The 41,273-nt window shown below is 55.0% G+C and carries 35 protein-coding genes and 7 tRNA genes (1 of these 42 only partly in view); 26 read left to right on the forward strand and 16 right to left on the reverse strand.

All coding sequences use genetic code 11. From position 1 onward, the window contains the following. The 3 genes in view from sdhA to sdhC are tightly spaced (each overlapping or abutting the next) and all read right to left on the reverse strand, a layout consistent with a single transcriptional unit that may run on beyond the window. On the reverse strand, positions 1–1,668 hold the 5' portion of the coding sequence (gene sdhA / locus CKK19_RS21630; protein WP_023299611.1) for a succinate dehydrogenase flavoprotein subunit. It extends 99 nt beyond the left edge of the window; only the first 1,668 of its 1,767 coding nucleotides appear in the window; its start codon is at positions 1,666–1,668; its stop codon lies beyond the left edge, outside the window. Further along, a complete protein-coding gene (gene sdhD / locus CKK19_RS21635; protein WP_003858621.1) occupies positions 1,668–2,015 on the reverse strand; it encodes a succinate dehydrogenase membrane anchor subunit in 348 nt (115 codons plus the stop codon). The genes sdhA and sdhD overlap by 1 nt, the downstream gene beginning before the upstream one ends. Continuing rightward, positions 2,009–2,413, reverse strand: coding sequence for a succinate dehydrogenase cytochrome b556 subunit (gene sdhC / locus CKK19_RS21640; protein ID WP_026080740.1), 405 nt, complete (start codon positions 2,411–2,413; stop codon positions 2,009–2,011). The genes sdhD and sdhC overlap by 7 nt, the downstream gene beginning before the upstream one ends. A gap of 639 nt (positions 2,414–3,052) precedes the next feature. Between sdhC and CKK19_RS21645 the strand changes: the two genes are divergently transcribed. Then, on the forward strand, positions 3,053–4,336 hold the full coding sequence (locus CKK19_RS21645) for a citrate synthase (protein WP_006809584.1): 1,284 nt from the start codon (positions 3,053–3,055) through the stop codon (positions 4,334–4,336). 84 nt (positions 4,337–4,420) lie between these two features. Here the strand turns inward: CKK19_RS21645 and nei are convergent, their stop codons facing one another. The 7 genes from nei to CKK19_RS21680 all read right to left on the reverse strand — a co-directional run bounded on the left by nei (position 4,421) and on the right by CKK19_RS21680 (position 10,526). Then, positions 4,421–5,212 carry an endonuclease VIII gene (gene nei / locus CKK19_RS21650; protein ID WP_063853875.1) on the reverse strand — a complete coding sequence of 264 codons (792 nt, stop codon included), beginning with the start codon at positions 5,210–5,212 and terminating at the stop codon, positions 4,421–4,423. Positions 5,213–5,230: 18 nt separating this feature from the next. Further along, complete coding sequence (pxpA, locus tag CKK19_RS21655; RefSeq protein ID WP_058677420.1) at positions 5,231–5,971, reverse strand: 5-oxoprolinase subunit PxpA; 741 nt, start codon at positions 5,969–5,971, stop codon at positions 5,231–5,233. Next, positions 5,958–6,890, reverse strand: coding sequence for a 5-oxoprolinase subunit PxpC (gene pxpC / locus CKK19_RS21660; RefSeq protein WP_022647458.1), 933 nt, complete (start codon positions 6,888–6,890; stop codon positions 5,958–5,960). Before pxpC ends, pxpA begins: the two co-directional genes overlap by 14 nt. Then, positions 6,884–7,540 (reverse strand): 5-oxoprolinase subunit PxpB, encoded by a 657-nt coding sequence (gene pxpB, locus CKK19_RS21665; RefSeq protein WP_022647457.1) that lies wholly within the window; start codon positions 7,538–7,540, stop codon positions 6,884–6,886. The genes pxpC and pxpB overlap by 7 nt, the downstream gene beginning before the upstream one ends. Before the next feature lie 14 nt (positions 7,541–7,554). Then, complete coding sequence (locus CKK19_RS21670; protein WP_003858635.1) at positions 7,555–8,298, reverse strand: type 2 GTP cyclohydrolase I; 744 nt, start codon at positions 8,296–8,298, stop codon at positions 7,555–7,557. Between the two features lie 10 nt (positions 8,299–8,308). Next, positions 8,309–9,721, reverse strand: a complete 1,413-nt coding sequence (gene phrB / locus CKK19_RS21675; protein WP_063853874.1) for a deoxyribodipyrimidine photo-lyase — start codon at positions 9,719–9,721, stop codon at positions 8,309–8,311. 598 nt (positions 9,722–10,319) lie between these two features. Then, positions 10,320–10,526 (reverse strand): YbfA family protein, encoded by a 207-nt coding sequence (locus tag CKK19_RS21680; RefSeq protein ID WP_058645945.1) that lies wholly within the window; start codon positions 10,524–10,526, stop codon positions 10,320–10,322. 310 nt (positions 10,527–10,836) lie between these two features. On the opposite strand from CKK19_RS21680, the gene kdpF reads away from it, so the two are divergent. The 9 genes from kdpF (at position 10,837) to potE (ending at position 22,769) form a co-directional block, all read left to right on the forward strand. Further along, positions 10,837–10,926, forward strand: coding sequence for a K(+)-transporting ATPase subunit F (gene kdpF / locus CKK19_RS21685; protein WP_003858638.1), 90 nt, complete (start codon positions 10,837–10,839; stop codon positions 10,924–10,926). Then, complete coding sequence (kdpA, locus tag CKK19_RS21690) at positions 10,926–12,605, forward strand: potassium-transporting ATPase subunit KdpA (RefSeq protein WP_023305700.1); 1,680 nt, start codon at positions 10,926–10,928, stop codon at positions 12,603–12,605. The genes kdpF and kdpA overlap by 1 nt, the downstream gene beginning before the upstream one ends. Positions 12,606–12,623: 18 nt before the next feature. Next, positions 12,624–14,672, forward strand: coding sequence for a potassium-transporting ATPase subunit KdpB (kdpB, locus tag CKK19_RS21695; protein WP_063853873.1), 2,049 nt, complete (start codon positions 12,624–12,626; stop codon positions 14,670–14,672). Between the two features lie 12 nt (positions 14,673–14,684). Next, complete coding sequence (kdpC, locus tag CKK19_RS21700; RefSeq protein WP_022647452.1) at positions 14,685–15,260, forward strand: potassium-transporting ATPase subunit KdpC; 576 nt, start codon at positions 14,685–14,687, stop codon at positions 15,258–15,260. Then, a complete protein-coding gene (gene kdpD / locus CKK19_RS21705; protein WP_225455222.1) occupies positions 15,261–17,948 on the forward strand; it encodes a two-component system sensor histidine kinase KdpD in 2,688 nt (895 codons plus the stop codon). After that, positions 17,945–18,622 carry a two-component system response regulator KdpE gene (gene kdpE, locus CKK19_RS21710; protein ID WP_022647450.1) on the forward strand — a complete coding sequence of 226 codons (678 nt, stop codon included), beginning with the start codon at positions 17,945–17,947 and terminating at the stop codon, positions 18,620–18,622. Before kdpD ends, kdpE begins: the two co-directional genes overlap by 4 nt. Positions 18,623–18,900: 278 nt before the next feature. Then, on the forward strand, positions 18,901–19,005 hold the full coding sequence (gene speFL, locus CKK19_RS21715; RefSeq protein WP_003858645.1) for a leader peptide SpeFL: 105 nt from the start codon (positions 18,901–18,903) through the stop codon (positions 19,003–19,005). Positions 19,006–19,260: 255 nt separating this feature from the next. After that, positions 19,261–21,459, forward strand: a complete 2,199-nt coding sequence (speF, locus tag CKK19_RS21720; RefSeq protein WP_022647449.1) for an ornithine decarboxylase SpeF — start codon at positions 19,261–19,263, stop codon at positions 21,457–21,459. Then, positions 21,456–22,769 carry a putrescine-ornithine antiporter gene (potE, locus tag CKK19_RS21725; RefSeq protein ID WP_022647448.1) on the forward strand — a complete coding sequence of 438 codons (1,314 nt, stop codon included), beginning with the start codon at positions 21,456–21,458 and terminating at the stop codon, positions 22,767–22,769. The genes speF and potE overlap by 4 nt, the downstream gene beginning before the upstream one ends. Before the next feature lie 110 nt (positions 22,770–22,879). On the opposite strand, the gene pgm is transcribed toward potE, so the two are convergent. Next, entirely contained in the window at positions 22,880–24,520 is a 1,641-nt protein-coding gene (gene pgm, locus CKK19_RS21730; protein WP_225455223.1) for a phosphoglucomutase (alpha-D-glucose-1,6-bisphosphate-dependent), read from the reverse strand. 24 nt (positions 24,521–24,544) lie between these two features. Continuing rightward, positions 24,545–25,090, reverse strand: a complete 546-nt coding sequence (gene seqA, locus CKK19_RS21735) for a replication initiation negative regulator SeqA (RefSeq protein ID WP_003858650.1) — start codon at positions 25,088–25,090, stop codon at positions 24,545–24,547. A 183-nt stretch (positions 25,091–25,273) separates the two neighbouring features. Between seqA and ybfF the strand changes: the two genes are divergently transcribed. The 4 genes from ybfF (at position 25,274) to fur (ending at position 27,887) form a co-directional block, all read left to right on the forward strand. After that, positions 25,274–26,047, forward strand: coding sequence for an esterase (gene ybfF / locus CKK19_RS21740; protein ID WP_022647446.1), 774 nt, complete (start codon positions 25,274–25,276; stop codon positions 26,045–26,047). Positions 26,048–26,175: 128 nt separating this feature from the next. Further along, positions 26,176–26,463 (forward strand): LexA regulated protein, encoded by a 288-nt coding sequence (gene ybfE / locus CKK19_RS21745; protein ID WP_003858652.1) that lies wholly within the window; start codon positions 26,176–26,178, stop codon positions 26,461–26,463. Between the two features lie 155 nt (positions 26,464–26,618). Continuing rightward, a complete protein-coding gene (gene fldA, locus CKK19_RS21750; RefSeq protein ID WP_003858653.1) occupies positions 26,619–27,149 on the forward strand; it encodes a flavodoxin FldA in 531 nt (176 codons plus the stop codon). A gap of 291 nt (positions 27,150–27,440) precedes the next feature. Then, the gene (gene fur, locus CKK19_RS21755; RefSeq protein ID WP_003858655.1) at positions 27,441–27,887 is read left to right on the forward strand and encodes a ferric iron uptake transcriptional regulator; all 447 of its coding nucleotides are present in this window, start codon (positions 27,441–27,443) and stop codon (positions 27,885–27,887) included. Between the two features lie 92 nt (positions 27,888–27,979). On the opposite strand, the gene chiQ is transcribed toward fur, so the two are convergent. The 4 genes from chiQ to nagE all read right to left on the reverse strand — a co-directional run bounded on the left by chiQ (position 27,980) and on the right by nagE (position 33,985). Then, positions 27,980–28,306, reverse strand: coding sequence for a ChiQ/YbfN family lipoprotein (chiQ, locus tag CKK19_RS21760; protein WP_032621829.1), 327 nt, complete (start codon positions 28,304–28,306; stop codon positions 27,980–27,982). 47 nt (positions 28,307–28,353) lie between these two features. Then, positions 28,354–29,751: a chitoporin ChiP gene (gene chiP / locus CKK19_RS21765; protein ID WP_017694280.1), complete on the reverse strand. Its 1,398-nt coding sequence runs from the start codon at positions 29,749–29,751 to the stop codon at positions 28,354–28,356. Positions 29,752–30,198: 447 nt separating this feature from the next. Next, entirely contained in the window at positions 30,199–31,866 is a 1,668-nt protein-coding gene (gene glnS, locus CKK19_RS21775) for a glutamine--tRNA ligase (RefSeq protein ID WP_015571127.1), read from the reverse strand. A gap of 169 nt (positions 31,867–32,035) precedes the next feature. Then, the gene (gene nagE, locus CKK19_RS21780; protein WP_225455224.1) at positions 32,036–33,985 is read right to left on the reverse strand and encodes a PTS N-acetyl glucosamine transporter subunit IIABC; all 1,950 of its coding nucleotides are present in this window, start codon (positions 33,983–33,985) and stop codon (positions 32,036–32,038) included. A gap of 325 nt (positions 33,986–34,310) precedes the next feature. Here nagE and nagB point away from each other — a divergent pair, with 325 nt between their 5' ends. From nagB to CKK19_RS21840, 12 genes are all read left to right on the forward strand, one after another. Beyond that, a complete protein-coding gene (gene nagB / locus CKK19_RS21785) occupies positions 34,311–35,111 on the forward strand; it encodes a glucosamine-6-phosphate deaminase (RefSeq protein WP_003858663.1) in 801 nt (266 codons plus the stop codon). A 54-nt stretch (positions 35,112–35,165) separates the two neighbouring features. Beyond that, positions 35,166–36,314, forward strand: coding sequence for an N-acetylglucosamine-6-phosphate deacetylase (gene nagA, locus CKK19_RS21790; RefSeq protein ID WP_023299598.1), 1,149 nt, complete (start codon positions 35,166–35,168; stop codon positions 36,312–36,314). Positions 36,315–36,322: 8 nt separating this feature from the next. Then, the gene (gene nagC / locus CKK19_RS21795) at positions 36,323–37,543 is read left to right on the forward strand and encodes a DNA-binding transcriptional regulator NagC (protein ID WP_022647442.1); all 1,221 of its coding nucleotides are present in this window, start codon (positions 36,323–36,325) and stop codon (positions 37,541–37,543) included. Positions 37,544–37,588: 45 nt separating this feature from the next. Continuing rightward, entirely contained in the window at positions 37,589–38,341 is a 753-nt protein-coding gene (gene nagD / locus CKK19_RS21800) for a ribonucleotide monophosphatase NagD (protein ID WP_003858667.1), read from the forward strand. A 250-nt stretch (positions 38,342–38,591) separates the two neighbouring features. After that, positions 38,592–40,256 carry an asparagine synthase B gene (asnB, locus tag CKK19_RS21805; RefSeq protein ID WP_015571128.1) on the forward strand — a complete coding sequence of 555 codons (1,665 nt, stop codon included), beginning with the start codon at positions 38,592–38,594 and terminating at the stop codon, positions 40,254–40,256. 225 nt (positions 40,257–40,481) lie between these two features. Further along, positions 40,482–40,558 (forward strand) — tRNA-Met (locus CKK19_RS21810). Between the two features lie 8 nt (positions 40,559–40,566). Then, a tRNA-Leu gene (locus tag CKK19_RS21815) sits at positions 40,567–40,651 on the forward strand. A 23-nt stretch (positions 40,652–40,674) separates the two neighbouring features. Continuing rightward, positions 40,675–40,749, forward strand: a tRNA-Gln gene (locus CKK19_RS21820). 32 nt (positions 40,750–40,781) lie between these two features. Continuing rightward, positions 40,782–40,856 (forward strand) — tRNA-Gln (locus tag CKK19_RS21825). 17 nt (positions 40,857–40,873) lie between these two features. After that, positions 40,874–40,950 (forward strand) — tRNA-Met (locus CKK19_RS21830). Positions 40,951–40,991: 41 nt separating this feature from the next. Beyond that, positions 40,992–41,066, forward strand: a tRNA-Gln gene (locus tag CKK19_RS21835). Positions 41,067–41,100: 34 nt separating this feature from the next. Then, a tRNA-Gln gene (locus CKK19_RS21840) sits at positions 41,101–41,175 on the forward strand. Positions 41,176–41,273: the final 98 nt, after the last annotated feature.

A 41,273-nucleotide genomic window follows, 5' to 3' on the forward strand; every position in this document is an offset into this window, starting at 1 on the left:
ATGGCACAGCCAGTTTTCGTCATCACGATCCGGGAAGTCGAAGCGGCTATGGGCGCCACGGCTTTCGGTACGGAAGTTTGCCGACATCGCAGTGGCGAACGCGGTTTCCATCAGGTTATCCAGCTCCAGGCACTCAACGCGCTGGGTGTTGAACTCGCTCGAGGTATCGTCCAGACGGGCATTCTTCAGACGCTCGCGGATCGTTTTCAGTTGCTCAAGCCCTTTGGCCATCGCGTCACCTTCACGGAATACCGAGAAGTTGTGCTGCATACACTCTTGCAGCGCTTTACGGATTTCAACCGGATCTTCGCCGTTACGGTTGCCGTTCCAGCGGTTGAGGCGCTCAAGAGAGGCATCAATTTCGTCGTCGGTCGCATCACGCAACGCGCCCTGCTCGGCAATAGATTCCTGGAGATGCAGCCCCACCGCACGGCCAAATACCACCAGGTCCAGCAGGGAGTTGCCGCCCAGACGGTTTGCGCCGTGCACGGATACGCAGGCAATTTCGCCTACCGCGAACAGACCAGGGATGACCACGTCTTCACCCTGCTCGTTCACGGTCAGCGCCTGACCGGTCACTTTGGTCGGAATACCGCCCATCATGTAGTGACAGGTTGGGATAACCGGAATCGGCTCTTTTACCGGGTCGACGTGGGCGAAGGTGCGGGACAGTTCCAGAATGCCCGGCAGACGGGATTCCAGCACTTCTTTACCCAGATGGTCGAGTTTCAGCTTCGCGTGCGGGCCCCAAGGGCCGTCGCAGCCGCGGCCTTCACGGATTTCGATCATGATGGAACGCGCCACCACGTCACGGCCCGCCAGGTCTTTCGCATTCGGGGCATAACGCTCCATAAAGCGCTCGCCATGTTTGTTCAGCAGGTAGCCACCTTCACCACGGCAGCCTTCTGTCACCAGCACGCCCGCACCGGCGATACCGGTTGGGTGGAACTGCCACATCTCCATGTCCTGCACCGGCACGCCAGCGCGGATAGCCATCCCAACGCCGTCACCGGTGTTGATGTGGGCGTTGGTAGTGGACTGATAGATACGGCCTGCGCCGCCGGTGGCCAGCACGGTTGCGCGCGCTTTGAAATAGACCACTTCACCGGTTTCAATGCACAGTGCGGTACAACCCACCACCGCGCCATCGGCGTTTTTCACCAGATCCAACGCATACCACTCGGAGAAGATGGTGGTGTGGTTTTTCAGGTTTTGCTGATAAAGGGTGTGCAGCAAAGCGTGACCGGTACGGTCAGCCGCTGCTGCGGTACGTGCCGCCTGTTCGCCGCCGAAGTTTTTCGACTGGCCGCCAAACGGACGCTGATAGATGGTGCCATTTTCCAGACGGGAGAACGGCAGACCCATGTGGTCCAGCTCCAGAATCGCTTCCGGGCCGGTTTTACACATATATTCGATGGCATCCTGGTCACCGATGTAGTCGGAACCTTTTACCGTATCGTACATGTGCCATTCCCAGTTATCTTCATGGGAATTACCCAGCGCAACGGTGATACCGCCCTGCGCAGACACAGTGTGGGAACGGGTCGGGAATACTTTAGAGAGCAGCGCACAGGTCTGGCCGCTCTGGGAAATTTGCAGTGCGGCGCGCATACCTGCGCCACCCGCACCAATCACAACAGCATCAAATTCTCTGACTGGCAGTTTCATTACACACCCCACACCACAACAAATCCATAAATGACGTAAACCAGCAGAGCAACAACAATAATCAGTTGCAGCGGAAGGCGAATCGCCAGCGGTTTAACGTAATCGGTCAACACCTGCCACATGCCAATCCAGGCATGAATAAGGATGGAGAACAGGGCCAGCAGGGTGAACACTTTGGTGAAGGCCGATCCGAAGAAACCACTCCAGATTTCCCACGTCAGTGTGCCGCTAGTGGCGAAGAAACCGATCATATAGATGATGTAGAGCGTGAGGACGATGGCGGTAGCGCGGACCAGGATGAAGTCATGTACGCCGTTGCGTCCTAATGCGGAGGCGTTGCTTACCATACGAGAACTCCTGCGAGAAGTGAAAGCACGACAGTGATCACAAATGAAATGTTAGCGGTACGTTTACCGGCCTCGAACGTCTCTTCCAGGTAGCCAAAGTCCATCAGCATATGGCGAACGCCGCCAACCACGTGATAGGCCAGCGCGGTCAGAATGCCCCACATGATAAATTTCACGAAGAAGCTGTTCATGATGGCTGAGGCCTGGAGGAATCCTTCAGGAGATGAGAGGCTGGTTCCCAGTAACCACAGCAAGATACCAACCGCCACAAACGTAATCACACCAGAAACACGGTGCAGAATGGACGCTATTGCTGTTACAGGGAATCGGATCGTTTTGAGATCCAGATTGACAGGTCTTTGTTTTTTCACATTTCTTATCATGAATAACGCCCACATGCTGTTCTTATTGTTTCCTTCCTCCGGACTGCGATGCGGGTCAGACAGCGTTCCTTTTCTATAACTGCGCGTCATGCAAAACATTGCTTCCAAATGCTAAAACGACACGTTACAACGCTGGGTGGCTCGGGATTGCAGGGTGTTCCGGAGACCTGGCGGCAGTATAGGCCGTTCACAAAATCATTACAATTAACCTACATACAGTTTGTTGGGTTTTCTCTGGAACAGTGATCGGGGTCACGATAACAACATCTTTTTAATTTTTAATCATCTGATTTGACAAATGTTAAACAATATTGTTACAAACGTCATCAGAAAAGGCATATAATGCGCAAAAGTTATGAGGTCTCTCTTTCACCTGACAAATAGTTATGTAACAGTGTGATGGTATTGACCGAAGTTATCAGGACAGTTATTAGTGATATACAGGTTTGAATAATTCGGACTGCAAAAACGCTGATTTGCTGTTGTTTCACTGATATTTCATTCGTTTACCTGCAAGGCGCCATAGCTCTGTACCCTGGTTTCTCCTCGTGAGCTGAGCGGTAAGCCAAATAACAATCTGGTAACGATGATTAACAGCTGAAAGCAAATCCGGTAAAGCGCAGTCTTAAGCATAAGGCGCTAAGGAGACCGTAAATGGCTGATACAAAGGCAAAACTCACCCTAAATGGTGATGATGCTATTGAACTGGATGTGCTAAAAGGCACGCTCGGTCAGGATGTTATTGATATCCGTACGCTGGGTTCCAAAGGGGTATTCACCTTTGACCCTGGATTCACCTCCACCGCATCTTGCGAATCCAAAATCACCTACATTGACGGTGACGAAGGTATCCTGCTCCATCGCGGCTTCCCCATCGATCAGTTAGCCACCGAATCCAACTATCTGGAAGTGTGCTACATCCTGCTGAACGGCGAAAAACCGACGCAGGCCCAGTACGATGAATTTAAAACCACCGTGACCCGTCACACCATGATCCATGAGCAGATTACCCGTCTGTTCCATGCGTTCCGTCGTGACTCTCATCCGATGGCGGTCATGTGCGGTATTACCGGTGCGCTGGCGGCGTTCTACCACGATTCTCTGGACGTGAATAACCCACGTCACCGTGATATCGCGGCGTTCCGTCTGCTGTCCAAAATGCCTACCATGGCGGCGATGTGTTACAAATACTCTATCGGTCAGCCGTTTGTGTATCCACGCAACGACCTCTCCTACGCAGGTAACTTCCTGCGCATGATGTTCTCCACGCCGTGTGAAGAGTACGAAGTGAACCCGGTGCTGGAACGCGCGATGGACCGTATTCTGATCCTGCACGCTGACCACGAACAGAACGCCTCGACCTCTACCGTCCGTACCGCGGGCTCTTCCGGCGCGAACCCGTTCGCCTGTATCGCTGCGGGCATCGCCTCCCTGTGGGGACCGGCGCACGGCGGCGCGAACGAAGCGGCACTGAAGATGCTGGAAGAAATCAGCTCCGTTGAGCACATTCCTGAGTTCGTGCGCCGCGCGAAAGACAAGAATGACTCCTTCCGTCTGATGGGCTTCGGTCACCGTGTTTACAAAAACTACGACCCGCGCGCGACCGTCATGCGTGAGACCTGCCACGAAGTGCTGAAAGAGCTGGGCACCAAAGATGATCTGCTGGAAGTGGCGATGGAGCTGGAACACATCGCGCTGAACGACCCGTACTTCATCGAGAAGAAACTCTACCCGAACGTCGATTTCTACTCTGGCATTATTCTGAAAGCGATGGGCATTCCGTCTTCCATGTTCACCGTAATCTTCGCCATGGCGCGTACCGTGGGCTGGATTGCGCACTGGAACGAAATGCACAGCGAAGGCATGAAAATCGCCCGTCCACGTCAGCTGTATACCGGCTACGAGCAGCGTGACTTTAAGTCTGATATTAAGCGCTAAAAAACACGCCCGGCGGCGCTTCGCTTGCCGGGCCTACAAGTGCGAGATGTAGGCCGGGTAAGGCGTAGCCGCCACCCGGCTTTTTTACATCTGGCACCCAGGACACCAGTAAAACGGTCTGGAAGAGATCGTCGCCTTCTCAATCATCCCGCCACACCGCTCACACTTTTTACCCGCCCGATGAAACACCTTGAAGCGAAACAACGCCCCGTGATGCTTGTTCTCATCCACCATGCCGCGCGTGTTGTACGACAGCCGTGGAATATCCAGCAACGCGTGGGACAGCGCCTCCAGCTGTTCATCGCTTAGCTGCGACGCTTTGTGCTGCGGCGCCAGCCCGACTTCCCAGAGGATCTCCACCCGCAGGTAGTTTCCCAGCCCCGCCAGAAATGCCTGATCGAGCAACAGCCCGGAAAACTGCCGGTTGCGGAATGTGGGCGATAACAGCCGGGCTTTCACATCGCTTGCCGTCAGGCGCATATCCAGCACGTCCGGCCCAACCCGCTGTAAGAACGGGTGCGTGAGCAACTGCTCCGGCGTTAACATTTCGATATCAGAAGCGCTGTAGAGCAGGATCGCCTTATCCGCCGTTTGTAGCCGCACGCGCAGCACGCGGGTCGTTTGCGGCTGCGCGTCCGCCTCCACCACCCGCCAAACGCCGTAAAGCTGATTATGGCTGTATAACGTCAGGTTATGGGAAAAGTGGGTGAGTAACGCTTTGCCGCGCGTTTCAATGTGGGTCACCGTCTGTCCCACCAGCTGCGATTCAAACGGTTTGAGTTGAGGAAAGGCAAACCAGACGTGTGTCAGAGGTTTGCCCTTTATCGCCGCCTCCAGGCTATCCGCCGCGCGGCGGATCTCCGGACCTTCTGGCATGTTATTGTCCTTTCATGATTATTCTGCGCTGACAACAATGCCCTCTTCCGAGAACGCCGCCCGCAGGCGTCGCGCAAACTGGAGCGCATGCTCGCCGTCACCGTGTAAGCACACCGTATCAGCCTGAACGTTTGCCGTTGTACCCTCCGTTGAGGTTACTCGCCCGAAGCGCACCATCTCCAGCGTCTGCGCCAGCGCTTTACCTTCGTCGGTGATCAGCGCACCGGCCTGCGTACGCGGAACCAGGCTACCGTCCGGCAGGTATCCCCGATCGGCAAACACTTCCTGCCGCGTAGTCAGCCCCAGCCGTTCTCCGGCACGAATAAGCTCGCTGCCCGCCAGGCCTACCAGAATCAGTTGCGGATTACAGTCCCGCACCGCACGGGCAATGGCATCCGCCAGCGCCGGATCTTTCGCCGCCTGGTTATAGAGCATGCCGTGCGGCTTGACGTGACGCAACACGCCCTTCTCAGCGCGCACTATCGCCTCCAGGGCGCCGATCTGGTAGAGCATTTGCGCGTAAACCGTCTCAGGCGGCAGATCCATCGCCGTGCGACCAAAGTTTTCCCGGTCCGGAAAGCTGGGGTGAGCGCCTATCGCCACGCCGTTTTTCACGGCATTGCGCACGCTCGCCAGCATGGTCTGCGCATCGCCGGCATGAAACCCACAGGCGATGTTCACCGAGGAGACCAGCGTCATCAGCGCCGCATCGGCGCTGCTGCCCTCCCCCAGATCGGCGTTTAAATCAATCTTTACCATCGAGCCTCCACGCCAGCTGTTCGAGATAACGCTGCTGATCCTGACGGGCTTTCAGCGCCTCCTCCAGCGAACACTGCACAAAATGAATTGGCTGACCGAGAGGAATTTGCGCCAGATGGTAGCGATCCGCTTCGATAATGCAGGCAATACGCGGATATCCTCCCGTGGTTTGCGCATCGTTCATCAGTACGATAGGCTGGCCGTTGCCCGGCACCTGAATCACCCCCGGCAACAGACCATGGGAAAGCAGCTCCCGGTCAGTCGTGCGGGTCAGCGGCTGGCCCTGAAGCCGGTAACCCATGCGGTTACTCTGCGGGCTGATCTTCCATGGCGAGCGCCAGAAAGACTCTTTTGAGGCCTCATCGAACTCATGATATTCCGGCCCCGGCAGGGCGCGGATCAGGTTCCCCCACAACAGCTGCTTCACGCCCTGCGTGGTGGTGAAATGGCGCGCTGATGGCTTAATCGCCAGGCGATCGCCGTCGCGCAGCAGCCGTCCTTCATGTCCGCCCATTCCCGCTTTCTGGTCGGTGCTGGATGAGCCCAGCACCTCCGGCACGTCGATACCTCCCGCCACCGCAAGATAGCTGCGCACGCCGTGCAGAGGACGCTTGAGCGTCAGACGCTGTCCGGCTTTCGCCCGCAGGCGCCAGCCGGTCCACACCGCTTTGCCGTCCAGCGTCGCGTCACAGCCCGCGCCGGTTAAGGCAAACCAGGTTTCCTGACCAAACTCAATCACGCACTGACCCAGCGTAATTTCTAACGCCGCCGTGCTGCCGGCGTTGCCTACCAGCAGGTTGGCAATCTCCAGCGAGGGACGATCAAGCGCACCGCAGTAGCTCACGCCCGACTGACGCAGCCCAAAACGCCCGGCATCCTGTACCGAGGTGTAAAGCCCTGCGCGAATAAGCGTTAACATATCCCCTCCTTTTGCGGGATAAAGCGCAGGGTATCCCCCGGACGCAGGAGTATGGGCGCGTCCTGGCCTGGTTCAAATAACGGCGTGGACGTGTGCCCGATAAGCTGCCAGCCTCCCGGCGAGGCGAGTGGATAAATTCCCGTTTGCTCGCCACCAATCGCCACGCTGCCCGCCGGTACGCTCAGGCGCGGCTCAGCCCGGCGCGGCGTATGCAACTGGGGCGATAACCCGCCCAGATAGGGGAAACCCGGCTGAAATCCCAAAAACCAGACAACATAGTCGACTGAGCTATGCAGCTCCACAACCTGCTTCTCCGTTAATCCACAGTGTTCGGCCACGACGCCAAGGTCGGGGCCTCCCTTGCCGCCATAGACAACCGGGATCTCAATCGTCCGCGATTCCGGCTCCAGCGCCTCGCTCTCCTCCCACCAGCGTTGCAGGCGCTCAATGGCATCCAGCGCCCCCGTGTGCGGATCACGCAGCACCACGGTGATATTATTCATACCCGGAATAGCTTCAACCACGCCAGGTAGCTCGGGCAGTCGCTGAGCCAGACGCCAGATACGCTTTTGCGTGGCAAGCGTCACCGGAGGCTCAAGCTCCAGAACTACCGCGGTTTCACCCAGAAGATAACAACGCGCTCGCTGCACTTAACTACCTCTCATCAGGCCGGATTAGGGATATCAATAAACGTCACATCCAGATCGGTATTTTCCGTCAGCCACTCGCTGAGGGCGCGGATGCCGCCACGCTCGGTGGCGTGATGGCCTGCCGCGTAAAAATGCAGGCCTTGTTCACGGGCAGAGTGAATGGTCTGCTCGGAAACCTCGCCGGTAATGAAGGCGTCGACACCGAAACGCGCCGCGCTATCAATAAAGCCCTGGCCGCCGCCGGTGCACCATGCCACGCGCTTCACGGTATCCGGCCCGGTGTCGCCGCACCACAGCGGACGACGCCCCAAGCGTGCTTCGATCCACGATGCCAGCTCCAGACCCGGAACCGGCATCGACAGTTCACCCCACGGCACCAGGGGTTCAATTTCGCCCATCACGGTTATCCCCAGCAGCTGCGCAAGCTGAACGTTATTCCCCAGTTCAGGATGCGCATCGAGCGGCAGGTGATAGCCGTACAGGTTGATGTCATTCGCCAGCAGCGTTTTGAGACGGTTGCGCTTCATGCCGCGAATAATCGGTGATTCGTTTTTCCAGAAATAACCGTGATGGACAATCACCGCGTCGGCTTCCTGACGCACCGCCTCATCCAGCAGCGCCTGGCTTGCCGTTACGCCGGTGATGATTTTTTGCACCGTCTCGCGACCCTCCACCTGTAAGCCATTCGGACCGTAGTCGCTAAACGAGGCCGTGTTGAGTTTTTCGTTAATCAGGCGTTCCAGTTCACTGTTTTTCATCATCATTCTCTCAAACTTTTCGGGCTGCTTCATACGCCGCCAGCGTGGCGACGCGCGCCTGTTTATGGTCGACAATGGGACGGGGATAGTTCAGGGTAACACGCTGTTTATCCGCCCATGCCCAGGGTTCATGAATGGCTTTGGCGGGGACATCCTTAAGTTCAGGCAGCCAGCGACGGATAAACTCGCCGTCGACGTCAAATCGTTGTCCCTGCGTGGTCGGATTAAAGATCCGAAAATAGGGAGCCGCATCCGTGCCGGTGGAGGCCGCCCACTGCCAGCCGCCGTTATTTGCCGCCAGATCGCCATCGATCAGCTGAGAGATAAAATAACGCTCTCCGGTTCGCCAGTCGATAAGCAGATCCTTTACCAGGAAGCTGGCGGTAATCATACGCAGACGGTTATGCATCCACCCGGTTTCATTGAGCTGCCGCATAGCCGCATCAACAATCGGGAAGCCGGTGAGCCCATGCTGCCATGCCTTAAGCAGCTTCTCATTCGACTGCCACTGTACCTGTTCGGTCCAACGAATAAAGGGCCGATGTTTACACAAATCAGGATGATACGTCATCAGATGGCGATAAAACTCACGCCAGATCAGTTCGTTCAGCCACACTGCGCCCGCCCCCCCGTCTACCGCCTGAGGCTGTTCCGCCAGTAGCCGATGTAAACACTGGCGCGGGGAGAGCGCGCCCAGCGCTAAACAGGCTGACAGGCGGCTGGTGCCTTCAATCGCTGGAAAATCCCGCCGCGCCTCGTAATCCGCCGCCCCCTGCGCGCAGAACTGACGCAACCGGGCGATAGCCGCTTTCTCGCTGGCGGGGAATACCGTTTCATCAAACGACTGCTGGGGATAATTCAGCCTGATGTCCTGCAGATCCGTTATCGTTTCCCCTCTTATGGCCGGGGCGGGAACGCATTCTGGCAGCCCCTCTTTCAGGCGTTTGATAAAAGCATTTTTAAACGGCGTGAAAACTTTATACATTCCGTGACTGCCGGTCATCACGCTGCCCGGTGCGAGCATCACGCTGTCATCAAAGCCTTCACAGACCACGCCCGTAAGGTTTTTCTCCAGCTGACGATCCCGCTGCTGCTCGTTAAATTCATACTGGTAGTTGTAAAAAAGACGCGTTACCGCGTGCTGCTTACAGATTCCCTGCACCATCTCAAGCTGTGCGGCAAAATCATGGGCCTCTTTATAGATCAGCGGAATGCCTTTTTCGGCCAGTGAATGTTGCAGGTCATTCAGATACGCGCTGAGTAATGCCGCTTGCCGGGGCGCCATGTCATGCTGCCGCCACTGTTCAGGCGTGGCGATAAACAGGGCCAGCACATTCGCGTCTTTAGCGCGGCAGGCGGCCGCGAGAGCGAAGTTGTCGTGAATGCGTAAATCCGCGCGAAACCAAACCAGATGGGTGGGCATAAAACTCCAGGCAATTGTCCATTATGTCCGTAAGGGCATGCCGTAAAAGGAAAAAGGCATGCATTGAACTACTTTGCCATGAAGTGTAGACGGGATGAAATAAAAAAGGCCGCCCGAGGCGGCCTTAACGCTACTTGTCCTGCGCTATCGGGGTAAAGGCAATAAACACATCCGGTTTATCACTCTTTACAACGAGTGCGCTGGCGACAATGAACGCGATGCATAAATAGCGTTTCACTATGCGGTCCCTGCTGCTAACCGCTCCACCTATCACCACCGGTGATAAATCGGTGGACACAAGCCCGGGTAGGCGGGCTGCTTTACGGCTATGGATACACCTTTCCCAGGACCGATGCTCATTTGCGAGATGGCGGAAAGGGACGTGGCATCATAATTAACACCAACGCCAAAAGTAAGTTATTTAAGTAAAATTAGGAATTTATAAAGGTGAAGTGGATTGCGAACTTTTTAAAGAAGGATATGATAAAAATCCCGGGTAGGGGCTGCAAGATTACCCAACGGACCGCGAATCCCGAGGGACAAAAAAACCGCCACTTTGCTGTAGGCGGTTTTTTTATGGCTACGATGACACACCGTATCAGTAGAAATCGCAGGTTGCTTTCTCGGCCTGCTCCATCCACACCGGCTTTTCGCTGGTTTTCGCCCAGACGCGGTGCAGATAGCTGTAAAAACGTGCGCGATCTTTCCAGAACAGCATCACCGGCAGGGCCAGCACGCCAGCCACTACGGCGAAAGTGCGACGCATGAACACGATATGAGCCGGATACTCTTTATAAAGATCCATATTTTTCTCCCCTGTAGTTGGCCGGAAACCGTCTCCGGAAAATGTGAAATCTGTGACCTGGTTAAAATAATACCGCTTTGTTTGTAATTTTACTACTCATCCGACCACTTATTTTCATCCATTTCGTGAATATTTACATTCACGCCTGTAATTAAGTTACAAAAAAGTTAACAGTTTACTTAACAATAGTTAAATTGTGGTCTTTCCCATTTTTATACTTTTTTTACACCTGCCCTTCTGATTTTTGCGAAATCTTTGCGCCACAAATCCTACCGTTTGTACAACAACAAAAGTCACCCGGAGGTGGAGTGTGAGTGCAGGTCTGATTGCCGGCATCGTGCTGGTGTTCCTGTTATTGGGTTATCTGATTTATGCCCTGATTAATGCGGAGGCATTCTGATGGCTGCTCAGGCGTTTTTGCTTATTGCCAGCTTTTTACTGCTGCTGTTTGTGCTCGCCAGGCCGCTGGGAACAGCGCTGGCGCGGCTGATAAACAACGTGCCACTGCCGGGTACGCGAAAAATTGAAAACGTGCTCTGGCGCATTTCAGGTATCAGCGACCGCGAAATGAGCTGGGGCCAGTACCTGATGGCGATACTGCTTCTGAATATCGTGGGGCTTATTGCCCTCTTTACGCTGCTCATGCTCCAGGGCAATTTGCCGTTGAATCCGCAGCAGTTACCAGGTTTATCCTGGCATCTGGCGCTGAACACGGCGGTCAGCTTTGTCACCAATACCAACTGGCAGTCTTACGCCGGTGAAACCACGCTCAGCTACTTCAGCCAGATGGCCGGGTTAACCGTGCAAAACTTTCTGTCTGCAGCCAGCGGTATCGCGGTGATCTTCGCCCTGACGCGCGCGTTTGCCCGTCAGAATGTCAGCACGCTCGGCAACGCGTGGGTTGATGTCACGCGCATCACCCTTTGGATCCTGGTGCCTGTTGCGCTGATTATTGCCCTGTTCTTTATACAGCAAGGCACTCTGCAAAACCTGCTGCCTTATACCCCTTACACCTCGCTTGAAGGGGGCAGGGAACTCCTGCCAATGGGGCCAGTGGCGTCGCAGGAAGCAATCAAGATGCTGGGCACCAACGGGGGCGGCTTCTTCAACGCCAACTCATCGCATCCGTTTGAAAACCCAACGGCATTAACCAATTTTGTACAGATGCTGGCGATATTCCTGATCCCCGCCGCGCTCTGCTTCGCCTTTGGCGATGTGGTTAACGATCGCCGCCAGGGCCGTACGCTGCTGTGGGCCATGTCGTTAATCTTCGTGGTCTGCGTAGCACTGGTGATGTGGGCCGAATGGAACGGCAACAGCCACTTCATGCAGCTGGGGGCTAACAGCAATATCAACCTGGAAGGCAAAGAGAGCCGCTTCGGCATTCTTGCCAGCAGCCTCTATGCGGTGGTCACCACAGCGGCCTCCTGCGGGGCGGTGAACGCCATGCACGACTCTTTCACCGCGCTCGGCGGCATGATCCCGATGTGGCTGATGCAGATTGGCGAGGTAGTCTTCGGTGGGGTCGGTTCGGGGCTGTACGGCATGCTGTTGTTCGTTCTGCTCGCCGTGTTTATCGCCGGGCTGATGATCGGCCGCACGCCGGAATATCTCGGCAAAAAAATCGACGTCCGCGAAATGAAATTAACCGCGCTGGCAATCCTGGTCACCCCCACCCTTGTGCTGCTCGGTACCGCCCTGGCGCTGATGACCGACGCCGGGCGCAGCGGCATCTTTAACCCGGGCATTCACGGCTTTAGCGAAGTGCTTTACGCCGTTTCGTCTGCCGCAAACAACAACGGCAGCGCCTTTGCAGGGTTAAGTGCCAACTCACCGTTCTGGAACTGTCTGCTGGCGTTCTGCATGTTCTTCGGTCGTTTCGGCGTGATTATTCCCGTCATGGCGATCGCCGGAACACTGGTGAATAAGAAGATCCAGCCGACCACTACCGGTACGTTACCGACTCACGGCGCGCTGTTCGTCGGCCTGCTGATTGGCACCGTTCTGCTGGTAGGTGCCCTGACCTTTATCCCCGCCCTCGCGTTAGGCCCGGTTGCGGAATATCTCTCTTTACGCTGATTTTGCGGAGAATTTGTCATGAGTCGTAAACAACTGGCCCTGCTCGAACCGACGTTAGTTCGTCAGGCCCTCATGGATGCGGTAAAAAAACTGAGCCCGCGCGTGCAGTGGCACAACCCGGTGATGTTTATTGTCTGGACTGGAAGTTTACTCACCACCGCATTGGCGATTGCCATGGGAACGGGACACCTTTCAGGAAATGCAACCTTTACCGGCGCCATCAGCCTGTGGCTGTGGTTTACCGTGCTGTTCGCCAACTTTGCCGAAGCGCTGGCGGAAGGCCGCAGTAAGGCGCAGGCCAACAGTCTGAAAGGGGTCAAAAAAACCGCCTTTGCGCGCAAATTACGCGAACCTAAATACGGCGCGCAGATGGACCACGTTCCGGCGGATGAACTGCGCAAATGTGACGTGGTGCTGGTGGAAGCCGGGGACATCATCCCCTGCGACGGGGAGGTAATTGAGGGCGGCGCGTCGGTAGACGAAAGCGCTATTACCGGGGAATCCGCGCCCGTGATCCGTGAGTCGGGCGGAGATTTCGCCTCAGTTACCGGCGGAACGCGCATTCTTTCCGACTGGCTGGTGATCCAGTGCAGCGTTAACCCGGGCGAAACCTTTCTCGACCGGATGATCGCCATGGTGGAAGGCGCACAGCGTCGTAAAACGCCGAACGAGATCGCCCTGACCATTCTGCTGGTGGCGCTCACCATTGTGTTCCTGCTGGCAACGGCGACCCTGTGGCCCTTCTCCGCCTACGGCGGTACAGCGGTCAGCATCACCGTACTGATCGCCCTGCTGGTCTGTCTGATCCCCACCACTATCGGCGGCCTGCTTTCCGCGATTGGCGTGGCGGGGATGAGCCGTATGCTGGGCGCGAACGTCATCGCCACCAGCGGACGCGCCGTTGAAGCGGCGGGTGACGTAGACGTACTGCTGCTGGATAAAACCGGGACCATCACCCTGGGTAATCGTCAGGCCTCTGACTTTTTACCTGCTCCCGGCGTGGATGAAAAAACGCTGGCCGACGCGGCGCAGCTTTCTTCGCTGGCCGATGAGACGCCGGAAGGTCGCAGTATCGTGATCCTCGCCAAGCAGCGCTTTAACCTGCGCCAGCGCGACGTACAAAGCCTGCACGCCACGTTCGTGCCCTTTACGGCGCAAACCCGCATGAGTGGAATTAACATTCAGGACCGGATGATCCGTAAAGGGTCCGTTGATGCCATTCGCCGTCATATTGAAGCCAATAATGGACATTTCCCTCCGGAAGTCGACCACCTGGTGGAAAGCGTGGCGCGTCAGGGGGCAACCCCGCTGGTGGTGGCGGAAGGTGCAAGCGTTCTGGGGGTTATCGCTCTGAAGGATATCGTTAAAGGGGGTATAAAAGAGCGTTTCGCCCAGATGCGTAAGATGGGCATTAAAACGGTGATGATCACCGGGGATAACCGTCTGACTGCGGCGGCCATTGCCGCCGAAGCGGGCGTGGATGATTTCCTTTCCGAAGCGACACCGGAAGCGAAGCTGGCACTCATTCGCCAGTATCAGGCGGAAGGTCGTCTGGTGGCGATGACCGGCGACGGCACCAACGACGCCCCGGCGCTGGCGCAGGCCGACGTGGCGGTGGCGATGAACTCCGGTACCCAGGCGGCAAAAGAGGCGGGCAACATGGTGGATCTCGACTCGAACCCGACCAAGCTGATCGAAGTGGTGCATATCGGGAAGCAGATGCTGATGACGCGCGGCTCGCTGACCACGTTCAGTATCGCCAACGACGTGGCGAAATATTTCGCCATTATCCCGGCGGCCTTTGCGGCAACCTATCCGCAGCTGAATGCCCTGAATGTGATGCACCTGCACTCTCCAGCCTCGGCCATTTTGAGCGCGGTGATCTTCAACGCGCTGATTATTGTCTTTCTTATTCCGCTGGCGCTGAAAGGGGTGAGCTATAAGCCGCTGACGGCCGCCGCCATGCTGCGCCGTAACCTGTGGATTTACGGTCTGGGTGGGCTGGTGGTGCCCTTTATTGGGATCAAGGTTATCGACATGTTGTTAACGCTGTTCGGGCTGGTTTAAAAGGTGAATCTCATGACGATGTTACGTCCCGCTATACTGTTGTTTATTCTGCTGTCTCTGATTACCGGCGGGCTTTACCCGCTGATGACAACCGCGCTGGGCCAGTGGTGGTTTGAGGACCAGGCCAACGGCTCGCTGATTATCCAGAACGGTGAAAACCGCGGCTCGCGTCTGATTGGGCAAAACTTTACGGACCCGCGCTACTTCCAGGGACGCCCTTCCGCCACTGCGGAAAGCCCGTATAATCCAATGGCATCCGGCGGCAGCAATCTGGCTGGCAGTAATCCTGACCTGGACAAAGCCGTTGCTGAACGCGTTGCCGCCCTGCGCGCCGCGAATCCGCAGGCCAGCCGTGAGGTGCCGGTTGAGCTGGTCACCGCCTCCGCGAGCGGGCTGGATTACAGCCTGACGCCGGACGCAGCGGCGTGGCAGATCCCACGCGTGGCCGCCGCCCGTCAGCTGACCGTCGAGCAGGTGAGCCAGTTGGTTGCAGAACATACGCAAAAGCCGCTGGTCAGCTTCATCGGCATGCCGGTAGTGAACATTGTTGAGCTGAATCTGGCGCTGGATGCGCTAAGGAAGAACTAAATGACCGAAGAGCCCATGCGCCCGGATCCGGACAGGCTGCTTGAACAAACGGCTGAAGCCCACCGCGGCAAGCTGAAAATTTTCTTCGGCGCCTGCGCGGGCGTCGGGAAAACCTTCGCCATGCTGACGGAAGCCCAGCGGCTTCGGGCGCAGGGGCTTGATATTCTCATCGGCGTGGTGGAAACCCACGGTCGCAAAGAGACGGCGGCGCTGCTGACGGGACTGGCGACGCAGCCACCCCAGCGTATCAGCCATCGCGGGCGGCTGGTCACGGAGTTCGATCTTGATGCCGCCCTCGCCCGCCGCCCCGCGCTGATCCTGATGGACGAACTGGCGCACAGCAACGCGCCTGGCTCACGCCACCCGAAGCGCTGGCAGGATGTTGAGGAACTGCTTGAAGCCGGCATCGACGTCTTCACCACGGTGAATGTTCAGCATCTGGAAAGCCTGAACGACGTGGTAAGCGGGGTAACCGGTATCCAGGTGCGGGAAACCGTCCCCGATCCGTTTTTTGATTCTGCTGATGAAGTCGTACTGGTTGACCTGCCGCCGGACGATCTGCGCCAGCGCCTGCACGAAGGCAAGGTGTATATTGCCGGCCAGGCCGAACGCGCCATCGAACATTTTTTCCGCAAAGGAAATCTGATTGCCCTGCGCGAGCTGGCCCTGCGCCGCACCGCCGATCGCGTGGATGACCAGATGCGAGCCTGGCGAGACCTGCAGGGGCGGGAGCGCGTCTGGCACACGCGTGACGCCATTCTGTTATGCATTGGTCACGGCAGCGGCAATGAAAAACTGGTCCGCACCGCCGCCCGGCTTGCGGCGAAGTTTGGCAGCGTCTGGCACGCGGTGTATGTCGAAACGCCACAGCTTCACGGCCTGCCGGAAAATCAGCGTCGCGCCATTTTGAGTGCGCTGCGGCTGGCGCAGGAGCTGGGTGCCGAAACCGCAACCCTGTCCGATCCGCAGGAAGATAAAGCCATTCTGCGCTACGCGCGCGAGCATAACCTGGGCAAGATTGTCATTGGACGTCGCCAGCATCGCCGCTGGTTTAGCCGCGAATCTTTTGCCGACAGGCTGGCACGCCGCGCGCCGGATCTGGATTTAGTCATCGTCGCGCTGGATGACAAGCCCGCCCCCCTGCCCGGCCGTACGCCGGACGCACGCACCTTTGGCGATAAATGGCGCGTCCAGATCCGGGGCTGCCTCGTGGCCGTGGTCCTTTGCGCCCTGATTACGGTGATTGCCAGCCAGTGGCTAATCGCCTTCGATGCCGCCAATCTGGTCATGATTTATCTGCTGGGCGTCGTTGTGGTCGCGCTCTTTTATGGCCGCTGGCCGTCGGTGCTGGCAACGGTGATCAACGTCATCAGTTTCGACCTCTTTTTTATCGCTCCGCGCGGGACGCTTGCTGTCTCGGACGTGCAGTACATTCTGACCTTTGCCGTGATGCTTACCGTCGGGCTGGTGATCGGGAATCTGACGGCAGGCGTGCGCTACCAGGCACGCATTGCCCGCTATCGCGAGCAGCGCACCCGCCATCTGTATGAGATGTCAAAATCGCTGGCGGTCGGTCGCACGCAGCAGGATATCGTCCAGACCAGCGAGCAGTTTATCCGTTCGACCTTTCATGCCAGTAACCTGATTTTGCTCCCCGACGAGCAGGGGCGCCTTCGCCCGCTGACCTCCCCTTCGGGGATGACGCCCTGGGATGAAGCGATTGCCCGCTGGAGCTTTGATAAGGGTTTACCTGCCGGTGCCGGCACCGACACTCTGCCCGGGGTGCCTTACCAGATCCTGCCGCTGCGCAGCGCGGATAAAAATCACGGGCTGGTCATCGTCGAGCCGTCTAACCTGCGTCAGCTGATGATCCCCGAGCAGCAGCGCCTGCTGGAAACCTTCACCCTGCTGGTCGCCAGCGCCCTTGAACGGCTGGCGCTCACCGCCAGCGAAGAGCAGGCGCGGCTGGCAAGCGAGCGCGAAAGTATTCGCAATTCGCTGCTGGCAGCGCTGTCTCACGATTTGCGCACCCCGCTTACCGTGCTGTTTGGCCAGTCCGAAATTCTGACGCTGGATCTGGCGGCGGAAGGATCAAAACATGCGATGCAGGCCAGCGAAATTCGTCAGCACGTGCTAAATACCACGCGTCTGGTGAACAACCTGCTGGACATGGCGCGCATTCAGTCCGGCGGGTTTAACCTCAAAAAAGAGTGGCTCACCCTTGAGGAGGTTGTCGGCAGTGCGCTGAAGATGCTGGAGCCGGGTCTCGGCGGGCGCCATATCGAGCTGGACATGCCGGAACCCCTGACGTTAATCCATGTGGATGGCCCGCTGTTTGAGCGCGTGCTGATTAATCTTCTGGAAAATGCCGCTAAATACGCCGGGGCAAAGGCCCGGCTGGGGATTGCTGCCAGGGTAGATAAACGTGTGCTGCGGCTCGATGTCTGGGATACCGGGCCGGGTATTCCGGACGGCCAGGAGCGCGCCATATTCGAAAAATTTGCGCGCGGTAATAAGGAATCTGCCATTCCGGGCGTCGGGCTGGGGCTGGCGATCTGCCAGGCGATTGTTGACGTGCATGGCGGCACCATTTCCGCAGAGAACCGCCCGGAAGGTGGGGCACGCTTTTGTGTTACACTTCCTCTTGAAACCCCACCAGAACTTGATGAATTACCAGAGGATTTGTGATTAACGTTCTGATTGTTGAAGATGAGCTCGCTATCAGCCGATTTCTGCGTACCGCGCTGGAAGGCGACGGTTTGCGCGTTCATGAAGCCGGTACGCTTCAACGGGGGTTAATTGAAGCCGCCACCCGCAAGCCAGATCTGGTGATCCTGGATCTGGGACTCCCGGATGGCGACGGCATCGATTTTATTCGTGAGGTGCGTCAGTGGAGCCAGATGCCCATTCTGGTGCTCTCTGCCCGCACCGAAGAGACGGATAAAATCGCCGCGCTGGATGCCGGAGCGGATGATTATCTGATCAAACCGTTTGGCATTGGCGAGTTACAGGCCCGGCTTCGTGTGGCGCTGCGTCGACACAGTGCCACGACCCCTTCTGAACCGGTGTACGTCTTTGGCGATATCCGCGTCGATCTTGCCGCCCGCCGCATCGTGCGAGGGGAAGAAGAGATCCACCTTACGCCTATCGAGTTTCGTCTGCTGGCCGTGTTGCTCAGTAACCACGGAAAAGTGTTAACGCAGCGACAGCTGTTAAGCCAGGTCTGGGGACCGAATGCTGTCGAACATAGTCACTATTTACGCATTTATATGGGACACCTTCGCCAGAAACTTGAAGCCGATCCCGCGCGTCCTCGTCATTTATTAACAGAAACCGGTATCGGATATCGGTTTATGATCTGAATAAGTATTCACTTTAATTTTAAATAAAGAACACACCAGCCTGAATATAGCCATGAAAATAACGACGAGATTATTTTCATGCCTATATTCGCCCTCACTAAACATAATTAGAACACCAATTTAACACCAAACCAACAAAACAGCATTTTGATCTGCGTTATTCACTCAAAACGACTAATTATTTCTGAAATGATCGGTTATTGGTGATCTGTTTCACAGTTAATCCCTTTTTCCTGGATAAAATGACCGTGCTTTCAATTACTGAAAGGAAAATGAACATGGAAAACAATAATCGTTTAATGCCCCATATAAGGCGGACAACACATATCATGATGTTTGCCCACCGAAACTGTTTTGACTTTCATCTCTTTAACGCCCGGTAGTCCTTCGACTTCTGGCGCATCTGCTTACAGGTTATCCTGAAAAACGCTATTTTACAGGCTGTTGCCTGTGAACACCTGCGCTCATTCCTTGTGATTCAGATTCTCCGCAACCGGGCGGACTGAATTCTACTCAGCAAAAAAGCAATTAACTGATTTCGTATCAGCGGACGCGCTTTGCTTTTTTTCCCGGAAAAAATCGATTTCTTTACCGCAAGAAGTCGAGGGACCCATATTGCCTGAAATAAAGAGATAAAGATGAAAACGTTAAAAATTGCCGTCAGCCGTGCCTGCCCTGAATGCTTTACCACTTCGCGCGAGATCGTGGATATCACCGCATCGGATTATATTGATGTGGCAGCCGTGGTTCTGGCCGTCAGTGATATTTTCAATGGCGCCATAGAAGAAATAGAAGCCACGGGATTCGGTATTCCGGTGTTTATTGCCACGCATAAAGAAGAAAGGGTTCCGGCTGAATTTTTGTCGCGTATTCACGGCGTTTTTGAGTACTCCGACACCAGCAATGCGTACTACGGACGCCAGCTTGAAGCGGCTGCGCAGAAGTACGAAACCCAGCTCCGTCCGCCGTTCTTCCGCGCGCTGGTCGATTACGTCCAGCAGGGGAACAGCGCGTTTGACTGCCCCGGACATCAGGGAGGTCAGTTCTTCCGCCGCCATCCGGCCGGAAACCAGTTTGTCGATTTCTTTGGCGAAACGCTTTTCCGCGCCGATCTGTGCAATGCCGACGTGGCAATGGGCGATCTGCTGATCCATGAAGGTGCGCCATGCATCGCCCAACAGCATGCGGCAAAAGTCTTTAATGCGGATAAAACCTACTTCGTGCTGAACGGCACCTCCTCTTCCAATAAGGTGGTGCTCAATGCCCTGCTCACGCCAGGCGATCTGGTGCTGTTCGATCGCAATAACCATAAATCTAACCACCACGGGGCGCTGTTACAGGCGGGAGCGACGCCGGTGTATCTGGAAACAGCGCGCAACCCGTACGGGTTTATCGGCGGTATTGACGCACACTGTTTCGACGAGAGTTACCTGCGGGAACTGGTGTCAGAGGTCGCGCCTGGTCGCGCGCGGGATGAACGTCCCTTCCGTCTGGCGGTGATCCAGCTGGGCACCTACGACGGTACCATTTATAACGCCCGTCAGGTGGTGGATAAGATTGGTCACCTGTGCGATTACATCCTGTTTGACTCCGCCTGGGTGGGTTACGAGCAGTTTATCCCGATGATGGCCGACTGCTCGCCGCTGCTGCTGGAGCTGAACGAAAACGATCCGGGCATTCTGGTGACCCAGTCGGTGCATAAGCAGCAGGCGGGCTTCTCGCAAACCTCGCAAATCCATAAGAAGGACAGCCACATAAAAGGCCAGCCGCGCTATGTACCGCATAAGCGCCTCAACAACGCCTTTATGATGCACGCCTCCACCAGCCCGTTTTATCCGCTGTTTGCCGCCCTGGATATCAACGCCCGCATGCACGAGGGGCAAAGTGGGCGCAACATGTGGATGGACTGCGTGGTGACGGGTATTGAAGCGCGGAAACTGATCCTTCAGAACTGTCAGTTTATTCGTCCGTTCGTGCCGGAGACGGTGGATGGCCGTCCGTGGGAAAGCTGGGATACGGCGGAGATCGCCACCGATCTGCGCTTCTTCCATTTCGTTCCGGGCGAACGCTGGCACGCCTTTGAGGGATATGCCGAGCATCAGTATTTTATTGATCCCTGCAAACTGCTGCTGACCACGCCAGGCATCAACGCCCGCACCGGCGAGTATGATGATTTCGGCGTGCCCGCCACCATCCTCGCCAACTTCCTGCGTGAAAACGGCATCGTGCCGGAAAAATGCGACCTCAATTCCATTCTGTTCCTGCTCACCCCGGCGGAGGACATGGGCAAATTGCAGCAGCTCGTCGCCCAGCTGGTGCGCTTCGAAAAACTGCTCCAGAGCGATGTGCCGCTGAAAGAGGTTCTGCCCTCTCTTTATAAGCAACATCCGGAACGTTATGCGGATTATTCCCTGCGTCAGATTTGTCAGGAGATGCACGACCTCTACGCCCGCCATAACGTGAAGCAGTTGCAGAAAGAGATGTTCCGCAAGTCTCACTTCCCGCGCGTCATGATGAACCCGCAGGAGGCGAACTATGCCTATCTGCGCGGTGAGGTCGAGCTGGTGTCACTGCGCGACGCGGAAGGCCGTATCGCCGCGGAAGGCGCGCTGCCTTACCCACCGGGGGTGTTGTGCGTGGTTCCGGGGGAAGTCTGGGGCGGTTCCGTGCTGCGCTATTTCGCCGCGCTGGAAGACGGGATCAATCTGCTGCCGGGCTTCGCGCCGGAGTTACAGGGGGTTTACGTCGAGGAGTGTGACGGGCGCAAACAGGTGCGCTGCTACGTCATTAAACAACCCGCCGCTCAGCCGTCTCTGCTGAAAGGAGAAAAATTATGAGTAAGTCCAATAAGATGGGCGTGGTACAACTCACTATCCTCACCATGGTGAATATGATGGGGTCCGGGATCATCATGCTGCCCACTAAGCTCGCTGAAGTGGGGACGATTTCGATTATCTCCTGGCTGGTAACGGCAGTCGGCTCAATGGCGCTGGCGTGGGCGTTTGCCAAGTGCGGGATGTTCAGCCGTAAGTCTGGCGGCATGGGCGGCTATGCCGAATATGCGTTTGGTAAGTCCGGTAACTTCATGGCCAACTATACCTACGGGGTGTCGCTGCTGATCGCCAACGTGGCGATTGCCATTTCCGCTGTCGGTTACGGTACGGAGCTGTTTGGCGCGACGCTAACCCCGGTGCAGATTGGGCTGGCGACCATCGGCGTGCTGTGGATCTGCACCGTCGCCAACTTTGGCGGCGCGCGCATCACCGGACAGCTCAGCAGCATCACCGTCTGGGGCGTGATCATTCCGGTTGTCGGTCTGTGCATCATCGGCTGGTTCTGGTTTAGCCCGACGCTGTACGCCAATTCCTGGAACCCGCACCACGTGCCGTTCTTCACCGCCGTGGGATCATCCATCGCCATGACGCTATGGGCTTTCCTCGGGCTGGAGTCAGCCTGTGCGAATGCGGAAGTGGTGGAAAACCCGGAAAAGAACGTGCCGATCGCGGTACTCGGCGGGACGCTGGGGGCGGCGGTGATCTATATCGTCTCAACCAACGTGATTGCGGGAATTGTGCCCAACATGGATCTCGCCAACTCCACGGCGCCGTTCGGGCTGGCGTTTGCGCAGATGTTTACGCCAGAGGTAGGGAAAGTGATCATGGGACTGATGGTGATGTCCTGCTGCGGCTCGCTGCTGGGCTGGCAGTTCACCATCGCCCAGGTATTCAAATCCTCCGCTGACGAAGGTTATTTCCCGAAAATCTTCTCCCGCGTCACCAAAGCGGATGCGCCGGTACAGGGTATGCTGGCGATTGTGATTTTCCAGAGCGGTTTGTCGCTGATGACCATCAGCCCGTCACTGAACAGCCAGTTTAATGTACTGGTCAACCTGGCGGTGGTGACGAACATCATTCCGTACATTCTGTCGATGGCGGCACTGGTGATTATTCAGAAGGTGGCGAAGGTGGATCCGCGCAAAGCCCGGGCGGCCAATATCGTGGCGCTGATTGGGGCGATTTACAGCTTCTATGCGCTCTACTCGTCCGGTCAGGAGGCGATGCTGTATGGCGCGATGGTGACCTTTATGGGCTGGACGCTGTACGGTCTGGTGTCACCACGGTTTGAACTGAAGAATAAGCATAGTTAAAAAAGAAGCCCGGTGGCGCTAACGCTTACCGGGCCTACGAGATCACTGTTTTCTCCCTCTCCCTGTGGGAGAGGGCCGGGGTGAGGGCATCAGCCCGCACCAGACACCACTTACGCGTTTTTCAGCACTTCGCTGACAATCTCTACCGCTTCTTTCTCAATCTGCTGGCGGTGCTCAGCGCCGAGGAAGCTTTCGCAATAGATTTTATACGCATCTTCCGTACCGGATGGACGCGCGGCGAACCAGCCGTTTTCGGTCATCACCTTCAGGCCGCCGATGGATGCGCCGTTACCCGGTGCCGCCGTCAGACGCGCGGTGATCGGGTCACCTGCCAGGGTGCTTGCGCTGACCATCTCCGGAGAGAGTTTGGACAGAGCGGCTTTCTGAGCAGAGGTCGCGCCAGCCTGAATACGGTTATAGCTTGGCGCACCAAAGCGTGCTGCCAGGTCGTTGTAATGTTCCTGCGGGTTCTTACCGGTAACCGCGGTGATTTCCGCCGCCAGCAGGCACATGATGATGCCGTCTTTATCGGTTGACCATGGGGTGCCGTCGAAGCGCAGGAAGGATGCCCCCGCGCTCTCTTCACCACCAAAGCCGAAGCTGCCGTCGTGCAGACCGTCGACAAACCACTTGAAGCCCACCGGCACTTCCACCAGCTTGCGGCCCAGCGCATCGACCACACGGTCAATCATGGCGGAAGAGACCAGCGTTTTACCCACCGCAACCTCTTTGCCCCACTGCGGACGGTGCTGGAAGAGATAGTTAATCGCAACAGCCAGGTAGTGGTTCGGGTTCATCAGCCCAGCCGGGGTGACGATACCGTGGCGGTCGTAGTCCGGGTCGTTGGCAAACGCCAGGTCGAACTTGTCGCGCAGCGCCAGCAGGCCCGCCATCGCGCATTCGGATGAGCAGTCCATACGGATCGCGCCGTCTTTGTCCAGGTGCATAAAGCGGAAGGTCTGATCGACGTGATCGTTCACGATGGTCAGATCCAGCTTGTAGTGATCGGCAATGCGTTTCCAGTATTCAATACCGGAGCCGCCCAGCGGATCCACGCCCAGCTTCAGACCGGCTTTCTGGATAGCGGCCATATCGACGATATCCGCCAGCCCTTCCACGAACGGCTGCACCAGATCCTGCTCTTTCACGTGGCCGGACGCCATGGCTTCATCCAGCGAGATGCGCTTCACGCCGTTCAGACCGTTAGCCAATAACGCGTTGGCGCGATCTTCCACCACTTTCGTGACGTTGGTATCCGCCGGGCCACCGTTAGGTGGGTTGTACTTGATGCCGCCATCTTCCGGTGGGTTGTGGGACGGGGTGATCACAATACCGTCCGCCTGCGCGCCACCTTTTTTGTTATGTACCAGAATAGCGTTAGAAACCGCAGGCGTTGGCGTGAAACCGTTGTGCTCCTGAACAATCACGTCTACGCCGTTTGCCGCCAGTACTTCCAGCACGGAGATAAAGGCAGGTTCAGACAGGGCGTGGGTATCTTTCCCAACATAGCACGGACCGGTGACGCCATTTTTGGCGCGCTCTTCCGCGATGGCCTGAGCAATGGCCAGAATGTGCGGTTCGTTAAAGCTATGGCGCGCCGCGCTGCCGCGGTGGCCAGATGTACCAAACTTCACTGCGTGTTCTGCGTTGCCCACCACCGGCTTCAGCACGTAGTACTGCGCGGTCAGTTGAGCGACGTTAATCAAATCGCGTTGTTGTGCAGGTTGTCCTGCACGGCTGTGATTTGCCATTGCCTGGTCCTTCTGATGCAAGGGTTAAATTGTACCGCAAACCTTTTCGATCAATTCCGCCGGGAACTGCATGGACTGCATGATATGTTCGATCATGCTGCACTTGCGGCCCGTATTGGTATTGGTGATCACCCAGTATGGCGTACCGGGAACATGTTTGGGTTTGGTTTGGTTGCCATTTTGCAGCAGGGTCTGCTCGTCACCTGCGAAGTAAACGCGCGTGCGACCGTGCAGCGACTCTGTCGCTTCTGCAAATGCGTTGTTATCCAGTGAATAAAGTGTAGACAGCACCAGCATAAAGCGGTTAACCGCCTTTTTCTGCTCTGCATATTCATCGGACAGCAGCAGCTCGCGCATCGCGCGCACTTTGTCTTTTGCCGGCATGACGGCAGGTTTTACTTGTGCAACAACGCTCGGCTGAGACACGACATCTTTAGTGACAGGAGTGGGCTGTGAGGCGGCGGAAATTTTAAGCATGCGCCGTAAAATGTCGGACGCGCTCTCCCCAATATGCCGCGTCTGGCTGGCAATATACTGATAGAGTTCGTCATCAACTTCGATTGTTTTCATCTTAATCCAGTGCGATATCTTATCTGAATACAAGTCGTTGAGATTATAAGGTCTAATCCCAACAGCGGATAGCGTCAAACCAGGTTGGCGGCAAAAGTCAGATTAAACTGGATCCTTGCCCCCGGGCGGCAGAATGGTCAACATGATACCCTAACCTGACAAACCTAAAAAAAGAACTTTGCCATGAAATTGAATACCCGAGCGCAAACTGCACAATCGCCGAACAATAATTCTCCCATCGTACTGGTTCACGGCCTGTTTGGTAGCCTGGATAACCTGGGCGTGCTGGCGCGCGATTTAGTGACCGATCACGAGATCCTCCAGGTTGATATGCGCAATCACGGTCTTTCAGGACGCTCGGAGGAGATGACCTACGCAGCCATGGCGCAGGATCTGCGGGACACCCTCGATGCGAATAATATCCAGAAAGCGACGCTCATCGGGCATTCAATGGGCGGTAAAGCGGTGATGGCGCTTACAGCGCTGGCCCCTGAGCGAATTTCCGGTCTGGTGGTCATTGACGTTGCGCCCGTCAATTACGACGTTCGCCGTCACGATGAGATTTTCGCTGCGATCAATGCCGTGACAGAGTCAGGCGTCTCCACACGCCAGCAGGCGGCAGCCGTTATGCGCGAGCATCTCGATGAAGAAGGCGTGGTCCAGTTCCTGCTGAAATCCTTTGTTGACGGACAATGGCGCTTTAACGTCCCGGTACTGTGGGATCAGTATTCGCATATTGTGGGGTGGGAAAATGTCCCCGCCTGGCCGCACCCTACCCTCTTTATTCGCGGTGGCAACTCCCCTTACGTCACTGACGCGTACCGTGACACGCTGCTGGCGCAATTTCCGCAGGCTCGCGCTCACGTCATCGCCGGTGCCGGGCACTGGGTCCACGCGGAAAAACCGGATGCGGTCCTGCGCGCCATTCGCCGCTATCTTACTGATACAGCGAATTGATTAAAAAGCCAGCGACCGGAAGACGACGGGCTTCCAGTCGTTGGCGTGTGGATTTGGGTGATGTATGATGGCGCGCTTATCGCCCGGGCATTAGCAGGGCGGCGTGTTTCCCCCGAAGTCTCAGAATCATGGCCAAAGAACAAACGGACCGTACGACACTAGATCTGTTCGCGAATGAGCGTCGACCGGGACGACCGAAAACGAATCCGCTTTCGCGCGATGAACAGCTGCGTATCAATAAACGCAACCAGCTTAAACGCGATAAAAATCGTGGGCTTAAGCGTGTCGAACTCAAGCTGAATGCCGATGCCGTCGATGCGCTTAACGAGTTAGCTGACGCGCGCAACATCAGCCGCAGCGAACTGATCGAAGAGATGCTGATCGCCCAGCTTGAGACGTTACGCGGCAAGGCGTGAGTCAGAAAATCCCCAATATTACCTTTTTCATGTAGCACAGAGTGCAGTCCTGCGTGATAGCTGTTTCCGCAGGGTTGCCTGTTCTGCTATTATTGCCCTTATCCGTGGACAATTTGCGCCACCATACCATTAAGTTTCAAGAGGTTATTTTACTCATGGCAATCATCGGCATTTTCTTTGGCAGTGATACCGGCAATACTGAAAATATCGCAAAAAACATTCAAAAACAGCTCGGTAAAGACGTTGCTGATGTGCATGACATCGCCAAGAGCAGCAAAGAAGATCTCGAGGGCTATGACATCCTGCTGCTGGGCATCCCGACCTGGTACTACGGTGAAGCACAGTGTGACTGGGACGATTTCTTCCCGACGCTGGAAGAAGTCGACTTCAACGGCAAGCTGGTTGCCCTGTTTGGCTGTGGCGATCAGGAAGACTACGCTGAGTATTTCTGTGATGCGCTGGGCACTATTCGCGACATCATTGAGCCGCGCGGTGCGGCGATCGTTGGTCACTGGCCAACAGCGGGTTACCACTTCGAAGCTTCCAAAGGTCTGGCAGATGACGATCACTTCGTTGGCCTTGCCATTGATGAAGACCGTCAGCCAGAGCTGACCGCAGAGCGTGTAGAAAAATGGGTTAAGCAGGTTCGTGAAGAGCTGAACCTGGACGATATCCTTAACGCCTGATATCCCTGCGGCGCAACTCCGGTTGCGCCCGTTGTCCAGGTAAAACCGATTAAATTAATTGCTACAAACTTTTAACTTTTTCGTCCAGACCTGTACAATATCCCCCTGGTAAAAAGTGGGTGCCATCGAACAAGTTTGTTGGTGATACCACGTTTTTATAAGCATACTTTGCTTGAGACTTGCAGTTTTCATTTAGCCATGGCAGTTCTATAATGAGACGCATTATCCCAAGTGCATTTTCTGTCACTTCTTCTTTTGAAGTGAATCGTTTAGCAACAGGACAGATTCCGCATGACTGACAACAATACCGCATTAAAGAAAGCTGGCCTGAAAGTAACGCTTCCTCGGTTAAAAATCCTTGAAGTGCTTCAGGGGCCAGACAATCACCATGTCAGTGCGGAAGACCTTTATAAGCGTCTTATCGATATGGGTGAAGAGATTGGGCTGGCAACCGTCTATCGTGTGCTGAACCAGTTTGATGACGCGGGCATTGTTACTCGTCATAATTTCGAAGGCGGTAAATCCGTGTTCGAGCTGACTCAGCAGCACCACCACGATCACCTGATCTGCCTCGACTGTGGCAAGGTCATTGAATTTAGCGATGATTCCATTGAATCACGCCAGCGTGAAATCGCCGCCCGTCATGGCATCCGCCTGACCAACCACAGCCTGTACCTGTACGGTCACTGTGCTGAAGGGGATTGCCGCGAAAATGAACATGCGCACGACGCAAAATAAGTCAGTGTTCATACTCTGAGCCAGCCGTGAGGTTGGCTTTTTTTTGCCTGAAAAAAGCCCAGTAAGCGCAGCGCCACCGGGCGTAAAGCAACTTATTTATTGTTATTGCGAATCTCGTCCCATATCTTATCGCAACGCTTCGCCACTTCCTGATCGTTACCGGTTTTACGCGCCTGAATACAGGCCTGGTAATCCATCACGCGAACGTTTTCCTGCGTGGCGAATTGCTCATGGGCTTTGTCTTTTTTCAGCACGTTCAGCACGCTTTGACAGGCTTCAATCTTCTCAGGTGAACCTTGTGCGGTATTGATGCAAGCGCTATACGCCTCTTTCAGACGGGAGTCTTCTTTCGGCGCCTGATCCTGCGCGCACGCCACCAGCCCGAATGCCAGCAGCGCAACGATTACCCTTTTTTTCATCATGTTCAGTCTCCATAACGGCGGGACACAGCCCGCCGCAGCATTCATCAGAAGATGGTAAATGGCGCAATGACCATAAATTTCACGTCGCGCTCATCCTGGAAGATGTTGCCGTAACCGCCCGCGTAGCTCGGGATATCGGAGTGGTTGTCATACTGGGTGAAGTGCAGTTTGAACATCGTGCCTTTCGCACGCCCCTCCTGCAGGGTGTAAATCGCATCCAGACTGTATGAAGACTCTTTCAGACGGTAGTTCGGATCGTAGTAGGCGTCTGGCGTAGCCATATCCGCTGGCTTCGCGTCCCAGGCGTACGCGTAGGACGCACCCACTGCCCAGCCAGGCAGGTTCCAGTTCTTCAGGTCATACATTGCGCCGAAGAAGACTGCCTTTTCGCCGTCGGCGTTGAAGTCAGAGCGGTTATCCCACCAGATATCCAGACGACCGTTGGAAGAGGCGTAGGTTGGCGTCATACGTTGCAGGAAGTAGCCCTGCTGCCCTTCTGCCTTGACCCATGTACCCTCCAGACGCAAATCAACCTGACCCACCTTGTAGCCGAAGGTCAGCGCCTGTAACCACGCGGTGCCGTCATAAATATCATTTACGCTGCCATCGCTGACCTTGTCGCGCGTACCGTAGAACTGATAGCTGGTGCTCAGCGGGCTACCTGCGATATCAAATTTGTAGCTGGCTTTAGCAAAGTACTGATCAATATAACCTTCAGCCTGACCAAAAGCCGCTTCCAGCACCAGATCGTTTTTGAAGTCGTACTTCGCCCCCAGCGAGTGGAGATAATCAACTTTGGTTTTTTTATCGTTTTGATAGAACTTGTCCATCTCAATGTGCCACGGCGCTTTGTACTCGTTGGTCCACATATAGGAGAAGCTCAACGCCCCCGCATCGCCGTAGTCAAAATTAGCACCGGCTTCCGCGCCCTGATAGGTACCTGGCATAAAGCTCCAGTGCGGCGCTAACAGCGTCTGACCGGTTGGCTGGATATAACCACCACGCGCCCAGACCGGGCCATATTTGAATTTTGCAGCCGCTTTATACAGGCTGATTCCGCTTTTATCGCCGGACCAGTCTTCGTCGTAAGCTTTATTGCTGGAGGAGAACGCAATTTCGTTCGGATGGCCGCTGTCGCCATTTTCGGCCATTTCAATTGCGGTGAACGCTGCAATATCGATCCCGAACATATCGGCGGCATATCCCGACTGGAAATCCAGGTTGGCGTTCCAGGTCGAGTGAGAGAGGTTAGTTTTGTATTTATCTTCAGTGACGTCTTTACGGTCACGCTCACGTTGCCAGTAATAAATACCGCCCGTAAGGGTGGAATCTTCAATGAAACCTGCTGCTTTTGCCTCTGGCGCAACCACCAGGCCCGACATTGCTGTCACACCGGCGATAGCCAGCGCCAGCGCACTACGTTTGCCACTGAACGTACGCATAGATTATTCCTCTTTGACGAATTAAAACGCCTTAAACGGCGAAAAACAGAAAAGACCAAATGGTCAGGGGTAGTCAGAAATACCCTCGAATTAACTACCGTCTTTAGGTTATTTTTCGCGATGCGAATTATCAATGCTTTTAATCAGGCAAAAGTCAGGATTATGACGAAGAGCACATATTTCGTAGTGCTTTGTAACATTTACCGTGAAGCGAGTACTGGCGGGGGAATACGCTAATTTTCAGTAAGTAACATTGAGATTGAGAATATATTTTTCAGCGTTTCTGTTTTTGGAAAACAACAAACTTTTTTTAAATAAAATAAGTAGCACCACATTGACCTGGAATGTTGGCTTTAAAAGATTATCCCGATGCTTAACGACATGATCGTTAAATAAAAAAACGCCGCATTACGCGGCGTTTGTTTCTCATTGACCAGAGCAGCGTTATTATTCGCCGATCTTAGTCCAGGTATCACGCAGACCCACGGTACGGTTAAATACCGGTTTTTCTGCCGTGCTGTAACGACTGTCCAGGCAGAAATAACCCTCACGTTCGAACTGGAACGCTTTACCGGCTTCAGCGGCTTTTAGAGACGGCTCGGCATACCCCTGCTTGATAATCAGCGACTCAGGGTTAATAACCGCCAGGAAGTCTTCCGCTGCGCCTGGGTTAGGCACGCTGAACAGACGGTCGTAGAGACGGATCTCAACCGGCAGCGCATGCTGCGCGCTCACCCAGTGGATTACACCTTTCACTTTACGGCCATCCGCCGGATCTTTGCTCAGCGTCTCTGCGTCGTACGTACAGAAGATGGTCGTGATGTTACCTTCCGCATCTTTCTCTACGCGCTCGGCTTTGATTACATAGGCGTTACGCAGACGTACTTCTTTGCCCAGCACCAGACGCTTGTACTGCTTGTTCGCTTCTTCGCGGAAGTCGGCACGATCGATCCAGATTTCACCGCTGAACGGCACGTCGCGGGTGCCCATTTCCGGTTTGTTCGGATGGTTAGGCATAGAGACCAGTTCGCTCCCGCCCTGCGGATAGTTTTCGATAACCAGTTTCACTGGATCGATCACCGCCATCGCGCGCGGCGCGTTTTCGTTCAGGTCTTCACGAATGCAGGATTCCAGAGACGCCATTTCGATGGTGTTGTCCTGCTTGGTGACGCCGATACGTTTGCAGAACTCACGAATGGACGCAGAGGTGTAGCCACGACGACGCAGGCCAGAAATGGTCGGCATACGTGGGTCGTCCCAGCCTTCAACGTGCTTGTCAGTGACCAGCAGATTCAGCTTACGCTTGGACATCACGGTGTATTCCAGGTTCAGACGAGAGAACTCGTACTGACGCGGATGCACAGGAATGGTGATGTTATCCAGCACCCAGTCGTACAGACGACGGTTGTCCTGGAATTCCAGCGTGCACAGAGAGTGCGTAATGCCTTCCAGCGCATCGCTGATACAGTGGGTGAAGTCGTACATCGGGTAGATGCACCACTTGTTACCGGTCTGGTGGTGTTCTGCGAACTTAATGCGGTACAGCACCGGATCGCGCATCACGATGAACGGAGACGCCATATCGATTTTGGCACGCAGACACGCTTTACCTTCTTCGAAGCCACCGGCACGCATTTTTTCAAACAGCGCCAGGTTCTCTTCCACGCTACGATCGCGGAACGGACTGTTCTTACCAGGCTGAGTCAGCGTACCACGGTATTCACGGATTTCGTCAGCAGAGAGCTCGTCGACGTATGCCAGACCCTTGTTAATCAGTTCAACCGCATAGGCATACAGCTGATCGAAATAGTCTGAGGAGTAGCAGATATCGCCAGACCAGTTGAAGCCCAGCCATTGCACGTCGTTTTTAATCGACTCAACGTATTCGATGTCTTCTTTTACTGGGTTGGTGTCATCGAAACGCAGGTTGCACTGCCCCTGGTAGTCTTGCGCAATACCAAAGTTCAGGCAGATCGATTTGGCGTGACCAATGTGCAGGTAGCCATTTGGCTCCGGCGGGAAACGCGTGTGGACTGTGGTGTGCTTACCACTGGCCAGATCTTCATCGATGATCTGACGAATAAAGTTACTCGGGCGGGCTTCTGCCTCACTCATCGTGGATTCCTCAAAGCGTAAACAACGTATAACGGCATATGATCTTATAAGCCGGACGTAGTGACAACCCTTAAAACGTCCCGGAAGAAAATAATGGGGGCAATTGCTGCAAAAAAAAGCGGCGGAGGATATCCCCCGCCGCTAAAGGCATAACTCTACTCAGGAGCGATTACTTGCCTTTAATCTCATACAGTGGCGTTTGGCCTGCAACTACCTGCCCCTGCGCCTGGATCACCAGACCGCTGAAGTCGTCGATGTTGCTGCACACTACCGGGCTTATCATGGAGCGCGCGTTGGCGTTCAGGAACTCCAGATCCATTTCCAGAATCGGCTGGCCTGCCGCCACTTCAGCGCCCTCTTCCACCAGGCGAGTAAAGCCCTGACCGTTCAGCGCAACGGTATCGATACCCATATGGACAACGATCTCCGCGCCTTTTTCCGTTTCCAGGCAGAACGCGTGGTTGGTGTTGAAGATTTTCACGATAGTACCGGCTGCCGGAGAGACCACGGTTTTGTCCGTTGGTTTCACCGCCACGCCATCACCGACCGCTTTGCTGGCGAACGCTTCGTCAGGCACCTGCTCAAGCGCAACAACGTCACCTGTCACCGGAGAAACCAGCGCAGCGATGGTCACCGCATTTGGCACAGCCTGCTGTTTTGCAACCGGCGCGTCAGCCACTGGCGCGTTATCCGTTGAGGCGGCAGCAACCGGCCCACGGGCAACCACTTTTTTCATTTCATCGCCGATAGATTCGGCTTTCGCACCCACGATAACCTGGATGGTTTGTTTGTTCAGCTTCACCACACCAGACGCACCAAGGCGTTTGCACATTGCATCGCTCACGCGCGCGGAGTCGCCCACGGTCAGACGCAGACGGGTAATACAGGCATCGATCGCTTTCAGGTTGTCGGTGCCACCCACAGCGGCAATATAGCTGGTTGCCAGCTGGGTTAAACCCTCTTCGGTATTGCTGTTGGCTTCACTGTTCACAACATCATCTTTCGTATCTTCGCGGCCCGGCGTCTTCAGGTTAAACATACGAATAACCGCGCTGAACAGAACGAAGTAGATAACGAAGAAGATCAGGCCCATCACCACCAGCATCCAGACGTTGCTGCTTGCCGCCGGCAGGTTGTACATCAACACATAGTCGATAGCGCCTGCGGAGAAGGAGAAGCCTGCATGGATACCCAGAAGGGTGGCAACGAACAGGCTGATACCGGTCAGGATCGCGTGCATCAGATACAGCAGCGGAGCCAGGAACATGAACAGGAATTCCAGTGGCTCGGTCACGCCGGTCAGGAAGGCGGTGATCGCAACGGACAGCAGCATCCCGCCAACCATTGGGCGACGCGCTTTCGGCGCAGCCAGGTACATTGCCAGCGCGGCGCCAGGCAGACCAAACATCATGATTGGGAAGAAGCCGGACATGAACATGCCCGCGGTGCCGTCACCTGCGTAGAAGCGGTTGATATCACCGTGGAATACCGCGCCAGCCGCGTTGGTGAACTCACCAATCTGGAACCAGGCGATGGTGTTCAGTACCTGATGCAGACCGGTTGGGATCAGCAGACGGTTAATGAAACCGAAGATGCCCGCGCCCATTGCGCCCGCAGATACGATCCACTCGCCACCCGCATGGATAGCATGCTGAACCGGTGGCCAAACGTAGCCAAAGATGGCGGCGAGGATCAGACAGAAAAAGCCCGTCGCAATCGGCACAAAACGTTTACCGCCAAAGAAGCTCAGGAAGTCAGGCAGTTTGATACCCGCCCAGCGGTTGTACACGGCGCCACCGACCAGACCGGTAATGATACCCGCCAGTACACCCATGTTGATTTCCGGGTTGATGGTTACCATCGCTTTCGTGAGGATGAAGTAACCTACCGCCCCTGCCAGTGCCGCAGCACCGGCGCTGTCTTTTGACCAGCTTGACGCCACGCCGATGGCGAAAATCAGCGCAAGGTTGTCAAAAATGGCGCCGCCTGCCTGGGCAATAAACGGCACATTAAGAAGATCGGGTTGCCCGAATCGCAGCAGCAACGCTGCAACCGGTAGCACGGCGATAGGGAGCTGCAAAGCCCTACCGAGGCGCTGGAAAAAACCTAAAATATTCATCCTATTCCCCCTACGAGACCCTTTGTTAAGACTCGCGCATAAACTATGTTTTTATTGTGTCACGAACGATAGATACTGTTGATGATTCACTGGCAGTGTGAGTGTGTGAAAAATTAATTCGTATCGCAAATTAAACACCTATTTTTTGTGATTATTGTCACCAAATATCGTATTAAACCCTCCCTTTCACTGGCTAACCACGAAAACTTATTTTATCATTCAAAAAATCAAGACGGATTGATCCGGCCTGAAAGGTTCCAGGTTACGCTTAGTTCAGGTTGCACTAATCATCCGCCCACTTTTACTTAAACTTTAGAGGTGAATAATGAGACTGATTCCCCTGGCAACAGCTGAACAAGTCGGAAAATGGGCTGCTCGTCATATCGTTAACCGCATCAACGCGTTCAAACCAACAGCCGATCGTCCTTTCGTACTCGGTCTTCCAACCGGTGGTACTCCCCTGACCGCGTATAAGGCTTTGGTTGAAATGCACAAAGCGGGCCAGGTTAGCTTTAAACATGTTGTGACCTTCAACATGGACGAATATGTCGGCCTGCCAAAGGAACATCCGGAAAGTTACCACAGCTTTATGCACCGTAATTTCTTCGATCACGTTGATATTCCGGCTGAAAACATTAACCTGCTGAATGGAAACGCGCCTGATATTGACGCAGAATGCCGTCAGTATGAAGAAAAAATCCGTTCTTACGGTAAAATCCACCTGTTTATGGGCGGCGTAGGCAACGATGGTCATATCGCGTTCAACGAACCGGCATCTTCACTGGCTTCCCGTACCCGTATTAAAACGTTGACCCATGACACGCGTGTGGCTAACTCCCGCTTCTTTGACGGCGACGTCAATCAGGTGCCTAAATACGCGCTGACCGTGGGTGTGGGTACGCTGCTGGATGCCGAAGAAGTGATGATTCTGGTGCTGGGCGCAGTGAAAGCGCAGGCGCTTCAGGCTGCCGTTGAAGGCAACGTGAACCATATGTGGACGATCAGCTGCTTACAGTTGCATCCAAAAGCGGTTGTCGTGTGTGACGAACCGTCCACCATGGAGCTGAAAGTGAAAACGCTGAAATACTTCAACGAGCTGGAAGCTGAGAACATTAAAGGTCTGTAATTGAATAACCGCCTCTTTTATCAGGGGCGGTCGCTTTTTTAACCGGGGGTCGATATGTACGCTTTAACCCACGGTCGGATTTATACCGGCCATGAAATTCTGGATGACCATGCGATTGTAATCGCCAATGGCCTGATTGAACGTGTTTGCCCGCTGGCGGAACTGCCGCCGGAGATCGAACAACGTTCCCTCAATGGAGCAGTAATCTCCCCCGGTTTCATCGACGTACAGCTTAACGGCTGCGGCGGTGTCCAGTTTAACGATACCGCAGAGGCGGTAACGGTTGAAACGCTGGAAATCATGCAAAACGCCAACGAGAAATCGGGCTGCACCAGCTATCTGCCAACGCTGATTACCAGCAGCGATGACCTGATGAAACAGGGTATCCGCGTCATGCGCGAATACCTGGCAAAACATCCGAATCAGGCGCTGGGTCTGCACCTGGAAGGACCATGGCTGAATATGGTCAAGAAAGGCACCCATAACCCAAACTACGTGCGCAAACCGGATGCCGAACTGGTGGATTACATGTGCGCCAATGCCGATGTGATCACCAAAGTGACGCTGGCACCGGAAATGACCGGCACGGACGTTATCAGCAAACTGGCCGCCGCCGGGATTGTGGTATCTGCGGGCCATTCGAACGCGACGCTGAAAGAGGCGAAGGCCGGTTTCCGCGCAGGCATTACATTTGCCACACACCTTTATAACGCGATGCCGTATATTACCGGTCGCGAACCGGGACTGGTTGGCGCAATTCTGGATGAACCAGACGTCTACTGCGGCATTATCGCCGACGGCTTGCATGTCGATTACACCAACATCCGCAACGCCAAGCGCCTTAAAGGCGACAAGCTCTGCCTGGTCACGGATGCTACCGCTCCGGCAGGAGCGAATATTGACCAGTTCATTTTTGCTGGTAAAACAATATACTACCGGAATGGACTGTGTGTGGATGAGAACGGCACGCTGAGCGGTTCTTCTCTGACGATGATCGAAGGGGTACGTAACCTCGTTGAACATTGCGGCATTGCGCTTGAGGAAGTGCTGCGCATGGCTACGCTTTATCCGGCGCGCGCTATTGGCGTCGATAAACAGCTCGGCGGTATTGCGCCAGGTATGGTTGCAAACCTGACGGCGTTCACACACGATTATAAAATTATTAAGACCATCGTTAATGGTAACGAGGTCGTCACTGAGTAAGTAAAAGTATGACACCAGGCGGACAAGCTCAAATCGGTAATGTCGATCTCGTTAAACAACTTAACAGCGCGGCAGTTTATCGCCTGATTGACCAGCACGGGCCAATCTCACGCATTCAGATAGCCGAACAAAGCCAGCTTGCTCCCGCCAGCGTGACAAAAATTACACGTCAGCTTATTGAGCGCGGCCTGATCAAAGAAGTGGATCAGCAGGCCTCCACCGGCGGCCGCCGCGCGATTTCCATCGTCACTGAAACCCGCAATTTTCAGGCCATTGGCGTTCGCTTAGGCCGTCATGACACCACGCTTACGCTCTACGATCTGAGCAGCAAGGCCATTGCCGAAGAGCACTACCCCCTTCCTGAGCGCACGCAGGAGACGCTCGAACACGCGTTACTGAATACCATCGCGCAGTTTATCGAAAGCTGTCAGCGCAAGATCCGTGAACTCATCGCCATCTCGGTGATTTTACCCGGTCTGGTTGACCCGGAAAGCGGTGTTATTCGCTACATGCCGCATATTAAAGTAGAGAACTGGGGGCTGGTTGAGGCGCTGGAAAAGCGCTTCAAGCTGACCTGCTTTGTTGGTCACGATATCCGCTCGCTGGCGCTGGCGGAGCACTACTTTGGTGCGAGCCAGGACTGCGAAGACTCTATTTTGGTGCGCGTTCACCGTGGTACAGGTGCGGGTATCATCTCGAATGGCCGCATTTTTATTGGTCGTAACGGTAACGTAGGCGAGATCGGTCATATCCAGGTGGAACCGCTTGGCGAGCGCTGCCACTGCGGTAACTTTGGCTGTCTTGAAACCGTTGCCGCCAATGCCGCCATTGAACATCGCGTCCGCCACCTGCTGGAGCAGGGTTATCAGAGCCGCGTCACGCTGGGCGACTGTAAGATCGGTGCCATCTGCAAAGCGGCAAACAAAGGCGATGCGCTGGCCTGCGAAGTGATCGAACAGGTAGGACGCCACCTGGGTAAGACCATCGCCATTGCCATCAACCTGTTTAATCCGCAAAAAGTGGTGATCGCCGGCGAGATCGTTGAAGCCGAAAAAGTATTACTGCCTGCCATTGAAGGCTGCATCAATACCCAGGCGCTGAAGGCATTTCGCCAGAATTTGCCGGTGGTGCGATCTACGCTCGATCACCGCTCGGCAATTGGCGCATTCGCCCTGGTAAAACGTGCCATGCTCAACGGGATCCTGCTGCAACATTTGCTGGAATCCTGATCGGACCTTATAGTAACGCCTTCTTTTTTTGATGTCGGATTGTCCATGACCATTAAGAATGTAATTTGTGATATCGACGGCGTGCTGATGCACGACAACGTTGCCGTGCCAGGTGCTGCGGAGTTTCTTCACCGCATCATCGACAAAGGAATGCCACTGGTTCTTCTCACGAACTACCCTTCACAGACTGGTCAGGATCTGGCAAATCGCTTTGCTACCGCGGGTGTCAACGTCCCGGACAGCGTGTTTTATACCTCTGCGATGGCGACCGCGGATTTCCTGAAGCGTCAGGAAGGCAAAAAAGCCTACGTGGTTGGCGAAGGCGCGCTGATCCACGAGCTGTATAAAGCGGGCTTCACCATCACCGACGTGAATCCGGACTTTGTCATCGTGGGCGAAACGCGCTCCTTTAACTGGGAGATGATGCATAAAGCAGCCTACTTTGTCGCCAATGGTGCACGTTTTATCGCCACTAACCCGGATACGCATGGTCGTGGTTTTTATCCCGCCTGCGGTGCGCTGTGCGCCGGTATCGAAAAAATCTCAGGCCGTAAGCCGTTTGTTGTCGGCAAACCGAGCCCGTGGATCATCCGCGCTGCACTGAATACGATGCAGGCACACTCAGAAGAAACCGTCATTGTTGGCGACAACCTGCGCACCGATATTTTGGCCGGCTTCCAGGCCGGGCTTGAAACCATCCTGGTGCTTTCTGGCGTTTCACAGCTTGATGACATTGATACGATGCCGTTCCGGCCAAGCTGGATTTACCCCTCTGTCGACGAAATCGACGTTATTTGATTCAGAACCACGCCCCAGGGCGTGGTTTTTCATTTCTGCTGCCTGAAAATATCACTTCATCTAACGAAATCAGCTCTCCATTGAGAAATCATCAATAGAATGGCTTAATGCATACTCTTTTTTTAAGATTCGGCAATTGCCATTGCACTTTTTACGTTTTCATCGGTAAAACGCTTGCGCCCCCTCCCCTTTTTGCGGCATTTTCATAAGCAAGCAACATCACAACGCAACAGGGTTAACGGAGAAGGTTATGTGTTCTATTTTTGGCGTACTGGATATTAAAACTGACGCGGGCGAACTGCGTAAAAAAGCACTCGAATTGTCCCGCCTGATGCGCCATCGCGGTCCGGACTGGTCAGGCGTTTACGCCAGCGATAAAGCGATTCTGGCTCACGAACGTCTTTCCATTGTTGATGTCAACGCTGGCGCACAGCCGCTGTATAACGAGAAAAAAACGCACGCGCTGGCTGTTAACGGTGAAATTTACAACCATCAGGCGCTGCGCGCTGAGTACGGCGATCGCTACGCGTTTCAGACAGGCTCAGACTGCGAAGTGATCCTGGCGTTGTATCAGGAGAAAGGCCCGGAGTTCCTCGACGACCTGCAAGGTATGTTCGCCTTCGCGCTGTACGACAGCGAAAAAGACGCTTACCTGATTGGCCGCGACCATATTGGTATTATCCCGCTGTACATGGGACACGATGAACACGGTAACTTCTACGTTGCCTCAGAGATGAAAGCCCTGGTACCGGTGTGCCGCACCATCAAAGAGTTCCCGGCAGGTAGCTACCTGTGGAGTAAAGACGGCGAGATCCGCCCGTACTACCAGCGCGACTGGTTTGATTATGAGGCGGTGAAAGACAACGTGACGGACAAAGCCGAACTGCGTCAGGCACTAGAGGAGTCAGTGAAAAGCCACCTGATGTCAGACGTACCCTACGGCGTACTGCTCTCCGGCGGTCTGGACTCCTCCGTGATCTCCGCGATCACCAAGAAATTCGCCGCACGTCGCGTGGAAGATCAGGAGCGCTCAGAAGCCTGGTGGCCGCAGCTGCACTCCTTTGCCGTGGGTCTGGAAGGGGCACCTGACCTGAAAGCCGCCCAGGAAGTGGCGAACCATCTCGGCACGGTGCACCATGAAATTCACTTCACCGTACAGGAAGGTCTGGATGCGATCCGCGATGTGATCTATCACATTGAAACCTATGATGTGACCACCATTCGCGCCTCCACGCCGATGTATTTGATGTCGCGGAAGATCAAAGCGATGGGCATCAAGATGGTGCTCTCCGGCGAAGGTTCTGACGAAGTGTTTGGCGGTTATCTCTATTTCCACAAAGCGCCAAACGCCAAAGAGCTGCATGAAGAAACGGTGCGTAAGCTACAGGCGCTGCACATGTTTGACTGCGCGCGCGCCAACAAAGCGATGTCCGCCTGGGGTGTGGAAGCCCGCGTGCCGTTCCTCGATAAGAAATTCCTCGATGTGGCGATGCGCATCAACCCGCAGGACAAAATGTGCGGCAACGGCAAAATGGAGAAACATATCCTGCGTGAATGTTTTGAATCCTACCTGCCGGCGAGCGTGGCGTGGCGTCAGAAAGAGCAGTTCTCGGATGGCGTGGGTTACAGCTGGATCGACACTCTGAAAGAGGTGGCGGCAAAACAGGTTTCTGATCAACAACTGGAAACTGCGAGCTTCCGCTTCCCGTACAACACGCCAGCCTCGAAAGAAGCGTATTTGTACCGTGAGATCTTTGAGGAGCTGTTCCCGGTTCCAAGTGCAGCCGAGTGCGTACCGGGTGGTCCATCGGTCGCCTGCTCTTCTGCTAAAGCCATTGAATGGGATGAATCCTTCAAAGCCATGAACGATCCGTCAGGACGCGCAGTGGGCGTTCACCAGTCTGCCTATAAATAATGTTCAGAGTATCATCAGGCCCTCCGGGGCCTGATTTTTTTTCCTCTCTTTTCCCCGCATAAAATCGATTAATAACCAATAATTGTCGAATATTCGGCCTCGCTGTTCGCAACCTAACCAAACAGTCACATTCCGGCTATTTTCATTGAAAAAGGTGTTGACGCTGCAAGGGTCTATACGCATAATGCGCCCCGCAACGCCGATAAGGTAACGCGAAAAAAAGATGGCTACGTAGCTCAGTTGGTTAGAGCACATCACTCATAATGATGGGGTCACAGGTTCGAATCCCGTCGTAGCCACCATCTTTTTTGCGGGAGTGGCGAAATTGGTAGACGCACCAGATTTAGGTTCTGGCGCCGCAAGGTGTGCGAGTTCAAGTCTCGCCTCCCGCACCATTCCCAGGTAAGCGTTGCACGGATGGGGTATCGCCAAGCGGTAAGGCACCGGTTTTTGATACCGGCATTCCCTGGTTCGAATCCAGGTACCCCAGCCATATTTCTTCGATCATGCGGTTCTCCGCGGTATTGGGGTATCGCCAAGCGGTAAGGCACCGGTTTTTGATACCGGCATTCCCTGGTTCGAATCCAGGTACCCCAGCCATCGAAGATTGCAGTACTGGCTACGTAGCTCAGTTGGTTAGAGCACATCACTCATAATGATGGGGTCACAGGTTCGAATCCCGTCGTAGCCACCATATTTATGTTATCGAATACGATTCGGTAAACTGAACATTGTTGGGGTATCGCCAAGCGGTAAGGCACCGGATTCTGATTCCGGCATTCCGAGGTTCGAATCCTCGTACCCCAGCCACTTTAAAGTCGTTAAGCAGTTTGTTTAACGCAATTGGGGTGTCGCCAAGCGGTAAGGCTCTGGTTTCTGATACCAGCATTCCGGGGTTCGAATCCCTGCACCCCAGCCACTTAAAACAAACAAGCCCGCTCTGCGGGCTTTTTTGTTTTTGTTGCTCAGAATAGTGCGGCCTGATGCCCTCACCCTAACCCTCTCCCACGGGGCTGA

Origin of the sequence: Enterobacter sp. CCUG 70166 (assembly GCF_020224095.1) — a bacterium.
Classification (GTDB): Bacteria; Pseudomonadota; Gammaproteobacteria; order Enterobacterales; family Enterobacteriaceae; genus Enterobacter; species Enterobacter intestinihominis.

What these genes read in the sequence shown, in the direction of transcription:
- sdhD (WP_003858621.1), bottom strand. Translation starts at nt 2,015, where the DNA reads ATGGTAAGCAACGCCTCCGCATTAGGACGCAACGGCGTACATGACTTC.
- sdhC (WP_026080740.1), bottom strand. Translation starts at nt 2,413, where the DNA reads ATGTGGGCGTTATTCATGATAAGAAATGTGAAAAAACAAAGACCTGTC.
- CKK19_RS21645 (WP_006809584.1), top strand. Translation starts at nt 3,053, where the DNA reads ATGGCTGATACAAAGGCAAAACTCACCCTAAATGGTGATGATGCTATT.
- nei (WP_063853875.1), bottom strand. Translation starts at nt 5,212, where the DNA reads ATGCCAGAAGGTCCGGAGATCCGCCGCGCGGCGGATAGCCTGGAGGCG.
- pxpA (WP_058677420.1), bottom strand. Translation starts at nt 5,971, where the DNA reads ATGGTAAAGATTGATTTAAACGCCGATCTGGGGGAGGGCAGCAGCGCC.
- pxpC (WP_022647458.1), bottom strand. Translation starts at nt 6,890, where the DNA reads ATGTTAACGCTTATTCGCGCAGGGCTTTACACCTCGGTACAGGATGCC.
- CKK19_RS21670 (WP_003858635.1), bottom strand. Translation starts at nt 8,298, where the DNA reads ATGAAAAACAGTGAACTGGAACGCCTGATTAACGAAAAACTCAACACG.
- phrB (WP_063853874.1), bottom strand. Translation starts at nt 9,721, where the DNA reads ATGCCCACCCATCTGGTTTGGTTTCGCGCGGATTTACGCATTCACGAC.
- CKK19_RS21680 (WP_058645945.1), bottom strand. Translation starts at nt 10,526, where the DNA reads ATGGATCTTTATAAAGAGTATCCGGCTCATATCGTGTTCATGCGTCGC.
- kdpA (WP_023305700.1), top strand. Translation starts at nt 10,926, where the DNA reads ATGGCTGCTCAGGCGTTTTTGCTTATTGCCAGCTTTTTACTGCTGCTG.
- kdpB (WP_063853873.1), top strand. Translation starts at nt 12,624, where the DNA reads ATGAGTCGTAAACAACTGGCCCTGCTCGAACCGACGTTAGTTCGTCAG.
- kdpC (WP_022647452.1), top strand. Translation starts at nt 14,685, where the DNA reads ATGACGATGTTACGTCCCGCTATACTGTTGTTTATTCTGCTGTCTCTG.
- kdpD (WP_225455222.1), top strand. Translation starts at nt 15,261, where the DNA reads ATGACCGAAGAGCCCATGCGCCCGGATCCGGACAGGCTGCTTGAACAA.
- speFL (WP_003858645.1), top strand. Translation starts at nt 18,901, where the DNA reads ATGGAAAACAATAATCGTTTAATGCCCCATATAAGGCGGACAACACAT.
- speF (WP_022647449.1), top strand. Translation starts at nt 19,261, where the DNA reads ATGAAAACGTTAAAAATTGCCGTCAGCCGTGCCTGCCCTGAATGCTTT.
- potE (WP_022647448.1), top strand. Translation starts at nt 21,456, where the DNA reads ATGAGTAAGTCCAATAAGATGGGCGTGGTACAACTCACTATCCTCACC.
- pgm (WP_225455223.1), bottom strand. Translation starts at nt 24,520, where the DNA reads ATGGCAAATCACAGCCGTGCAGGACAACCTGCACAACAACGCGATTTG.
- seqA (WP_003858650.1), bottom strand. Translation starts at nt 25,090, where the DNA reads ATGAAAACAATCGAAGTTGATGACGAACTCTATCAGTATATTGCCAGC.
- ybfF (WP_022647446.1), top strand. Translation starts at nt 25,274, where the DNA reads ATGAAATTGAATACCCGAGCGCAAACTGCACAATCGCCGAACAATAAT.
- ybfE (WP_003858652.1), top strand. Translation starts at nt 26,176, where the DNA reads ATGGCCAAAGAACAAACGGACCGTACGACACTAGATCTGTTCGCGAAT.
- fldA (WP_003858653.1), top strand. Translation starts at nt 26,619, where the DNA reads ATGGCAATCATCGGCATTTTCTTTGGCAGTGATACCGGCAATACTGAA.
- fur (WP_003858655.1), top strand. Translation starts at nt 27,441, where the DNA reads ATGACTGACAACAATACCGCATTAAAGAAAGCTGGCCTGAAAGTAACG.
- chiQ (WP_032621829.1), bottom strand. Translation starts at nt 28,306, where the DNA reads ATGAAAAAAAGGGTAATCGTTGCGCTGCTGGCATTCGGGCTGGTGGCG.
- chiP (WP_017694280.1), bottom strand. Translation starts at nt 29,751, where the DNA reads ATGCGTACGTTCAGTGGCAAACGTAGTGCGCTGGCGCTGGCTATCGCC.
- glnS (WP_015571127.1), bottom strand. Translation starts at nt 31,866, where the DNA reads ATGAGTGAGGCAGAAGCCCGCCCGAGTAACTTTATTCGTCAGATCATC.
- nagE (WP_225455224.1), bottom strand. Translation starts at nt 33,985, where the DNA reads ATGAATATTTTAGGTTTTTTCCAGCGCCTCGGTAGGGCTTTGCAGCTC.
- nagB (WP_003858663.1), top strand. Translation starts at nt 34,311, where the DNA reads ATGAGACTGATTCCCCTGGCAACAGCTGAACAAGTCGGAAAATGGGCT.
- nagA (WP_023299598.1), top strand. Translation starts at nt 35,166, where the DNA reads ATGTACGCTTTAACCCACGGTCGGATTTATACCGGCCATGAAATTCTG.
- nagC (WP_022647442.1), top strand. Translation starts at nt 36,323, where the DNA reads ATGACACCAGGCGGACAAGCTCAAATCGGTAATGTCGATCTCGTTAAA.
- nagD (WP_003858667.1), top strand. Translation starts at nt 37,589, where the DNA reads ATGACCATTAAGAATGTAATTTGTGATATCGACGGCGTGCTGATGCAC.
- asnB (WP_015571128.1), top strand. Translation starts at nt 38,592, where the DNA reads ATGTGTTCTATTTTTGGCGTACTGGATATTAAAACTGACGCGGGCGAA.